The following is a 49,519-nucleotide window of genomic DNA, read 5'->3' as shown; positions in this document are numbered from 1 at the left end:
ACAGGGTCCGGGGGGTGGGGCGGGAGGCAGCTTGGGTCATCGCGCTTCCCTTGCGCGCGAAGCGCTGGCGTGTCGAGATCGAACGGCGCCCCTCCTGTCCGGCAGAGCACCTGGCTGTCGCCAAAATTGCGCGCAAGGCAGCTAAGAAGGCTGCAAAGTTCGACCGCGCGAGGAACCGCAGGCGATGACCGACGACATCCGCATCTTCACCGAATCACCCCGGGTGGAAGCTTTGCTGGCGCCGTACCGTGCGAAGATCGGCGGCGACTATGCGGGCTATCGCAACCATATCCTGCGCGTGCTGAGCTATGCGATGCATTTTCTGGGCGACGACGACCGCCACCTGCCGATCGTCGAAACCGCGCTTGCCTTCCATGATCTCGGCATGTGGAGCCACGGCGATCTTGCCTATCTCGAACCATCGATCGCCGAAGCGCTGGCGACGAACGACCGCGAAGGCTTGGGGCATGACCCCGTCCTGCTTGCGGCAATGATCCGCGAGCATCACAAGCTGCGGCCTTATCATGGCCCCGGCGCCGAGCTGGTGAACGCCGTGCGCAAGGCGGACTGGATCGACGCCTCGGGCGGCGTGGTCCGTAAAGGCGTGAGCAAGGCACAGATCGCGCGCGTGACGGCGGCCATCCCGGTCGAGGGGTTTCCGCGGACCTTGATGCGGCTGGCGGCGGATCTGGCGGGCGGCAATCAGCTCCGCGGCCTGTTGCGCGTGGTGACGCGCGTCTACCGCTTTTAACCGAGCCGCAACGCGACCGAGCGGGCGTGCGCGGGCAGCCCTTCGGCCCCCGCCAGCGCAACCGCCGCCGGGCCGATCGCGGCGAGGCCCGCGGCGTCGAGCTGGAGGAAGCTGGTGCGCTTCATGAAATCGAGCACCGACAGCCCGCTCGAGAAACGCGCGCGGCGGCCGGTGGGGAGGACGTGGTTCGGCCCCGCGACATAATCGCCGACCGCCTCGGGCGTGTGGCGGCCGAGGAACACCGATCCGGCGTGACGGACCCGGTCGAACAGCGCCTGCGGATCGTCGACCGCGAGTTCGAGATGTTCGGCGGCGAGGCGATCGACGAGCGGCATCGCTTCGGCGAAGTCGCGCACCAGAACGATCGCGCCGTTCGCGTCCCACGCCGCCCGCGCGACGGCTTCGGTGGCAAGCGTCGTCAGCTGCGCCTCGACCGCTGCCGCGACGCGATCGGCGAAACCGGCGTCGTCAGTGAACAGGATCGACTGGCTGGTCGGGTCGTGCTCGGACTGGCTGAGCAGGTCGGCGGCGATCCATTCGGGGTCGTTGGCGCCGTCCGCCACCACGACGATCTCGCTCGGCCCCGCGACCATGTCGATGCCGACGACGCCGTAGAGCTGGCGCTTGGCCTCCGCCACCCAGGCATTGCCGGGGCCGGTGATGACGTCAACCGGGGCGATTCGGTCGGTCCCGTAAGCGAGCGCGGCGACCGCCTGCGCGCCGCCGATCCGCCAGACTTCGTCGACTCCGGCGATGTGCGCGGCGGCGAGCACCAGCGGGTTGATCTCGCCCTTCGGCGTCGGCGTGACCATGACGAGACGATCGACGCCCGCGACCTTCGCAGGAATCGCGTTCATCAACACCGAGCTGGGATAGGCCGCGCGCCCGCCGGGGACATAGACGCCTGCCGCCGCCACCGCCGACCAGCGCGCGCCGAGGCGAACCCCGGCGTCGTCGACCGAGTCACTGTTCTCGGGCCGCTGCCTGGCATGATAGGTCCGGATGCGCGCAGCGGCGAGGTCGAGCGCGGCGCGCAAATCGGGCTCCAGCGCTTCGTAAGCCGCACGGCAATCTGCCAAGTCGATCGTCCAGCCTGACGCGTCCAGATCATGCCCGTCGAAGCGCTGCGTCAGCGCAGCTACGGCGGCATCGCCTTCGTCGCGCACGCGGGCGATGGTCGCCGCGACATCGCGCGCGACATCGCCATCGGCTTCGCGGCGTGCACTCACGAGTGCGGCGAAATCACTCGCGAAACCGGCATCGGCGGTGGACAAACGGATCATGTCCAAAGCACCTCCGTTCGTCCCGAGCAACGTCGAGGGACGGGCCACACGGACGTCGGTTGGTGTCTCGACTTCGCTCGACACGAACGGTTTCGATCAAGAATCACGCCACCGCCCTCCGGAACGCATCGACCAGCGGCACGACGCGCTCGCGCGTCTTGAACGCGGCGCGGTTGACGATCAGGCGGCTCGTCACTTCGGCAATCACCTCGACTTCGACGAGGCCGTTTTCGGCGAGCGTCCGCCCCGAGCTCACCAGATCGACGATGCGCGGGGCGAGGCCCAAGGTCGGCGCCAGTTCCATCGCGCCGTTGAGCTTGACGCATTCGGCCTGCACGCCGCGCCCCGCGAAGTGCGCCTTGGTGAGGTGCGGATATTTGGTCGCGACGCGAACATGGCTCCAGCCACGCGGATCGTCCTGCGCCGCCATCGCGGCGGGCTCGGCCACCGACACGCGGCAGCGGCCGATGCCGAGATCGACGGGGGCGTAAAGCTCCGAATAATCGAATTCCATCAGCACGTCCGACCCGACGATGCCCAGTTGCGCGGCGCCATGCGCGACGAAGGTCGCCACATCGAACGCGCGCACGCGGATCAGCTCGATGCCCGGATCGCTGGTGGTGAAGCGCAGCGCGCGCGAGTCCTCGTCGGCAAAGGCCGGTTCGGGCACGATCCCGACCCGCGCGAGCAACGGCAGTGCCTCGCCGAGGATGCGGCCCTTGGGTACAGCGATGATGATCGGATCGGCCATGAGTCGTGCGGCCTTAATTGGGGACGTGCGGCGGCGCAACAAGAGGGACCAAGGGATGTCCGACGAAGCCACCAACCGCCAATCCTTTGTGGTGCAGGCCGAATATAGCGGGGCAATGGCCGCGCCGATCACGACGCGCGTCTGCCTGTCACTGGGGCGGGTGCTGAACCGCGACAGTGCGACCGGGCGTGCGGTGCTCGACTGGCCGGGCGAGCCGGTGGCGGACGCGCTGGTGCTGCGGCTGGTCGGCGGGGTGCATGCGCTGCACCGCGCGGGCGTCGATCCGGCGCTGTCGCAGGTGTTTCGCGGCGACGTGACCGACGATGCACAGGTCGATGCGATCTTGGGGGCAGCCGTGATCGCGCATGACGCGGCGCTGCTGCCATGGCTCGCCGGGCCGCCGCAGACCAACGAAGCGGGGCGGTCGGCAGGGCTGATGACCGGGCTGCTCCATCTTGCGCAGCGGTTCGGGCCGAGGGTCGAGCTGCTCGAAATCGGGTCGAGCGCCGGGCTCAACCTGTTGATCGACCGCTATGGCTTCGATCTCGGCGGCGTGCGCGCGGGGCCGGACCCGGCCGAACTGACGATCACGGCCGAATGGCGCGGGCCGCCGCCGCCCGCCGCGCCGATCGAGATCGTCGGCGTGCGCGGCGTCGATATCGCGCCGGTCGACCTGAGCGACGATGCCGCCGCCGAGCGCCTCGCCGCTTATGTCTGGGTCGATGCACTCGAGCGGCAGGCGCGGATCGATACCGCCATTGCGATGGTACGGCGCCACGGCGTGCGGCTCGAGCAGGGCGATGCGGCGGACTGGGCCGAAGCGCGGCTGGCCCAACCGCAGCCTGCGGGCACGACGCGGGTGCTGATGCATTCGGTGGTCTGGCAATATCTGCCGCCCGAGGGCCGCGACCGCATCCGCGCGGCGATGGCGGCGGCAGGGGCACGGGCGACGACCGAGCGGCGGCTCGGCTGGGTGATGATGGAGCCGAACCGCGACCTCCACCGCCACGAAGTAAGGGTGCAGGGCTGGCCGGGGGAGACGCCGATGGAACTTGTGGCGCTCACCCATGCCCACGGTGCCTGGGTCGAAGCACTCGCCCCGCCCTATGAAACGCGCGACTATGTGATGCGTGGTGGCGGTGCGCGTGACCAGCGATAGGGACTGACAATCGGCCCGGCGTAACGGCTTTTTAGGCACCTTGGCGCTAGCGTTGCAGGCCATTTCCGATGGCTTTCCGCGAAGGCAGTGCCGACACGATGACCGACTATCCGTTGATTGCACCGCGACCGCCCCGGCTGAGCGCGCATCCCGGTGACCTTGCGCGCCTCGAAGCTTCGGGCATCTACAGCAACAGCGGGCCCGAGGTCCGCGCTTTCGAGGCCGAAGTGACGCAGGCGCTGTTCGGCGGGCACGGCGCGACGATGACGGTTGCGAACGCAACGCTGGGCCTGCTGCTCGCGATCCGGCAGGCGGCGGGCTGGCTGCCCGAGCCGGGGTCGCTCGCGATCGTGCCGAGCTTCACCTTTGCTGCTACGGCGCAGGCAGCGCTGTGGGCCGGGCTGACTCCGCTTATTTGCGACATCGATCCCGATGACTGGTCGGCCTGTGCGCGCGCCGAGGAACGGCTGCTCAACCATTATGGCAAGCGCGTGTCGGTGCTGGTCCCCTATGCGACCTTCGGCAATGCGATCGACCTTGATCGCTATGTCTGGCTGCAGCAGCGCTACAATGTCGGCGTGGTGATCGACGCGGCCGCGTCGCTCGGCACGCTCGACGATGCCGGGGTCGGCTTTGGCGCAAACGCGCCGTTCGCGGTCGTCTTCTCGATGCATGCGACCAAGACCTTCGCGGTTGCCGAGGGCGGGCTCGTCCATTCGGGCAATGTCGCGCTGATCGACACCATCCGCTCGATGGCGAATTTCGGCTTTCAGGGCAGCCGCAGCGCCGCGATGCCCGGCATCAACGCCAAGCTGCCCGAATTGCTGGGCCTTGCCGCGCGGCTGAAGCTTGGCGAGTTCGAAGCGATCGCCGCCAACCGGTCAGCAATCGAGTCGGCCTATCGCGACACGCTCGGCGATTTCCAGCTCCAGCGCCCCTATGGCCAGCGTCGCGCGATGCAGTTCATGCCGGTGCTGTTGCCCGAAACGCTCGCGCGCCGCCGCACCGACATTCTTGCGGCGCTGGGCGAAAAGGGCGTGCAGGCGGGGCAATATTTCAGCCCGCACCTTGCCGAACAGCCATTCTTCAAGGCGAGCGCGATCATCGAACCGACGCCGGTCGCCGACCGGGTTGCCGCGCGGGTCGTGTCGTTGCCGATCACCGATGCGATGACGCCCGCCGACGCGGTCGAAATTGCCACGCGTTTCAAGAATGTCTGCGCGAGCGGATCGCGACCCGCCACGCTGCCCGCCCGCGCGCGGCGCTTTGCGGTGGCGCGGACGGTGATGATCGGCGCGGGGCCGGCCGGTACCGCGGTGCTGACGGCGGCGTCGAAGCATGGCCGCCTCGCCGATTTCGCCGCCGGGCTGGTGATGATCGACCGCGATGATGTGATCGGGCGAGGCCAACTCGGCCGCTACGCGATCACGTCGGACAGCACCGCGACCACTTTCCTGAGCGCGGTCAAGGACAACCCGGTGCCTGAGCTTGCCGCGATCGAGGAGCATCCCGCCGCGCGCACCGTCCGCCGCTTCACTGATGCGATGGGCGTGCCGCTGGTCGATGCCGGGCCGCTGGTGCGCGCGACGGGTGAACAGCTCGGTGCGCTCGTCGAGCGGCATGGCGGGTCGGTGCTGACGGGGCATGAAGTGCTCGGCGCCGATCGCACCGCCGACGGGCTGTGGCGCGTGCGCATCCGCGCGCGGGCGAGCGGGCGCGAATTCGAGCAGCTTAGCGAATCGATCGTGATCGCCACCGGCGGCTATCAGCCAATCGATCGCATCGCCACGCAGCGCGTCGCCGGGGCGCCGCTGGTCGCACTGGCAGGCGACCGGCTGATGCAGTCGGACGAAGCGCTCGGGCTTGGCGGCATGGCCAAGGTCGCCGATCTGCTCAGCGGCAAGCGCGCGCCGCGCGTCGCCGTGATCGGCGGGTCGACCAGCGCCGTCGCAACGATCGCGTTGCTGCTGAAGACGGTGCCGGCGCTGCCGTTCGGCGCGGGTGGCATTACCTTGCTCCACCGCCGTCCGCTGCGCCCCTTCTACCCGTCGGTCGCCGCTGCGCATGAAGATGGCTTCACCGATTTCGGCCCCGAAGACATTTGCCCGGTGTCGGGCTTCGTCTACCGCCTCGCCGGCTTCCGGCTCGAGGCGCGCGAGCTGGTGCTGCGCATGCTGGCCGTTGGCGGTCGCACGCCCGAGCCGCGCGTGCGGCTGCACCAGATTAGCGGCGACGATGATGCCGAGGCGCAGGCGATCCTGCGGGACGTCGATCTGGTCGTCGCCGCGCTCGGCTATCGCCCGCGCGCGCTGGCCCTCAACGATGTCGCCGGGCGGCCGATCGCGCTGGCGGCGGATCGTGGCGGGGCCATGGTCGACCGTCATTGCCGGGTCATGGGCGCGGATGGCCAGCCGGTCGCGGGCGCCTATGGCATCGGCCTTGCCGCCGGCTTCGTGCCATGGGGCAAGCTGGGCGGCGAGCCGAGCTTCCGCGGCCAGGCGAACGGGCTGTGGCAATGGCAGAACGACGTCGGGCTGATGATCGTCGATCAGCTGCTCGATTCGGCCAAGCGAGCCGTCGCATGACGCCGACAGTTTCGGTGATCATGGCCGCCTATAATGGCGCGGCCCTGATTGGCGAGACGATCGCAAGCCTGCAGGCGCAGAGCTTCGGCGACTTCGAAGTGGTCATCGTCGACGATTGCTCAACCGATAACACCCGCGATGTGCTGCGCGCCATCGACGACCCGCGGTTCCGGGTGATCGAGGCCGAGGTGAACCAGGGCCCGGTGCGTACCCGCAACCGCGCCGTCGCGGCGGCGCGGGGACGCTATCTCGCCGCGCTCGACCAGGACGATCTGTGCGCGCCGAACCGCTTCGCTGAACAGGTGCGCTGGCTGGACGCCCATCGCGATACCGTGCTGGTGGCGAGCGCGACCGATGTGCTGGTCGATGGCGACATCCGCCCCTCCACCTTGCCGGCGGTGACGACGCCCGCGCTGGTCGACTGGATGCTGTGGATCTCGAATCCGCTGGTCTGGTCATCGGTGATGATCCGGGCCGATGCCGCGCGCCAGCTCGACCCCTTCACGCGGCCCGAGCTGCTTTATGCCGAGGATTTCGATCTCTACCACCGGCTGCGCACGCTCGGGCGCATTGCGCGGATCGACACGCCGCTGCTCACCTATCGCAGCCACGGTGGCGGCGCGTCGCAGCGCTTTACCGATACAATGCTGGCAAGCGCGAGCAATGTGTTGACAACGCGCTATGCCGGGGTGTTCGGTGACGACGCGCCTGCGCGCGCGCGGCTGGTCGTCGCCCATGTGATGCAGCGCACACCGGTGCCCGACCGCGCGACGCTGGCGCTGCTGGGCGATACGCTGATCGCGCTGCAAGCGGCGTTCGTGGCCGAACAGGCGCCGTCGCACGATGACCGCAAGCTGATCCGCTGGGAAACCGCGCGGCTATGGGCGCGGATCGGGCGCGCAGGATTGCGATCGGGGCGGCTCAGCCTGACGGATGCCGTGACGGTGCGGCCCGACCATCTGGGCCTCGGCTATGCCGGGGCCGAATCCTTGCTGGTGTCGGCGGCGATCGGCCAGCTAAGGGCGCGCGGGCGCTGAGACCGGGCAATCGCTGTCCAAGCAAGCTCGACCATTTGCGCAAGATTTCGATAAAATTATCGCCGGTCGCCATCGAAAGGACCTGATTCGCGCCTATATTGGCAACGTCGTCGGTTCCAGCCCCCTTTACCGACGCCACGCGCGGCGGCGCCTGGCCACTCCCCCTCGTCCAGGCGCCGCCCAATCCGGCGGTTAGCCGTGTGTCATGCCTTTTCGAGCGTGCACTGCAGGGGGTGCTGGTTCTGGCGGGCGAAGTCCATCACTTGGCTGACTTTGGTCTCGGCGACTTCATAGGTGAAGACCCCGCACACGCCGACGCCCTTTTGGTGAACGTGGAGCATCACCCGGGTCGCTTCCTCGATGCTCATGCGGAAGAAGCGCTGCAGGCACAGCACCACAAATTCCATCGGCGTGTAATCGTCGTTGAGCATCAGCACGCGGTACGGCGTCGGCCGCTTGGTGCGCGCACGCGTGCGCGTCGCGATGCCGAGGCCGGTGCCTTCGTCATCGTCGCGGCGCTCGGCCATCGCGATGGGGAGAGTTGAACTGTCGGTCATGTGTCGTGAAAATATGGCAGGCCGGGGGGCTTCGGCAAGGGGGAAGCGATATGATCGGCCATTGCAGGCGCGATTCCTGACCCAAAGGCCGTAGCGTAACGAAAAGGGGCGGCAACCCAGCGGTCGCCGCCCCTTCGCATTGTCAATCGACGCCAAAGCGCCGGATGGTTTACGCGCCGACCTTGATCTTTTCGGCGGCAACCGCAACGCGGTTCGAGATCGGCTGGGCGATGTCGCCAGCGAGCTTGAGCATCGCTTCGGTGTTCTTCGAGGTTTCGGCAACGAGGTTGTCGAACGCGGTGCGGACGAAGTCGCTCTGCAGCTTCATGAAGTCGGCCGGGGTCTTGACCGAGGCGAGGTCGCGCATCGCGGCGGTCGCGCCTTCGAACGACTTGCGGGTGTAGTCGGCAGCTTCCTGGCCCATCGTTTCGATGCCCTTGACGGCGATCTTCGACGATTCGACCAGCGCGTCGACGTTGCCCTTGCTGAGCTCGTTCATGTCGGCGAACAGCTGGGTGCTCTTTTCGACGGCGGCCTTGGTGCGCTCGTTCATGTCAACGAACAGAGCCTGAGTCTTTTCGGTAGCGGCGTGCAGGGTGTTTTCCATGATATTTGCCTTTTTGCTTGCGGGGGTGGGCGTCTTGGCTGCGGGGGCAGCCGCGACGGCAGGGGTAATGTCGGGGGCGACGACCGGCGCCACCGGCGCGGGCGCGACGACGGTTTCGGGCGCCGGCGTTTCGATCACCGGTGCAGCGGCGACAGTCGGCGCCACCGGAGTGACGTCAGCAATCGTGGCAGGCGCAGCCGCGGCGGGTGCAGCGACGACTTCCGGCACGACGACGGCGGGCTTGGCGGCCTTGCGGACCGCCGGCTTGGCAACCTTCGCCGTCTTGGGCGCAGGCGATGCGACTTCGGCGGCGATGACGTCCGCCTTTACAGCAGGCGCAACCGACTTGGTCGGCGTGCCTGTTTTGGGACCTTTGGTGGCCATGCGGCGCTCCTGATAACTCCGTTGCTGCAGCGCAATATAATGCACTGCAATGCGGAGATCAAGCGATTATTGTGCGCTGCAACATGAAATTCACAAGCCGTTGCGGACTGCGGTAGGATATTGAATCGAAACGCTTATCGCATCTTCACATAGTCGCCCGGCGCTTCGCCAAGCGCGGGCAGCTTGCCCTTGCCGGGCACGCGCGCGCCCTTGGCGGCGACCTGTTTTTCGCCCTGCGCGCGGATCCACTCGATCCAGTCGGGCCACCAGCTGCCCTTGGTCTCGGTCGCGCCCGCAACGAAGTCCGACAGCGTGCCGTCGATCGCCGGATTGGTCCAATATTGGTATTTCTGCGCCGCCGGTGGATTGACCACACCGGCGATGTGCCCTGACCCCGCCAGTACGAAGCGGATCGGCCCCGCGAAGTGCTTGGTCATCTGCCAGACGCTTTCGGCAGGCGCGATATGGTCCTCGCGCCCTGCCTGAATATAGCTCGGCGTGGCGATCTTGGTCAGGTCGATCGGTGTGCCGGCAACGCTGAGCGCGCCGGGCGTCGCCAGCAGATTGTCGCGGTAGAGATCGCGCAAATAGCTCAGATGCCATTTGCTCGGCAGATTGGTGGTGTCGCTGTTCCAGTGGAGCAGGTCGAACGGCACATAATCCTGGCCGAGCAGATAATTATTGGTGACGTAGTTCCAGATCAGGTCGCGCCCGCGCAGCAGGTTGAAGGTCGCGGCCATATAGCGCCCGTCGAGGAACCCCTCGGGCGACACTTGCTCGATCAGCTTGATCTGCTCGTCATCGACGAAATTGAGCAATTCGCCGGCGCGGCTGAAATCGACCTGCGCGGTGAAGAAGGTCGCGCTCTTGACCTTGGCGGCATCGCCGCGCGCGGCCAGCACGGCAAGCGTCGCCGCCAGCGTCGTGCCCGCGACGCAATAGCCGATGGTGTGGACGGCATCGACCTTCAGCAGCGCGCGGACGGTGTCGATCGCGTCGATCTGGCCCTGTTCGACATAATCGTCCCAGGTCACGTCCTTCATTGTTGCGTCGGCCGACCGCCATGACACGATGAACACCGTCAGCCCCTGATCGACGGCCCATTTGATGAAGCTTTTCTCGGGCGTCAGGTCGAGGATGTAGAAGCGGTTGATCCACGGCGGGAAGATCACCAGCGGCGTTTCGACCACCTGATCGGTGGTCGGGCTGTACTGGATCAGCTCGTAAAGCGGCGTGCGCTTGACGACCTTGCCGGGCGTGGTCGCGATGTTGCGGCCGACTTCGAACACGCCGTCGCTGGTCTGCGTCAGCTGTCCCTTGCGCAGATCGGCGAGCATGTGCTGCAGCCCGTGCAGCAGATTTTCGCCGCCGGTTTCGATCGTCTTTTCGAGCACCAGCGGATTGGTCGCCGGGAAATTGCTCGGGCTCATTGCCTCGACGATGTTGCGGGTTGCAAAGCGCAGTTTCTCGCGCTGCTTGTCGTCGATCCCCTCGATCTCGTCGATGCTGCGCTGGAGATGGTCGGAGACGAGCAGATAGCTCTGGCGGATCCAGTCGAAAACCGGGTTGGTGCGCCACGCCGGATCCTTGAACCTCTTGTCCTTGGCGTGCGCCGGATTCTCGGGCTCGACGGCGTCTTCGGGCGCAAGGAAGCGCGACCACATCTTCATGCTGTCGGCCCAGAAATCGCGCGCGCGCTCCAGTGTGCGCGGGTCGGTGAAGCCGGGGATGATCGGGATCGCGGGCGTGTCCTCGATCGTCTGCAGGCCTGCCTCCAGCATCATCTGCTGCGCGCGGCCCATCACCCAGGTCCAATGCTGCATGTCCTCAAGGCTGGGGATCGGCAGCGCGGCGGTCGGCGTTGCACCTGAAGGGGATTGGGGGTCGGCCATGCTGTCCTCATCCTCGGGCGCCGATTCTTGGGATTTGCGCCTTGTTGGCAGACGCTTTAGCATCGTCCGGCCCCGGCGACGAGGGGGCGGCTGAACGGGTCGCGCCGACGTCGCCCGCGCCGATAGCTCTTCTAGCAAAGCGATTGCGATGTCCGACGAATTCTACCGCATCAAACGTCTGCCGCCCTATGTCATCGCCGAAGTGAACGCGATGCGCGCGGCGGCGCGGGCGAGCGGCGAGGACATCATCGACCTCGGCATGGGCAACCCCGACCTGCCGCCGCCGCCGCATGTCATCGAAAAGCTCGTCGAAGTCGCGAGCAAGACCGATGCCCATGGCTATTCGGCGTCGCGCGGTATTCCGGGTCTGCGGCGTGCGCAGGCCAATTATTATGCGCGCCGTTTCGGGGTCGAGGTCGATCCCGAGCGCGAAGTCGTGGTGACGATGGGGTCGAAGGAAGGGCTTGCGAGCCTTGCCACCGCGATCACCGCGCCGGGCGACGTCGTGCTGGCGCCCAACCCGAGCTATCCGATCCACACCTTCGGCTTCATCATTGCCGGTGCCACCATCCGCGCGGTGCCGACCACGCCCGACGCGCGTTATTGGGAAGCGCTCGACCGCGCGATGAGCTTCACTGTCCCGCGCCCGTCGGTGCTGGTCGTCAACTATCCGTCGAACCCGACCGCCGAGACGGTCGACATCGCCTTTTACGAGCGGCTGGTCGCTTGGGCGCGCGAGAACAAGGTCTGGGTGATTTCCGACCTTGCCTATTCCGAACTCTATTTCGACGGCAAGCCGACCACCTCGATCCTGCAAGTGCCGGGCGCCAAGGACGTCGCGGTGGAATTCACGTCGCTGTCGAAAACCTATTCGATGGCGGGCTGGCGGATCGGCTTTGCGGTCGGCAACCAGAAGCTGATCGCGGCAATGACACGGGTGAAGTCCTACCTCGATTACGGTGCTTTCACGCCGATCCAGGCCGCCGCCTGCGCCGCGCTCAATGGCCCGCAGGACATTGTCGAGAAGAACCGTCAGCTCTACCACCACCGCCGCGACGTGCTGGTCGAAAGCTTCGGCCGCGCCGGATGGGATATTCCGGCACCGCCCGCGTCGATGTTCGCCTGGGCGCCGCTGCCGCCAGCGCTTGCGCATTTAGGCAGCCTTGAGTTCAGCAAACAATTGCTCACTCACGCTCACGTCGCGGTTGCGCCAGGGGTTGGCTATGGCGAGAACGGCGAAGGGTTCGTGCGCATTGCGATGGTCGAAAACGAACAGCGCCTGCGCCAGGCCGCGCGCAACATCCGCCGTTACCTCCAGTCGATGGGCGTGAATACGCCGCCCCAAGCTGCGGCGCGCGATTCGGCGTGATCCAACCGCTTTATTCGCTGGCCGGGGTCTTGGTGGGGCTGCTCGTCGGCCTGACCGGCGTCGGCGGCGGATCGCTGATGACGCCGATTCTGGTGCTGGCGTTCGGCTTCCATCCGGCAACTGCGGTCGGCACCGACCTGCTTTATGCGTCGGCGACCAAGACGGCGGGCGCGGCAGTGCACGGGCGCCACGGCACGGTCGACTGGCGCGTCGTCCGGCGGCTGGCAATGGGCAGCTTGCCCGCCGCAGTCGCGACGCTGACCTTGCTGTGGCTGGTCGGCGCGCAGGCCGAGGCGATGGGGAAGCTGATCGCAAGCGTGCTCGGCGGCGCGTTGATCCTGACCGCGATTTCGGTGTTTTTCCGCAAGCAGCTGGTCGCGCGGCTGACGCCGTTCTTCGCCGGTGACGATGATGGCCAGATCAGGCGGCTGACGATTGTGCTGGGGGTCATTCTCGGCGCGCTGGTGTCGTTCACGTCGGTCGGCGCGGGCGCGCTCGGCATGACAGCGCTGCTGATCCTCTATCCGAAGGTGCCGGTCGCGCGGCTGGTCGGCAGCGACATCGCCCATGCCGTGCCGCTCACGCTGATCGCGGGGCTGGGGCATCTGTCGATGGGCACGGTCGATCCGTGGCTGCTGCTGTCGCTGCTGCTCGGGTCGATTCCCGGCATCATCATCGGCAGCCTGATCGCGACGCGCGTGTCGGACCGGGTGCTCGCGCCGATCCTCGCCACCACGCTCGGCATCGTCGGCGCCAAGCTGCTGCTCTGACCCCGTTGACGTTGGCACCCGCGGGCGGCATCGCCCCGGCCATGACCCGCCCCGGCTTTGCCTTCTCCACCCGCTTCAAGGTCCGCTACGCCGAAATCGACGGCCAGCGGATCGTCTTCAATTCGCGCTATCTCGAATATGCCGATTATGCGGTCGGCGAATTCTGGGAATGGAGCGGCATGGACGCGCTCGGCCCCGACTGGACCGACGCCGAATTCCACGTCCGCCATACCGAGATCGACTATCTGATCCCCTTTGCGATGGGCGACGAGATCGAAGCTTTCGTGCGGATCGAGCGCGTCGGCACGACCAGCCTGACCCAGCGGTTCGAACTGTGTCATGCAGCGACGGGTGCGCTCCACTGCGTGATCGAAATGGTGATTGTCCATGTCGGCACGCTGGGCGGGCGCCCGGCGCCGATTACGGGAGCAGTGCGCGCGGCGCTGGAAAAGCTCGCGACGCACGAACAGGATTGAGTGTAGCAGTTGCTACAAATCTGATGTAGATGTCGGCCGTCGCAATGCGGAGGTCGTGCTCAGTGGTACAGAATGCGTCTCGACCCGCCTATTCGGCCGCATCGACGTCGCGCGCGATGTCCTCAGGCAGCGACCAGACCATGTCGCCCTTGCGGAGTATGCGTCCGTCCCAGGCGTGGACTTCGACCTGCCGGATCGGGCGGCGATCGCGTTCGTCGACCAATACCGGCGTTGCCGCAACGCCGGTTTCCCAGCGCTCGCCCCATTGCCGCAGCGCGACCATCGTCGGCAGCAGTGCCGCGCCCTTGTCGGTCAGCCGATACTCGATCTTGCGGCGATCGTCGGGCAAGGCCTCGCGCTTCAGGATGCCGTGCTCGACCAGCCGCGCCAGCCGGTTCGCCAGAATGTTGCGGGCAATGCCCAGCTCGGACTGGAATTCCTCGAAATGGTGCAGGCCGTTGAAAGCTGCGCGCAGGATGAGGAACGACCAGCGCTCGCCCATCGCCTCGAGCGCAGCCGGCAGGCTGCACTCGGCGAGATCGCGTAAGGGCTCTCTCAGTTTCGCATCCATCAGGCCGGTCATCCTATCCCAAATCGCCAGACACGCGACGAAAATCTAAGTTTCTAGTTGCAACGAAAAACTTAGTCGACTAAGTGGCGTTTCGCAACTCAATTATGCACGGGGCGGCCCTCCCCAGGCGCCCCATCGATGGAGGAAGACATGACCCGTATGCTCTCGCTCGCCGCTGCTGCGGCTGCCACTCTTGCCCTTGCTCCCGTCGCGGCTTCGGCCCAGACCAGCGGCTATTACAATGCGACGCCGGCGACCGCGCCGAGCAAGACCACGATCATCACTGCCGGCACGCTGTGGAAGTGCACCGACGGCGTCTGCGGTGCCGCCAAGAGCACGCAGCGCGACGTCATCATGTGCCAGATGGTCGCGCAGCGCATCGGCAAGCTCAACGCGTTCAGCGTTGCCGGCGCCGCTTTCGACGAAGCGACGCTCGCCAAGTGCAACACTGTTGCGCGCTAACCACGATCAACCCCGCGCGTGATCGGCGCGGGCAAGTAAATGTTGCAAAGCAGCAGCACGCAGCCCCACATTGGCTGCGTGCTGCGGCAATATGAACTGGTCGATCGGGTATTAAGCTACGATCCTGATGCCAATGAGGCGCTGCTTAATCGCGCCTATGTGTTTTCGATGCAGGCGCATGGCGCCCAGAAGCGCGCATCGGGCGACCCCTATTTCAGCCACCCGATCGAAGTCGCCGGAATATTGACCGATCTTAGGCTCGACGACGAGACGATCGCGACCGCCATTCTCCACGACACGATCGAGGATACGGTGGCGACTCCTGAGGAAATCCACCGGCTGTTCGGCGACAATGTCGCGCGCATGGTCGATGGCGTCACCAAGCTGTCGAAGATCGAGGCGCAGACCGAAAGCGAGCGTGCGGCCGAAAATCTGCGCAAGTTTCTGCTCGCGATGTCGGACGATATTCGCGTGCTGCTCGTCAAGCTCGCCGACCGGCTGCACAACATGCGCACGCTCCACCACATCAAGAGCGAGGAAAAGCGCCGCCGCATCGCGCGCGAGACGATGGACATCTATGCCCCGCTCGCCGAGCGAATCGGCATGTATGAATTCATGCGCGAGATGCAGAGCCTGGCCTTTCGCCAGCTCGAACCCGAAGCCTTCGATTCGATCACCAAGCGGCTCGCGCTGCTCAATGAAGGCGACAGCGGGCGGATCACCAAAATCGCGTCGTCGATGAAGGCGCTACTGCTGCGTCACGGCGTCGATGCCGACATCTGGGGCCGCGAAAAGCACCCCTATTCGATCTGGCGCAAGATGAGCGAGCGCCACATCAGTTTCGAGCAGCTTTCGGACATCATGGCGTTTCGCGTGATCGTGCCGTCCGAAGAGGATTGCTACCGCGCGCTCGGGCTGATCCACCGGCGCTGGCCAATGGTGCCGGGGCGTTTCAAGGACTATGTCTCGACACCCAAGCGCAACGGCTATCGATCGCTGCACACCAGCATCATGCACGCTGAGAATACGCGCGTCGAAATCCAGATCCGCACGCCCGAAATGCATGCCGAGGCCGAACATGGCCTCGCTGCGCACTGGGCGTACAAGCAGGGCAAGCTGCGACCCGACACGCAAGTGCGCTGGATCGCCGATCTGGTCGAAATCCTCGATGCGGCCGAAAGCCCCGAGGAATTGCTCGAACATACCCGGATGGCGATGTACGTCGACCGCATCTTCGCTTTCACGCCGCGCGGCGAGCTGATCCAGCTGCCCAAGGGCGCAACCCCGATCGATTTCGCTTATGCGCTGCACACCGATCTGGGCGACCAGGCGGTCGGCGCAAAGATCAACGGGCGCGTCGTTCCCTTGCGCACGCATCTCGACAATGGCGACCAGGTTCAGATCCTGCGCTCAAAGGCGCAGCGGCCGCAGCCGCACTGGCTGAACTTTGCGATCACCGGGAAAGCGCGCGCGGCGATCCGCCGCCATTTGCGGATCAAGGAACGCGATGAGGCGCAGGCGCTGGGCCGCAAGCTTTACGACGAGATCGTCAAGCGGTTGCCGACCACGCTTTCGGACGATGCGATCAGCGCGGCCGTCAAGCGGCTGAAGCTCGCCGACGACGCTGCCCTGATGGAAGCGATCGCGCGCCGCCGCTTCACCGATGCCGAAGTGATGGAAGCACTGATGCCAGGCGCGCTGGCGGAACTGGGCGAGGCGACGCCGACGGCGCCGATGGCCGCCATTTCGATCCGCGGGCTGACGCCGGGCATTGCCTTCGATCTTGCCGAATGTTGCCACCCGGTGCCGGGCGACCGGATCGTCGGCCTGCGTCGGCCCAACGAGGGGATCGAGGTCCACAAGATCGACTGCGCAACGCTGACCGACAGCGACGACGCCGACTGGGTCGACCTTGCCTGGGGCGACAAGACCGAAGGCGCGGTCGCGCGGATCGCCGTGCAGCTGAAGAATGAACCCGGCGCGCTCGGGGTGGTCGCGACGGTGATCGGCGCGCACAAGGCCAATATCATCAACCTTCGGCTCGACAATCGCGACACCGGCTATCACACCAACATGATCGACATGGAAGTGCGCGACCTGACGCACCTGACGCGGCTGATCGCGGCGTTGCGCGCGGCCGACGCGGTCAGCTCGGTCGAGCGCGCCTGAGGCCGGTTGCCAGCCGCAGCAGGGCGGCTAAGCTGATCGCCAGATAAATCGAGGAGGGGATTGCCCATGGACCGTCGTCGCTTTCTGGCCGCCAGCGGCGTCGCTGCTGCTGCCGTGACGCTGCCGGGCGCTTTGCGCGCCGCCGCACCCGCTGGCGATGCTGCGCTCAACGCGCTGTTCGACAAGATTTTCAACGCCAACGTCGACGATAATCCAGAACAAGCGACTCAGCTCGGGCTCGACAAGGGCGCGCGCGCACCGCTGAAGGGCAAGCTCGACGATCGCTCGGCGGCGGGACGCGCTGCCGATCTCGCGCGCACCAAACAGGCGATTGCCGATATCACCGCGATTGATCCGGCGACCTTGTCGAAAGACGGCAAGCTCAACCGCGAAGTCGTGCTCTATTCGCTGAACAGCGGCATCACCGGCCAGGTCAAATACGGCATCGGTAGCACCATTCGCCCCTATCGCATCTTCCAGCAGGGCGGTGCCTATTTCTCGATCCCCGATTTCCTGTCGTCGTCGCACACCATCCAGACCGCCGACGATTGCGAAGCCTATCTGTCGCGGCTCGACGCGTTCGGCACTGCGCTCGACCAGGACAGCGCGGTGCAAAAAGCCGAAGCGGCGCGCGGCTATGTCGCGCCCGATTTCTCGCTCGACCTGACGCTCGGTCAGATGAACGCTTTGCGCAAGGCAGCGCCCGAGGCGAGCTCGATGGCGATGTCGCTTGCCTCGCGTGCCGCCAAGGCTGGCATCGCGGGCGATTGGGCTGCGCGCGCGGCCAAGATCATCGCGAACAGCGTCTATCCCGCGCTCGACCGCCAGATTGAGCTGGTGCAGTCGCTGCCGCGCCGCAAGGATGCGGGGCTGTGGGCGCTGCCGCAGGGTGAGGCCATTTATGCCGATGCGCTGAAGGCGGCGACGACGACCAATTTTACGCCCGACGAAGTCCATCAACTCGGCCGTCAGCAAGTCGCTGAGATCAGCGCCGAGCTCGACAAGATCCTGCGCGCGCAGGGGCTGACGCAAGGCTCGGTCGGCGCGCGGCTGACGGCGCTCAACCAGCGCCCCGAGCAGCTCTATCCCAACACCGCCGAAGGCCGCGCCGCGCTGCTCGCGGGGCTGAACGAGGGGGTGAAAGCGATGCGGGCGAAATTGCCGCAGGCGTTCCTTAATCATCCGGGCGCCCCGCTCGACATCCGCGCGGTGCCGGTCGAGATTCAGGACGGCGCGTCGAACGGCTATTACCGGTTCGCGTCCCTCGACGGATCGCGCCCGGCCATCTACTTCATCAATCTGAAGGACGTCGGCGACTGGCCGAAATATACGCTGCCGTCGCTGACCTATCACGAAGGCGTGCCGGGGCATCACACCCAGCTGAGCGTCGTCGCGAGCCTGAAGACGCCGTTGCTGCGTCGGCTGTCGTTCTTCGGTGCTTATTCGGAAGGGTGGGCGCTCTATGCCGAGCAAGTCGCCGACGAACTCGGCGGCTATGCGAGCCCGGTCGAGCGTGCGGGCTATCTGCAGAGCTTCTTGTTCCGCGCGGCGCGGCTGGTCGCCGACACCGGCATCCACGCCAAGCGCTGGACCCGCGAGCAGGCAACCGATTACTTCGTCGAGACCGTCGGCTTCGCGCGCCCGCGCTCGCTGCGCGAGATCGAGCGTTATTGCACCCAGGCGGGGCAGGCGTGCAGCTACAAGCTCGGCCACATCAGCTGGCTGCGCGCGCGCGACAATGCCCGCAAGATTTTGGGCGCGAAGTTCGACATCAAGCAGTTCCACGAAGTGCTGCGCGACGGCGCGGTGCCGCTGACGATCCTAGAACGGCTGGTCGAGGAGCGCGCGCGGGCGGCGGTGTGATCACTTTGCGTGGCGCCAAATGAACGCTAGAGCGGCGCCCATGCATCGCCCTGCGCTCTCCGTCGTCGTTCCTTGCTATAACGAGGAGCCGAACCTCGACCTGCTGCACAGCCGCGTTACCGCCGCGGCGCGCGCCGCGGTGGGCGAGGATTACGAGATCGTGCTCGTCAACGACGGGTCGAAGGACGGCAGCTGGGGTGTGATGCAGCGGCTCGCGGCGAGCGATCCGCGACTCGTTGCGATCAACCTGTCGCGCAATCACGGCCACCAGCTGGCGCTGACCGCCGGGCTCGACCTGTGCTGCGGCGCGCAAATCCTAATCATCGACGCCGATCTGCAGGACCCGCCCGAGCTGCTGAGCGACATGCGCGCGACGATGGTCGAGCAGGGCGCCGATGTCGTCTATGCGGTGCGCCGCAAGCGCGAAGGCGAGACGTTTTTCAAGAAGATGACGGCCGCCGCCTTCTACCGCGTGCTCGACCGGGTGACCGACACGCCGATCCCGCTCGACACCGGCGATTTCCGGCTGATGAGCCGGCGTGCGCTCGATGCGCTGCTCAGCTTGCCCGAACAGGCCCGCTTCATTCGCGGGATGGTGGCATGGGTCGGCTTCCGGCAAGTGCCGTTCGTCTATGACCGCGCCGAGCGCCATGCCGGCGAGACCAATTACCCGCTCGGCAAGATGATCCGGCTCGCGCTCGATGCCGTTACCGGTTTTTCGACCGCGCCGCTGCGGTTCGCGAGCCATGCCGGGCTCGCGCTGACGGGCGCGTCGCTACTGCTGTTCGTCTATATCGCGATCGGGTTCTTCACCGGTAGCGCGGTGCAGGGTTGGACCTCGACGATGCTGGTCGTCGTGCTGCTGGGCGCGGTGCAGATGTTCGTGCTGGGGATGATCGGCGAATATCTCGGACGGCTGTACGTCGAATCGAAGCGGCGCCCGCTCTATCTGGTCGCCGACGTCGCCGGGCCGGTGCGCGGGACGGCGACCTTGGGGTATAAGGCGGAAGCGGTTGAAGTGGCGCCGTTGAGCGGTGACGAGGGTGTCGCGGGGGAGTAGTCCCCGCTTTCCCCCGTTCGTTTCGAGCGAAGTCGAGAAACAGGCCACAGGCGCGTCGCTTCGTTACCCGTGTCTCGACTTCGCTCGACACTAACGGAAGGGGCGTGAGATCAAACCCGCTGCGCCAAGGTCACGATCGACACACCCGGCGTCAGCGGCATGCGCCCGACGAGGTGCCGCTCGAGCCCGAACACCGTCTCGAACAGCGCGTTGACTGGCCCTGGCGGCGGTGAATCGTCGCTGTCGTCCTTGCCGGTCAGCCGCCCGGCGATCCGCGAGGCAGCGGCAAGCGGGAACAGCAGCGAGTTGAACCAGCGCAGGCCATTGTGCTTCAGCCCCGCCGCCGCAATCGCTTTGCCCAGCGTCGCCTTGGAATAGCGCCGGTGGTGGTGATTGACGACGTCGTGCGCACTCCACATCCACTGGTGCGCCGGGACCGCGATCAAAATCTTGCCGCCGGGCTTCAGACAATCGCGCATTGCCGCGAGCGCCGCGACATCATCCTCGATATGTTCGACGACATCGAGCACCGCGATCAGGTCATAGGCGCTGCGTTCGATCCCGGGCAGTTCGGGGAGCGGGGCATCGCCGACCGGGCGGCCGAGCCGTTCGCTGGCAATCGCGCGCGCGGCGGGGTCGATCTCGATCGCCTCGACTTGGCCGAAGCGCGCGAGCATCGGCAGATTATGGCCGGTGCCGCAGCCGATTTCGAGGATGCGCGCGTCTTTTGGCAGGCCGCCGAGCCGGGTCAGATAATCCGAGAGGATCTCGCGCCGCGCCCGGTACCACCAGTGCGTCGAATCATGCGCCGCCATGCGGTCGTAGACGATTCTATCCATGCGTTTTGCCCATCAGGCGAAGACCAGCCAGCGATTGAGGAGGAAGGTGAAGATCGTGGCGATCAGTACCGCCGGCAACAAGGGTGCCCAGGCCGGAAAGCCGAGCACCGCCGTGCCGATCCAGGTGACGAGCGCATTCAGCCCGACTCCCGACGCCTGTACCGCGACGAATTTGACCTGCTGCATGCCGCCGGGCTGGCGCGTGCCGTGCCCCTTGAAGCTCCACCGGCTGTGCAGGAAAAAGCCCGCCGTCACGGCGACTGCAAAGGCAAAGGGCACCGCGAACACCGCGCGCGGGCCCGGAAACACCCAGCTCGTCAGCGGCAGATAGACCGCGGCATAGATCAGCGTCGATATCCCGCCGGCAATGCCGAAGCGCAGCAACTGGCCGACCATCGGATAGTCGCGCAATATCGTTTCGGCCCGACGGATCATTTCTCAACTTGCCCTTTACGCGCGCTGCCGTAGAGCGCGGGGGAATGCGAGGGAAGCTGTTTTGAGCAACGATAGCGCTGCCTCGCCGGATTTCGGCACTGCCTTGCGCCAGATTTTCGATCGGCACTGGATTGCGCTGACGCTGATCGCCTGGGCGGTGCTGGCGATCTGGTTCGTTGCCAATGGCTGGAACACCGTGCGCTGGCTGTCGCTGAGCGACACCGACGACAATATGCGGCTGATGCAGGTCCGCGCGCTGCTGAACGGGCAGGGCTGGTACGATCTGCGCCAGTATCGGATGAACCCGCCGACGGGTTTCGACATGCACTGGACGCGCATTGTCGATCTGCCGATCGCGGGGCTTATCCTGCTGATCCGGCCGTTTGCGGGCACGTTCTGGGCCGAACGCCTGGCGTGCGGCATTGCCCCGCTGCTACCGATGTCGGTCACGCTCGTTGCCCTTGCCTTCACCGTGCGGCGGCTGGTGCATCCGCTTGCCTGGCCGCTGGCGATCATCTTCATGCTCCTGTGCACGACCACGCTGCTGATGTTCATGCCCGAACGCATCGACCATCACGGCTGGCAACTGGCATCGCTGGCAGTCACAGTAGCGGGGCTGGCCGATCCGGTGCAGCGGCGCGGCGGGCTATTGGTCGGGCTGGCAAGCGCGTTTTCGCTGTCGATCGGGCTTGAGATGCTGCCCTATGCTGCTGGCGCCGGCGCGATCATCGCGCTGCGCTGGGTGTGGGACGCGGCCGAAGCGCCGCGCATGACCATCTATGGCGCCGCGCTCGGCATCGGGTGCTTGCTCGGCTATGCGGGCTTTGCGTCCTACGCCAACAGCGTGCTGCGCTGCGACGCGCTGACGCCGGTATGGCTCAGCGTGATGACCGCGGCGGGCGGGCTGCTGGTGCTGCTCGGTACGATCAACCCAAAGGCGCGGACGACACGGCTGGGGCTGGCGGTCGTCGCCGGGGTGGCGATCGTCGCGGGTTTTGCCGGCTTCTTCCCGCAATGCCTCGGTCGCCCCGAGCAGGTCTCGCCCGAGCTTCAGCGCAACTGGCTCGACAACATCCGCGAGGCAAAGCCCGTCTATACCCACCCGTTCCGCGTCTATTTCCCGGTGATCATGCTGCCGGTGATCGGGCTGGTGGGGGCGGCCGTAGCGACATGGCGCGCGCGCGGACAGGCGACCGTCGCCGCCTGGTGCGGTGTATTGCTGTTCACACTGCTCGCCGGTGGCTTGCTGCTCTGGCAGTCGCGGGCGAGCGCGGCGGCGCAGCTGCTTGGCGTGCCGGGGGCGATTGCGCTCACCTGCATCGTGCTGCCATGGTTCCTGAAGAGCAAATCGATGCTGGTGCGCGTGTTCGGCACCGTTGGCGGCTTCCTGATCGTGTCGGGCGCCTTTGCGGGCTTTATCGTCAAATGGCTGCCGGTCGAGCAGCCGACCGCGCGGACCAAGACGGTCGACCGCGCTGGCAGCACTTGCCCGAGCTTCACTGCGCTCGCGCCGCTCGACCGGTTGCCGCCGCAGACGATCTTCACCTTTGTCGATCTCGGCCCACGGCTGATTACGGTCACGCATCACAGCGCCATCGCTGGCCCCTACCACCGCAACGGCGACGCCATTCTGGACGTGCAGCATGCCTTTGGCGGCAGCGCCGACCAGTTCCGGGCGATCGCCAGGGCGCATGGCGCGCGCCTTCTGCTGACTTGCCCGAACATGGCCGAGTCTACCGTGTACCGCGCGCGCAACAAGGGCGGCTTTTACGATCAGCTCGCCGATGGCAAGGCGCCGCCGTGGCTGAAGCCGGTCGCCTTGCCCAAGCGATCACCGCTCCGGCTCTGGCGGATCGAATAGCGCGATCGGGCTAGAAGAAGCTCGCCTTCAGCCCGTCGATCACGAATTGCGCGGCGAGTGCCGCCAGCAGCACGCCGAGCAGCCGGGTGACGACGGCCTCGATCTTCGCGCCAAGGATACGCATCAGCGGCGCCGCCAGCAGCAGCGCGAGCAAGGTCAGCATCAGGATCGTCGCCAGCGCCGCCAGGATCACCAGCGTCCGCTCGATCCCGTGGCCCTTCGACATCAGCAGCATGATCGACGCGATCGATCCCGGCCCCGCGATCATCGGCATCGCCATCGGGAAGACCGAGACATCCTCAACCTCATGCGCCTCGATCATCTTCTGCGCACGATCCTCGCGGCGCTGGGTGCGTTTTTCGAACACCATCTCGAGCGCGATCAGGAAGAGCATGATCCCGCCCGCAATCCGGAAACTGTCGAGGCTGATGCCGAGCGCGCGCAGGATGTCCTGACCAAACAGTGCGAAGATGACGAGGATCGCACCCGCTATCAGCACTGCGCGGATCGCCATCGCCCGGCTGTGCTCGGTCGGCACGCCTGCCGTCAGCCCGGCATAGATCGGCGCGCAGCCCGGCGGGTCGATCACCACGAAGAAGGTGATCAGCGACGAGACGAACAGCTCGATCAAAGCGCACCCTTGTCATAGGCGACGCCCGCGCGGCGGTGCGCAGCGACCAGCGTGTTGCGGAGCAGGCAGGCAATCGTCATCGGCCCAACGCCGCCCGGCACCGGCGTGATCGCAGCCGCGACGCTGGCCGCGCCGTTGAATTCGACGTCGCCGACCAGGCCATCTTCGGTGCGGTTGATGCCGACGTCGATCACGGTCGCGCCCGGCTTGATCCAGTCGCCCTTGATCATCTCGGGCTGGCCGACCGCCGCCACGACGATGTCGGCACGGTGGACGATGCTCGCCAGATCGCGCGTCTTCGAATGCGCGATGGTGACGGTCGCATTGGCGCCGATCAGCAGTTGCGCCATCGGCTTGCCGACGATGTTCGACCGGCCGACCACGACCGCGTCGAGCCCGCTCAGGTCGCCGAGGCGGTCCTGCAACAGCATCAGGCAGCCGAGCGGCGTGCAAGGCACGAAACCGTGCATCCCGGTCGCGAGCCGCCCGACATTGACCGGGTGGAAGCCGTCGACGTCCTTTTCGGGGTCGATCGCCATGATCACTCGCGCGCCGTTGATATGCGCGGGCAGCGGCAGCTGGACGAGGATGCCGTCGACGGCTTCGTCGCGGTTGAGGCAATCGATCAGCGCAAGCAGTTCGGCTTCGGCAACATCGGCGGGCAGCTGGTGCTCGAAGCTTTCCATGCCGGCCGCCACCGTCGCCTTGCCCTTGTTACGGACATAGACCGCCGAGGCCGGATCCTCGCCGACGAGCACCACCGCCAGCCCCGGCGCGCGCCCGGCGGCGGCGCGGAACGCCGCGACCTGCGCCGCGATGCGTTCGCGCAGGGCAAGCGCGAAAGCCTTGCCGTCGATGATGTCAGCGCTCATGGCTTGGGCTCATAGAGCGCTGCTGCCGTCTCCGCCAGCGCTTGCGGCGCCCCCGATAGCCGCAATCGTTTGAGCCGACTCGTTTCGCCTGCGATCAGCGTCACGTCGCGGCGGGCAATGCCGAAGATTTTGGCAACGAGCGCGATGAGCGCGGCATTGGCGGCGCCATCAACCGGCGCTGCGGCAAGCCTCGCCGCGAAATGATCGGGCGTCCCGGCAGCGAGCAGATCACGCCCGCCACGCGGGGTGACCCGGATGGCGATGTCGATTCCCGTGGCCGTCAGCGCCCAGGCGGGCACGTGCTTACAGCGGCGCGCCGGTCGCGATCGACAAGGCCAGATGCGACAGGATCAGCCCCGCGATGCGGATCAGCAGCAGCACCACCATGGGCGAGAAATCGAGCTGGCCGAAATCGGGCAGCACCCGCCGGATCGGGCGGTAAAGCGGCTCGGTGACCTGATTGAGGCCGTTGTACAATTGCCGGACGAAATCATTGTAAGTGTTGACCACGTTGAACGCGATCAGCAGCGACAGCACGAACTGGGCAAGAATGATCAACGACAGGACGTTGAGCAGCACCAGGGCAATATCGATGAGCGTCAGCAAGGGTCAGGTCTCCGTCTGGCTGGCGATATAGGGAAGTAAGGCACTTTCTGCCAGTCCTATCGATGGACCAGCGTGCCGGCACCCCGCCGGGTGAAGATTTCGAGCAGCATTGCGTGCGGTACCCGCCCGTCGAGAATGACAGCGGCATCGACGCCCGCCTCGACCGCAGCGACGCAGGTTTCGAGCTTGGGGATCATCCCGCCGGTGATCGTGCCATCGGCCTGCAGCGCCTCGATCTTCGCGGGGTCGAGATCGGTCAGCAGATTGCGCTCTTTGTCGAGTACGCCCGCAACATCGGTCAGCAGGAATAGCCGCGCCGCGCCCATGGCGCCCGCAATCGCGCCGGCCATCGTGTCGGCGTTGATGTTATAGGTCATGCCGTCGGCGCCGAAGCCGACCGGCGCGACCACGGGAATCATGCCCGCGTCCGAAATCGTATCAAGCACGCGCCGGTCGATCGCTTCGGGCTGGCCGACGAAGCCCAGGTCAACGGCGCGCTCAATATTGCTGTCGGGGTCGCGCGTGGTGCGGGCGAGCTTGGCGGCACGCACGAAGCCGCCATCCTTCCCCGAAATGCCGATTGCGCGCCCGCCGGCCTGACCGATCCAGGCAACGAGCTCCTTGTTGATTGCGCCCGACAGCACCATTTCGGCGACCTTGGCGGTCTGCTCATCGGTGACGCGCAGGCCATCGATAAAGCTCGATTCGACGCCCAATTGCTTGAGCATCGCGCCGATCTGCGGCCCGCCGCCGTGCACCACCACCGGATTGATGCCGACCGCCTTCAGCAGCACGACATCTTCGGCGAAATCGCGCGCGAGTTCGGGGTCGCCCATCGCATGGCCGCCGTACTTCACCACGAAGGTCGCGCCCTTGTAGCGCTGCATATAGGGCAAAGCTTCGGTGAGCGTTTCGGCCTTGGCGAGCAATTCGGGGCTGGGGCTGTGGTCGGTCATTGCCCGCCCTCTAGCGAAGCGCGCGGGCGCTGGCGAGATGGTGGGCATGGCAGATTGCCACGGCGAGCGCGTCGGCGGCGTCCGGCCCGGCAATGGCGACACCGGGCAGCAGTCGCGCGACCATTGCCTGCACTTGCACCTTGTCGGCGCTGCCGGTGCCGACCAGCGCCTTCTTGACGAGGCGCGGCGCATATTCGCCGACCTCGATCCCGCCGCGGGCAAGTGCTGCAAGGCAAACGCCGCGCGCGTGGGCGAGCTTCAGCGTCGATTGCGGGTTGGCGTTGACGAATACTTCCTCGATCGCGGCCGCCTGCGGGGCATGGTCGGTGATCAGCGCCGCAACCATCGCATCGAGATGCGCAAGCCGCCGGGCGAGCGGGGCGGCGGTGTCGGTCTTCAGCCGCCCGTTCCCGAGGTGCGACAACCGGTTGCCCTCCGCCCGGATCAGCCCCCAGCCGGTGGTGCCAAGCCCGGGGTCGAGGCCTAGCAGGATCACGACCCGTCGATCAGTCGATCGATCGCGGCCTGATCCGCGTCATAGACCCAGCATTCGGCAAGCTTGCCGTCGGCCACGCGGTAGACCAGCACGCGTTCGACTTCGATCCGCGCATCATCAGGGCCCAGTTGTTCGCGCGCGATGATGGCGCCGCGCGTATCGCCTGCCATCACGCTAACGATTTCGACCAGCTTGCGGTTTGTCCGGCGTGAAAAATCACCGAGCACGCCGAGCGCCGTTGCTTTGCCCGCGTGCGTGCCGGCCAGCCCATTGTCGCCGAAATAATGCAGGACGAAATCGTCATGATAGGCGGCCATGATCTCGGCAAGATTGCCGCCTGACCAGGCCTGCGCATAACCGTTGAGCACGGTCAGGATCGAGCCATCCATCACTCGACGCGCCTAGCCCAGCTTGTCCATCACGTCGTCCGGCACTTCATAATTGCCCCACACGGTCTGGACATCGTCGTCGTCGTCGAGCGTGTCGATCAGCTTGAACAGCTGAGTCGCATCCTCAAGGCCGACCGTCACCATCGTGTTCGGCCGCCACGCGAGCTTCGCGCCCTCGGGCTCGCCGAGCACGGGCGTGAGCGCCTTGACGACTTCGTGCAGCGCTTCGTTCGAGGTCCAGATTTCGTGGCCGTCCTCGCTCGATGTCACATCCTCGGCGCCGGCTTCGAGCGCGGCTTCGAACACCTTGTCGGCATCGCCTACGCTTGCGGGGTAATTGATCAGGCCCATCCGCTCAAAGCCGTGGCTGACCGACCCACTCGCGCCCAGATTGCCGCCGTTCTTCGACACCGCCGTGCGGACGTTGGTCGCGGTGCGGTTGCGATTGTCGCTCAGCGCCTCGATGATCAGCGATACGCCGCCCGGGCCGAAGCCTTCGTAGCGGATTTCCTCGTAATTTTCGGTGTCGTTCTTCGACGCCTTGTCGATCGCGCGCTGGATATTGTCCTTGGGCATCGACTGCGCCTTGGCCGCGTTGACGGCCATGCGCAGGCGCGGATTCATGTCGGGATCGGGCAAGCCCATCTTGGCCGCGACGGTGATTTCGCGGCTGAGCTTCGAAAACATGCCCGAGCGCTTTTTATCCTGGGCACCCTTGCGGTGCATTATGTTCTTGAATTTGGAATGGCCTGCCATTGTTAACCCCGCAAAGTGGTACTTTGCGGGGACCTCATAAGGAAGCGAAGGTCCCCGCTCAACACCTGCACCTAATCAAGCCAGCCCGAGCGCGGCCTTGTAGGTTTCGAGCAGCATTTCGGCTTCGTCGCGGTGGTGCTTTTCCATCTTCCGCAACCGCACGATCGCGCGCATCGTTTTGGTGTCATAGCCGTTCGCCTTTGCTTCGGCGTAGACGTCCTTGATATCATCGGCGATGCCCTTTTTCTCTTCCTCGAGCCGTTCGATCCGCTCGATGAAAAGGCGCAGCTGATCGGCCGCGATGATGTCGCTCATGAAATTTGCTCCAGCAGGATTGAGCGGGGCGCTCTAACCGGTCGAGGCGCCCCGATCAATTGGCCGGGAACGGCAGGCGGACGCCGCGCGCCTTCACCGCGACGCCGTGACGCATCACGAAATCGACCTTTTCGAGCCGGGTCACCTCCGCCGTCGGATCGTCCGCGACCGCGATGATGTCGGCGAATTTGCCGGGTTCGATCGAGCCGAGCTGGTCCTTGCGGCCCAACGCATCGGCGGCGTCGATGGTGGCCGCGCGAATTGCGGCGGCAGGGGTCATGCCCGCGCGCACCATCAGTGCGAATTCCTTCGCATTGTCGCCGTGGCGCGACACGCCGGTATCGGTGCCGAAGGCGATCTTCACCCCCGCCGCGATCGCGCGCCGGTGGCTGTCGAGCATCGCCGCCGCCGCCGCTTCGGCCTTGGGAATGGTGGCGGGCGGCAGCACGCCGCTGCGTGCCTGCGCCAGCGCTGCGACCGGCGCGAGCATCGTCGGCACCAGCCACGCGCCCTTCGCCTTGAACAGCGCCACCGTGCTGTCGCTGATGAAGGTGCCGTGGTCGATCGTGTCGACGCCGGCTTCGAGCGCAGCTTCACTGCCTTCGCGGGCGTGGCTGTGCGCGGCAACCTTGCGGCCGAAGCTGTGCGCGGTGTCGATGATCGCCTTCATTTCCTCAGGCGTCATCTGCCGCCCGAGCCCGCCCGCGACATTCGACAGTACGCCGCCCGTCGCCGCGAACTTGATCACCTGCGCGCCGAGCCCGATCTGCGCGCGCACGGCACGCCGGCAATCATCGGGGCCGTCGCAGACGTTGGTCTGGTGCGCGTGAACCGTGTCGGCGAACAGCTCCGCCATGCCATTGCCGCCATCGCCGTGCCCGCCGGTGACCGAAATCATAGTGCCCGCGTTGACGATCGTCGGCCCGGCGATTTCGCCCGCCTCGATCCCGTCGCGCAGCGCGCGGATGCCGCGCGGATCGCCGCCGAGGTCGCGCACCGTCGTGAACCCAGCTTCGAGCGTGGCGCGCGCATTCTTCTGCGCTTCGACCAGGTCGTCGAAACGGTCACGCGTCAGCTCGCCCAACCGCGCGCGCATCGGGTCGCCGCCGATGCCCCAGAGGTGGACGTGCATGTCGATCAGCCCCGGCAGCACGAAGCGGTCCTTCAGGTCGATCAATGTCGCGCCGGCTTCGGGCGTCGCATAGCCGTCGCGGACTTCGGCAACCTTGCCGTCGCGGATCACGATCGTCGCGGTCTTGCGGGGCGCCTGGCCGGGCCGGTCGAGCAACGTCCCGGCATGGATATAGGTGATCTTGGGCGTGGGCGCAGCGGGCGTTGTCTGCGCCACGACAGGTGCGGCCAGCATCAGCGCGGCGGCAAGCAGAATCGGCTTCATCCTCATCCCCCCAAGACGGGCACGGTTGACCCGTGCCCTGTTCATTCGAATCATCACCCTGAACTTGATTCAGGGTCCATCGTGCCACCAGCGATTGCAGTGCCTGTTGCGCGATGGATGCTGAATCAAGTTCAGCATGACGGCGGTTGGATGGGAAGCCCCCGACCGTCGCTTAGCGGTTCGGCATCGACGTCGATGGCGGGTCGCTTGCCGGAAAGCTGTCGTCGAGCGCGTCGTCGAGGCGCTCCTCGCGCTTGTTGCGCGCGACGCTCGCTTCCATCCGGGCGAGCTGTTCGGGCGTGGCGGCGAGCTGGTGCGTCGCTTTCCACAGCGCATAGGGCATGCCGTACACCGCCTCGCGCCCCACCGCCTGGTCGAGCGCGCCATCCGACGCCTCGCTCAGCCAGTCGCCAAGGCAATTGCGGCAGAAGCCCGCCAGCCCCATCAGGTCGACATTCTGCGCGTCGGTGCGGTGCTGCAAATGGCGGACGAGCCGGCGAAAGGCCGCGGCGGCGACCGCGTCGTCGATGCTATCGATATCGGCTGTCATCGTAATCTCCTTGAGCGCTGCGAGATAGGCACTAGAGGCAGCAACGCACAAGCCGAGGAGAGCGCCCCCAATGCCGACCCCGATGTCGAAAGCGATCAGCCCGCGATTGCGCAAGGTTCGCGTGCTCGCGACGCTTGGCCCCGCCAGCAGCACGCCCGAGATGATCGAAGCGCTGTTCCGCGCCGGTGCCGATGCCTTCCGCATCAACATGAGCCACGGCGATCAGGCATCGAAAATCCCGCTGATCGACGCGATCCGGGCGATGGAGCGCAAGCTCGGTCGCCCCTCGACCATCCTCGCCGACCTGCAAGGGCCGAAGCTGCGCGTCGGCAAGTTCGACGGCGGCAAGGTGGTGCTAGCGACCGGTGCCACTTTCATCCTCGATCGCGACGCGACCCCGGGCGACGCGACCCGCGTCGAGCTGCCCCACCGCGAGATTTTCGAAGCCGTCACGCCCGGTGCGCGGCTGTTGCTCGACGACGGGAAGCTGGTGCTCCGGGTGGTCGATTGCGAAGGCGACCGGATCGAGACCCGCGTCGAAGTCGGCGGCGCGCTGTCGAACAGCAAGGGGTTGAACGTTCCCGATGTCGTGCTGCCGATGGCGGCGCTGGCCGAGAAGGATCGCAGCGACCTCGCCTTCGCGCTCGACCAGAAGGTCGACTGGATCGCGCTGTCGTTCGTCCAGCGCCCCGACGATCTGGCCGAAGCGCGGATGCTAATTCAGGGCCGCGCGGCGCTGCTCGCCAAGATCGAAAAGCCCTCGGCGATCGACCGGCTCGAGGAAATCGTCGAGCAATGCGACGGCGTGATGGTCGCGCGCGGCGATCTTGGCGTCGAGCTGCCGCCCGAACAAGTGCCGCCGCTGCAGAAGCGCATCGTCGAAGTGTCGCGACGGCTGGGGCGGCCGGTCGTGGTGGCGACGCAGATGCTCGAATCGATGATCACCGCGCCCTCGCCGACGCGCGCCGAAGTCTCCGACGTCGCGACGGCGGTCTATGACGGTGCCGACGCGATCATGCTGTCGGCGGAAAGTGCTGCGGGCGCGTGGCCGGTCGAATCGGTCGCGATGATGAATTCGATTGCGGAGGCCGTCGAACGCGACCCGATGCACGGCGAGCGTGTGCATTTCACGATCACCCGCCCCGATCCGACCACCGCCGACGCGCTGTCGGAAGCCGCGAAGAACATCGCCGCGACCGTGTCGGCGGTGGCGATCATCTGCTTCACCAAGTCGGGATCGACCGCACGCCGCGTCGCGCGCGAGCGCCCGTCGGTGCCGTTGCTGGTGCTGACGCCTTCGGTCGAAACCGCGCGGCGGCTCGGCCTGCTGTGGGGCGCGCACGCGGTCCACACCCGCGACGTCGATTCGTTCGAGGAAATGGTCGCGAAAGCCAAGCGGATGGCGCTGCGCCACAAAATCGCCAAGGCCGGCGACCGGGTGATCGTGATGGCGGGGGTGCCGTTCGGCACGCCGGGATCGACCAACGTGCTGCACGTGGTGCGGATCATTGGGGACGAGCTGAAGGGCTATGGGGGGTAGGGAACGGCAGATTTCGCCTCCAGTTACGGTCGTTCATCGCGTACGGAACGACCCTCAAAGTCCACCGTCACCCCGTGCTTGACACGGGGCTGGGTTTTTTTCTTCGCCGCTACCGGCGAACCATTGATCCCACAGGTCGAGCCACGCCGGATTGTCCGCCTCGATCAGCGCGAACTTCCATTCGCGTCGCCATTTCTTCAGCAGCTTTTTGCGGGCGATAATGTAGACCTAACCGCCCTTCGCCATGTCGTGTTATCGTAAGCGGCGGTGACGAAGAAAAGCCAAGCCCCGTGTCAAGCACGGGGCGACGAACCAAAAGGAACGGAATGGGTCAGATACGAACGCGCCCAAACCCGCCCTTCCGCTCCCCACCAATTACAGTCATTAAGAATCGAGCAGGCCGGCCTCTGCCAACGCCTTTCGCAACAACACCGCGTCCGTGAAATGGTGGGCGTGGATGCCGAGCGCCGCCGCCGCTGCGACGTTCGCCGCATTGTCGTCGGTGAAGAACGCTTCTTCCGCCGCCAGCCCGAAGCGGTCGAGCGCGAGGTGGTAGATGGCGGGGTCGGGCTTGATCAGCCGCTCCTCGCCCGAAATCACGAAGCTCTGAAAGCGATCGAACAGCGCCGCTTCGCGCGCGCGAAACGGCGGCCAGAATTCGTGGCTGAAATTGGAAATGACGAACAGCGGCACGCCTGCTGCATCGAGCTCCGCGACGATCGCGTGGACGCCGGGAATCGGATCGCCGATGCTTTCGAGATAACGGTCGCGCCAGGCGAGGATCAGCGCTTCATGCTCGGGGAATTGCGCGATCAGCTCGGCCGATGTCTCGGCAAAGGGGCGCCCCGCGTCGTGCTGGAAATGCCAGTCGGTGGTCAGCACGTCGCGCAGAAAGCAATCGAGCGCCCGATCGTCGTCGATCAGGCGCTCATATAGAAAGCGCGGACTCCAATCATATAGCACCTTGCCGACATCGAAGATGACGGCAGTTGGCTTGCTCATTCTGGCTCCTGAACCCGACACGGGAATAAATCCCGTGTCGTCGAACGGCGCTGCCGCGCCGCCGGCCGGGCTTCGGCCTATCGCGGATTAGCGTGGCTAATCCGCTGCCTCAGCCCTGACGGGCCTTAAAGCGCCGATTGGTCTTGTTGATCACATAGGTGCGCCCACGACGGCGGATCACGCGGTTGTCGCGATGACGCCCCTTGAGCGACTTCAGGGAATTGCGGATCTTCATGATCGATTCGCTTCTCGTTTAAGCTTGAATTCTGGAAAGTCCGCGCCGCTACAGATGCCGTGGCGCCAAGTCAAGCTTGCGACTGCTTTTTGGGTGGCGCGGCGCAGCGATTTCGCCGATTGAGCGTTGGGGGCGTAACAACGGCAAAGGGTCCGGCGATGCGCAAGACGATGTGGGTGGCTCTGGCAACGGCGATGGCAGTGCTGGGCGGCTGCGAAACCGCAACACCCGTGAAGGTGACACGTTTCCACCTGAATGCCCCGCTCGATCGCGGCGGCGTGATCGTGGCGGCCAACCCGGCGCTGAGCAACATCGCCGCGCTCGAAGCCGATCTCTATGCCGCGGCGATTCGCGACGCGATGGCCGCGCAGGGCTTCGCCCCGTCGAGCGACGCCGCCGCGCCGCTCTATGCCAGCTTCACGGTCGGGCGCACGATCCGCGAGGTCGAACCGGCGCGGTCGCCGGTGACGATCGGCATCGGCGGCGGCAGCTTCGGTGGTGGTGTCGGCGGCGGCGTTGGCGGCGGGGCGAGCGTCGCCTTCGGCGTCGGCAAGAAGCGCGCACGCGAAGCCTATGTCACCGAACTCAGCGTGCAGATCCGGCGCGGTGCGGCGGGCGAGATTGTCTGGGAAGGTCGCGCGCTGACCGAGGCCGACACCCGCTCGCCCGATGCGCAGCCGCCTGCAACGGCGCGCAAATTGGCGCAGGCGCTGTTCAAGGGGTTTCCGGGCGAGTCCGGGCGCACTATCAGCGTCAAATGACGTTCAGCATCACCAGCGCCTTCGACGGCGGCAACATCCATGTCGTCGGCATCGACGGCGACGTGGCCGACCTCGAAATCGTGCGGGATCGCGATTCGGATTTCTACCAGTGGTTCTATTTCCGCGTGGCGGGGGCAGAGGGCCGCACGGTGACCTTGCGCATCCTGAATGCGGCGGGTTCGGCGTATCCGATGGGCTGGCCCGGCTATCGTGCGCGGGTCAGCCGCGACCGCGAAGTCTGGACGCTTGCCGACACGCGCTATGAAAACGGCGTGCTGGAGATCAGCCACCAGGTCGACAGCCAACTGGTCTGGTTCGCCTATTTCGCGCCCTACACGATCGAGCGCCACAATGTGCTGGTCGCGCGCTACGCCGCGGTGCCGGGCTTTGCCTATCGCGAGCTCGGGCGATCGATCGACGGCCAGCCGATCGACAGCTTCACGGTCGGCGCCGGGGCCAAGCCGGTGTGGATCTATGCCCGCCAGCACCCCGGCGAGACGATGGCCGAATATTGGATCGAAGGCGTGCTCGAACGGCTCGCCGACACGAGCGATCCAGTGACGGCAGCACTGCTCGCCAAGGCGACCTTCCACATCGTGCCCAACATGAACCCCGACGGGTCGGCGCGCGGCCACTTGCGCACCAATGCGGTCGGCGTGAACCTGAACCGCGAATGGGCTGAGCCGAGCCCGAGCCGCAGCCCCGAAGTGCTTTGCGTCCGCAACGCCATGGACGCGACCGGTGTGGCGTTTGCGATCGACGCGCATGGCGACGAAGCGATTCCGGCCAATTTCACCGCCGGTTTCGAAGGCATCCCGGGCTGGACCGACGCGCTTGGCGACAAATTCTGTCGGTTCCAGAACGCGCTCGCTGCGCACACGCCCGATTTCCAGACGCAGATGGGCTATCCCAAATCGGCAGCGGGCAAGGCCAATCTGGCGATGTCGACCAACCAGCTCGCCGAACGCTATGGCGCGGTCGCGATGACGCTCGAAATGCCGTTCAAGGACCATGACGCCAATCCCGATCCGGTCCACGGCTGGTCACCAGATCGCTGCCGCCGCCTCGCGCATGCGTGTCTCGAAGTGCTGGCCGCGCAGATCGACGATATCTGAAGCATCCTCGACTTCGGCGGGCACGAACGTTAGGGGCGCGGTGAAACGCCGGAGACCCCCTTTCATGCCCACCCTCGTCCTGATCCGCCACGGCCAGTCGGCGTGGAATCTCGAAAACCGCTTCACTGGCTGGTGGGACGTCGATCTGACCGCGCAAGGCGTAGACGAAGCGCGCGCGGCCGGACGGCTGATGGCCGACAAGGGTCTCGATTTCGACCGTTGCTTCACCTCGCTGCAGACGCGCGCGATCAAGACGCTCAATCTCGCGCTCGAGGAAATGGCGCGGCTGTGGTTGCCGGTCGAGAAGGACTGGCGGCTGAACGAGCGCCACTATGGCGGGCTGACCGGGCTCGACAAGGCCGAGACCGCAACCAAGCACGGCGACGAGCAGGTCAAGATCTGGCGGCGCAGCTTCGACGTCCCGCCGCCGCCGATGGAGGCTGGATCGCCGTTCGATCTGACGCACGACCGCCGCTATGCCGGGGTCACCGTCCCCGCGACCGAGAGCCTGAAGGACACGATCGCGCGCGTGCTGCCCTATTGGGAAGCGACAATCGCGCCAGCCTTGCGCGATGGCCAGCGCGTGCTGATCTCGGCGCATGGCAATTCGCTGCGCGCGCTGGTGAAGCATCTGTCGGGCATTGCCGATGCCGACATCACCGGCCTCGAAATCCCGACCGGCCAGCCGATCGTGTACCAGCTCGACGATGATCTCCGCGAGGTCGAGCGTTACTATCTGAGCGAACGCTAGGCAGGATCCGGGGAAACGACCGAGGAGCGGGCGCAATTGAAACAATATCGGGCGCGCGACCTGATCCGCATCATCCTCATCGTGGTTCTGCTGGCGGCGATGGATCGGGGGGTGGCCCGGGCCTCCAATGAGACGAGGGCGACCGCGTGGCTACGGCAGCACCGCCAAGATCCGGTCGATTATGTCGTGCGGCAGTTCCGCCACGCCGACATCGTTCTGCTCGGTGAGGACCATCGGGTGCGGCAGAATCTGCTGTTCGTCCAGCAGCTAATTCCCCGGTTGCACGCCGCCGGCATCACCACGCTGGGAATGGAATTCGGCGCGGTCGAGGATCAGGCGGCGCTCGACGCGCTCGTCACCGGGCGTGATTATGATGAAGCAGCGGCGCGCCGGATCATGTTCGGCTATGACACTGCCTGGGCTTACCGCGAATATCTTGATGTGTACCGTGCGGCATGGGCCTTCAACCGGCGACGCCCGACAGGCTCCCCGGCGTTTCGTATCCTGAACCTCAGCTATCGCTACAACTGGCGCGCTGCGGGGCCCGTACTGACCCCAGCCAGGGCAGCGATGATCTTCGCGCGCGGGCCAATCGATGCTTTCCGCGCGCGGCGGATCAAGACCGAAATTCTCGACCGTCGTCAAAAGATGCTGGCATTGGTCGGAACGATCCATGCAACGACGCACTACGCTGCGCGCAGCTATGATTATAACGCGCCGAATTTCGTGCGCGAAGACCGGCGGCATCTTGGCAATCTGCTGCTGGCGATGAGGCCGGGGCGGGTCAGATCGATCCTGCTCCACCAGCCATTCCCCAGCGCAGACCAGGGCGGCATCCGGCTCGTCCAGCCGGCCGGTGGTGCGATCGAGCGGATGATGCGATCGCTTGGCGATCAACCGTCGGGTTTCGACCTCGTGGGAAGCCCGGTCGGCGCACTCGCCGACACCAGCCTCTATGCCGCGGGCAGCACGCGCTTCGAGCTGGCGGCACTGGCCGATGGCTATGTCTTCCTCGCACCCTTTGCCGCGCTGACGGGCTGCACCATCGACCGCCAGTTCGTGACCGAGGAGACCTGGGCCGAGGCGCGCGACCGCTTTGCCGTCGAGATACGTCAGCGGCCCGCATCCATCGCCGAATATTGGCGCTCGGTCGAGACATATGGCGATGTGCGGGCCGCCTATGCGGTAGTACGATAGGGCGCGCTCTTGTTGCGCCACCGTGAACCAGCCGCTAACCCGGTGCGATGAGCGCGCAGGTCGGCATCATCATGGGCAGCACCTCCGACTGGGAGACGATGCACCATGCCGCCGATCTGCTGAGCGAACTCGGCGTGCCGCACGAAAGCAAAGTGGTGTCGGCGCATCGGACCCCGCAGCGGCTTTATGACTATGCGACCGGGGCGGCGGGGCGCGGCCTAAAGGTCATCATCGCAGGCGCGGGCGGGGCGGCGCATTTGCCGGGAATGGCCGCGTCGATGACGCATCTGCCGGTACTCGGCGTGCCGGTGCAGTCGAAGGCTTTGGACGGCATGGATAGCCTGCTTTCGATCGTGCAGATGCCCGCTGGCATTCCGGTCGGCACGCTTGCGATCGGCAAGCCGGGCGCGAAAAATGCCGCGCTGCTTGCAGCGGCGATTCTGGCGCTGGCGGATGCCGAGCTGAGCGCGCGGTTGCAGGCGTGGCGGCAGGCCCAGACGGACAGCGTCGCGGTCGACCCGGCGTGATTCCCCCCGGCAGCACGATCGGCATCCTCGGCGGGGGCCAGCTCGGGCGGATGCTCGGGGCGGCCGCGGCGCAGCTCGGCTATCGCACCTTGGTGCTCGCCCCCGACGAGGAAGCGGTCGCCGCGCAGACCGCGTCGAGCTTCATTCGCGCCGATTACCAGAACCGCATCGTGCTCGACGATTTCGCTGCGGCGTGCGACGTGATCACTTACGAATTCGAGAATATCGAGCTCGATCCGATCGACTATCTCGCTGAAAAAGTGCCGGTCCATCCGGCGCCCGCTGCGCTCGCGATCGCGCAGGACCGAGTCAACGAGAAGAGCTTCGTCGCCGCACTTGGTGGCCGGACGGCGCCCTGGGCGAAAGTGTCGACGCTCGCCGATCTTGAGTCGGCGCTGGCCGAAATCGGCGCGCCGGCGATCCTTAAGACGCTTCGGCTGGGCTATGACGGCAAGGGGCAGGCGCGGATCGGCGATGCGGGCGGTGCCGCTGCGGCGTGGAGCGCGGTCGGCAAGCGGCCGTCGATCCTCGAAGGTTTTGTCGATTTCAGCCATGAATTCTCGATCATCGTCGCGCGCGGGGCTGACGGGTCGATGGTCAGCTATCCGCCGCCGTGGAACGAGCATGCCGACGGCATCCTCGCGCGGTCGACTTTGCCTGCGCCTGCCGAAATCGCGCGCCTGTGGAGCGAAGCCGCCGTGCTGGCGGGCCGAATTGCCGACACGCTCGATTATGTCGGGGTACTCGCCTGTGAGTTCTTCGCGACCGCCGACGGGCCGGTGTTCAACGAAATGGCGCCGCGCGTGCATAACTCAGGGCACTGGACGATCGAAGGCGCCGTGACCTCGCAATTCGAGAATCACATCCGTGCGATTTGCGGCTTGCCGCTCGGCGACACCGGGCTCACCGCGCGCGAAGTGGTGATGGACAATCTGATCGGCGATCAGGCCGAGGGCTGGCTCGCGGCGCTCGCCATGCCCGACACGCACCTGCACCTTTACGGCAAGACCCAACGCCCCGGGCGGAAGATGGGGCACGTCACCCGGCTGGTGCGGTAGCGTAGCCCGGCCGGACGGAAAAACTTTCAATCCGTTCGTGCTGAGCTTGTCGAAGCACCGTTCTTCTTCTTCGCGCGGCTTGCGAGGGAAAGACGGCCCTTCGACAAGCTCAGGGCAAACGGGAAGCAATTGAGCTGTTCAGCCCCACATCACCCTCTGGCCGGCTGGTACCAGCGATAAAAGCAAAGGCCCCGCTTCCCGGTTGGAAAAGCGAGGCCTTCGCCCAAAATAATCGCGAGCAGCCGATCAGCCGATGCGGGTGCCCGTCATCGGGAAGCTGCCGAAGGCGCCGGCGCCGATCGAACCGGTGATGGTGTCGCCATCGACGGTCGCTTCGCAGGTCAGCGTCATCGGCATCGGGACGGTCATTTGCATCGTCCACTTGATGGTGTTGCCATCGAGCGTGCCGTCGGTGATTTCGGTCGTGCCCATCTGGCCGGTGCTGGTGCCGGTCCAGCTATTGCCGTCGCTCTTGACGACGATCGTCGACTTCTGGTCGCCGAGCGGCGATTTGACGACGGTTTCCCAGGTGCCATCCACTGCGGACATGATTCTCTCCCAGATTACTTCGCGCCCGCCACGGACGCGGCGGGCACCACCTCAACCGGCAGGCCGATCGAGTCAAGCTGCGGTCGCACGACCTTGGCATCGCCGACCACGACCCAGACGAACTTGTCGGGGTCGATTGCCTTGCGTGCCGCAGCGTCAAGCTGTTCGCGCGTCATCGCCCGATATTTTTGGCTGATGGTCGAGTAATAATCGTCGGGCCGCTTGTACTGGTCGTTGTCGAGCATGGCCGAGAGCACCGCATCTGCGGTTTCGAAATTGCCCGCCAGCTCGCGAGTCGCGCCGTTGATCGTGCGGGTGAACTCAGCCGGGGTAATGCCCTTGCCGCCTAGGAAGTCCTTCAGATCGGTCTGCAGCGACTTGATCGCATCGCCTGTGCGGTCGGCCTGGACCGGCGCGTTGATGCGATAGGTCACCAGTTGCTCGGTCTGGCCGAAGCCGCCGCCCGCGCCATAGGACCAATGCTTGGTTTCGCGCAGGTCCATATTGATGCGCGACAGGAAATCGCCGCCGAGCACGTCATTGGCGGTCTGATAATCGAGCAGATTGTCGCTGCCCTTCAGCGGCGTCAGTTGCCCCGCCGTGATCAGCGATTGCGGCGAATCGGGGCGGTCGATCAGCACGATCTTGGGTGCCGACTGGACGGCCGCCGTGCTCAGGTCCTTGGTGCCCGGCGCGCCGACGCCCTTCCAGTCACCGAACTCGCGGTCGAGCAGCGGGAGCAACTGGGCGAGCGGGGTGTCGGACACGACGAACATCTTCGCCTTTTCGGGCCGGATCCACGCCTGCTGGAAGGCGACCAGATCGTCGCGCGTCAGCTTGGCGACGGCGGCCGGATCGCCGCCCTGACCCGCCGTTTTAGCATAAGGCGAGGGGCCGTAGATCAGCTTGGGCAGCACCCGCCCGGCTAGCCCGCCGGGATTGGTGAGTTCCTGCTGGATGCCGGCCAGTTGGGCATTGCGCAGCCGTGCGACTTCGGCCGGATCGAACGCGGGGTTGCGGACGATATCGGCAAACAGATCGAACGCACCTGCGGCATTGGCGGTCGGCGCCTGCACGCTGAGATAGGTGCGGTCGGCGCTCGAGCCTGTGCCGAATGACAGCCCGAGTCGTTCGGTCGCCTCGGCAATCGCGATCGAATCGCGCGTGGTCGTGCCTTCGTCGAGCATCGACAGCGTGAGCTGCTGGACGCCCAGCTTGTCGGCCGGGTTGGCGACCGCGCCAGCATCGAAGCTGATCAGCGCGCGCGTAATCGGGACGGCAGTGCGCTGGGCATAGACGACTTCGATGCCGTTCGACAGCTTGGCGCGCTCGACCTTGGGGAACACCAGATTGCCGACCGGGCCGACGTCAGGGTTGGTTTCGGGCCGCGAATTGGCGGGCTTCAGGTCGGGCGGGCTGACCAGCGGCTTGGGCGCGGCGGCGACATCGGTGCCGGGCTCGCGCGGCCCCGGCAATACTGACAGATTATAGACCGGGCGCGTCAGCCATTTCTGCATCGCGGTTGTCACGCTCGCCGGGGTCTGGGCGGCGAGGTCGGCAAGCTGCTTCTTGTAATAGCCGGGATCGGCCGAATAGAGCTCGCCCTGCGCCAGCGCGACTGCCTTGCCGCCGAAGCCGCCGACCGATTCGAGGCCCGCAATGCGGCGCGATACGCTGCTCGTCACCGTGCGCTGGAGTTCGTCGGTTGTCGGACCGGCCTTGATGTATTCGGCAACCAGCTCGTCGAGCCGCTTGCTTGCCGCATCGACATCGACGCCCGGCCGCACGACCATGATCACCTGGAAAATGCCGACCTGAGCCAGCGACTGGACGCCGGCATTGACCTGGATCGCCAGTTTTTCCTTGCGGACCAGCGCATTCGACAGCCGTGAGCTCGACAGGCCGCCGAGCACCGAGGCGCCTGCCTGAAGTGCTGCTGCATCCTTGTCGTTCAGCCCCGGCACGACCCACTGGCGCGTGACGAGTGCTGCACCGACGCGGTCGTGAATGACGTCGCTCTTGGGGGCGGCCAAAGTCGGGATCGGCGCATCGGGCAGCTTGGTGGTGGGGCCGGACTTGATCTTGCCGAAATATTTCGTGACCAGCCGCTTGGCGGTCGCGAGATCGATGTCGCCCGCGAGCACCAGCACCGCGTTGTTGGGGCCATAATGATCCCGGAACCAGCCCTTCACATCGTCGAGGCTGGCGGCATCGAGATCGGCGAGCGAGCCGATGACGGTGTGGCCATAGGGGTGGTCGGCGGGGAACAGCCCTTCGAGCTGCTTGTACTGGCGCAGGCCATAAGGCTGGTTGTCGCCCTGGCGCTTTTCGTTCTGGACGACGCCGCGCTGCTCATCGAGCACTTCCTGCGTCACCGCGCCGAGCAGATAGCCCATCCGGTCGCTTTCGAGGAACAGCGTCTTTTCGAGCGCGGGCGTCGGCACCGTTTCGAAATAATTGGTGCGATCATAATTGGTGGTGCCGTTCAGATCGGTCGCGCCGACCTGCTTGAGCGGTTCGAAGAAATCGCCCGGCGCATTTTCGCTGCCGTTGAACATCAGATGTTCGAACAGATGGGCAAAGCCGGTGCGGCCCTTGGGTTCGAACTTCGACCCGATATTGTACCAGACGCTGACCGCGACCACGGGCGCCTTGCGGTCGGTGTGGACAATGACGCGCAGGCCGTTGGGCAGCGTGAACTTCTGATAGGGGATGTCGACTTTGGCGATCAGCGAAGCGACCGGGGCAGGCTTGGCGTCCTGCGCCTGCGTGGCGGCATAGGGCAGGGCGAGGGCAGCGAACGCGACACCGGTGCGAGCGATCGACTTGAAGGTCATGGACTATCCTCTGATCTGAGTGGCGTGCCGAGGTATATCGGCAATTCGGTGGCTGGCAATGGGATCAGGGGCGGTAGTCGCGTTCCTTATGTGCCTGAAGTTCGGCGGGATCGAACCATACCGGCTTCAAACGGTGACTGGCGAACAGCGGCGCCTGATCGGCATAGTGCTTCGACTGCGGCCGCGTGGTCGCCGCGCCATAAGGCTGCACCGATTGCGAGGTGACGCGCCCCGCCTTGTCCCACGTCATGAACATGATGAAGCTGTCGCCGTGCTTCACCGCGAGGCGACCGTCGACATCCTCGTCCCAATTGGCGGCGGCGCGCAGCACATCGGCGCCGCCGTCGAGCGGCAGGTCGACTTTCCCCTGCCGCAGCCGCAGCACGGTGCCCAGCGGCGGATCGAGCCGCCCGAAGTAGCGCTTCAGATAGGCAGCGGCCTTGGCGAGTTCGGTGCGGGGGTCGGTCTGCGCGCGGGCCGGATAATGCCAGCGATTGCCGACGCGCAGCAACAGCCCGGCGAGTGCATCGGCGCGACCCTTGCCGTCGAAGTTCCAGTCCCACTGGGCGAGCAGCGCCTTCGCCTCGGCAATCGACCGGTCGCCTTTGGCATCGACGGCCGCCAGCGTCGCGAACCACTGCGCTGCCCAGCTACGGCGGCTGACGGTGGTGTCGAACTTGATGTTGTAGAGGTCCTGCGCGCTGATCGACGGATCGGCACCCAAAAGCTCGACCGATCGCGTGCCGCGATTGGTAGTGTAGGTTTCAATGCCCAGCAGCGGCGAAAAGGCCGTGGGGTCCATCTCATACCCCGCGCCCGACGCCTGGAACGGCGTGTTGTTGGCATTGATGACGAAGCCCGAGCCGGGATTGATATTCTTCGGGACAGCGCTCCACGGCACCGTGCCGGGGGCAATGTTGCGCGACGTATCGCCGGGCAGCACCTGATGATAGTCGAAGCCCGGCCGCCGATTGGGAAAGGACGCGTTGTAGATGTGGGCGATGTTGCCTGCCGCGTCCGCGTAGATGAAATTGGTCGCGGGCACGCCCTGCTGGCTGAGCGCCTTTTGCCATTCGGCAAAATCGCGTGCCTTGTTCAGCCGGTAATATTCCTCGACCATCTTCAGCTGGTCGGCGCCGCCGTAGCGGATCGCGAAGGCGCCGCTCTTGTTGAGGAACACCGGCCCCTGCACCGCGCGATAGACGGTACGCGGCACCGGCAGGACAAACGGCCCCCAGAGCTTGACCGGCAACCAGACGCGCTCGGCACGCAGGTCGCGCCACGCGCGATCATAGCGATATTGGGTGCCTGCGGCGTTGAGCACGAGTTTGTAGATGTCGATCAGGTCGGGGCGGTTGACGGTGTTGGTCCACCCCAGCGTCTTGTTGTGGCCGAGCAGCGGATAGGGCGCGCCGGGGAAAGTCGCCCCGGCGAAGTCCCAGCCCGCTTTCGAATGGACGACCAGTTCATACCAGGCGACCGACCCGCGATAGGGCTGGTGCGAGTTGGAGATCAGCCGCGTGAAGCCATCGGCCGATCGCCTGGGTCCGACCGCAAAGGCGTTGGAGCCATTTTCGGTGCTTGCACGCGGTTCGGGCGCGCCGGGCGCGAGCGCGGGCGGGTCTTCGGCGTCGGGCTTCGGCCCGGCCCATTGCGGCGGCAGCGGCGCATCCTTGGCGAGCGCACCGAGCACCGCGTCGAGCCCGAAGAAGAAGGGCGAGCGCAGCACGAAGCCCGTCGCGATGTCGCGGCCGTTGACCGGGAACAGTTTCTTCAGCGCGACTTCTTCGGGATACTGGTCGGCATAATGATTGAGCCCTGACGCATAAGCATCGAGCAGTGCTCGGACATCGGCGGGCTGCTTCATGTAACCGCGGTCGACCGTCGCGCGCGCATCGACGAAGTGCAGCGCGAAATCGACGGCGGCGCCATCGGCCCCGGCGATCGCGCCGAAGCGCCCGCGCGTCATCGCGACGACTTGCTGAAGCGTCTCGAAATCATCCTCGGCATGGGCATAGGCAATGCCGTAGGCGACGTCGGGGTCGGTGGTGCCGAAGATGTGCGGCACGCCATAAGTGTCGCGGACGATGCGCGTGTCATAGCGGTGCGGCGGCGGCGCTTCGGCCGATTGGGCGACGATCGGCTCCCACACTGCAAGGGCAATGGCAACCGCGACCACCAAGCCGAGCAGCCCCCAGCCGCCAAGCACCAGAATCCGCCGCATTCGTATCCCCTCTTATCGATTTTGCGGTGGTGTAGCGTCCGGCGCGGGCCGCGCCAACCACCAAGCCTCACCCCTGCCTTGTGTTGCAAATCAGCAACACTATATCGTCGCTAATCAAGTCGGGGATCGTCCATGAACATCGAAAAATTTACCGACCGCGCCAAGGGTTTCCTGCAGTCGGCGCTGACCGTCGCGATCCGCATGAACCATCAGCGGATATCGCCCGAACATATCCTGAAGGCGCTGCTCGAGGATAACGAGGGCATGGCGGCGGGGCTGATCAAGGCCGCCGGTGGCGATGCCGCGCGCGCGGTGGCCGAAACCGACGCGGCGCTGGCGAAAATCCCTGCCGTGTCGGGGTCGGGCGCGCAGGCGCAGCCGGGGCTCGACAACGACAGCGTGCGCGTGCTCGACCAGGCCGAGCAGGTCGCCGCCAAGGCGGGCGACAGCTTCGTCACCGTCGAACGGCTGCTGCTCGGCCTGGTACTCTCGCCGACGACGGCGGCGGGCAAGGCGCTCGCAGCCGCAGGGGTGAAAGCCGAGGCGCTCAATGCCGCAATCAATGATCTGCGCGGCGGGCGCACCGCCGACAGCGCGGGCGCCGAGAACCAATATGACGCGCTCAAGAAATTTGCCCGCGACCTGACCCAGGCGGCGCGCGACGGCAAGCTCGACCCCGTAATCGGCCGCGACGAGGAAATTCGCCGCACCGTGCAGATCCTCGCGCGCCGCACCAAGAACAACCCGGTCCTGATCGGCGAGCCCGGCGTCGGCAAGACCGCAATCGCCGAGGGGCTCGCGCTGCGTATCGCCAATGGCGACGTCCCCGATACGCTGAAAGACCGAAAGCTGATGGCGCTCGACATGGGCAGCCTCATCGCGGGCGCCAAATATCGCGGCGAGTTCGAGGAACGACTGAAGGGCGTGCTCGACGAAGTGAAGGCAGCCGAGGGGCATATCGTGCTGTTCATCGACGAGATGCATCAGCTGATCGGCGCGGGCAAATCCGAAGGCGCGATGGACGCGGGCAATTTGCTCAAGCCCGCGCTCGCCCGCGGCGAGCTGCATTGCATCGGCGCGACGACGCTCGACGAATATCGCAAATATGTCGAGAAGGACCCGGCGCTGCAGCGGCGCTTCCAGCCGGTGTTCGTCGGCGAGCCGACCGTGCCCGACACGATTTCGATCCTGCGCGGCCTCAAGGAAAAGTACGAGCTGCACCACGGCGTGCGAATCACCGACGCGGCAATCGTCGCGGCGGCGACCTTGTCGCACCGCTACATCACCGATCGCTTCCTGCCCGACAAGGCAATCGACCTGATGGACGAGGCCGCCAGCCGCATTCGCATGGAGGTGGAGTCAAAGCCCGAGGAGATCGAGACGCTCGACCGGCGGATCATCCAGCTCAAGATCGAGCGCGAGGCGCTAAAGCGCGAAACCGATGCCGCGTCGCGCGACCGGCTCGGCAATCTGGAGAGCGAACTCGCCAATCTCGAGCAGCAGTCGGCCGAACTGACCCAGCGCTGGCAGGCCGAGAAGGACAAGATTTCGGCCGAGGCCAAGCTGAAGGAAGCGCTCGACGCCGCCCGGCTCGAACTCGAACAGGCGCAGCGTGCGGGCGATCTGGCGAAGGCGGGCGAGCTTTCCTACGGGCGCATTCCCGAACTCCAGCGCAAGCTCGACGAAGCCGCGAATGCCACCAAGGGCGCGATGCTGCGCGAGGAAGTGACTGCCGAAGACATCGCCGGCGTGGTCGCGCGCTGGACCGGCATTCCGGTCGAGCGGATGCTGTCGGGCGAGCGCGAGAAGCTGCTCAAGATGGAGGAGTCGCTCGGGCGCCGCGTGATCGGCCAGAAGGAAGCGGTGCGGGCGGTGTCGACCGCCGTGCGGCGCGCGCGTGCGGGCTTGCAGGACCCGAACCGGCCGCTCGGCTCGTTCCTGTTCCTCGGGCCGACGGGTGTCGGCAAGACCGAGCTGACCAAGGCGCTCGCCGAATTCCTCTTTGACGATGCCACCGCCATGGTCCGCATCGACATGAGCGAGTTCATGGAGAAGCACGCGGTCGCGCGGCTGATCGGTGCGCCGCCCGGCTATGTCGGTTATGAGGAAGGCGGCGTACTAACCGAAGCGGTTCGCAGGCGACCCTATCAGGTGGTGCTGTTCGACGAGGTCGAGAAGGCGCACAGCGATGTCTTCAACATCCTGCTGCAAGTGCTCGACGACGGGCGGCTGACCGACGGGCAGGGGCGCACGGTTGACTTCACCAACACGATCATCGTGCTGACCTCGAACCTCGGCAGCCAATATCTGACCGCCGTGGCCGATGGTGACGATGTGGCGACGGTCGAGCCACAGGTGATGGAAGTGGTGCGCGCGCATTTCCGGCCCGAATTCCTCAATCGGCTCGACGAGATCGTGCTGTTCCACCGGCTGGGGCAGAGCGAGATGGCGCCGATCGTCGACCTGCAGGTCGCGCGCGTCGGCAAGCTGCTGGCGGATCGCAAGATCGCCGTCGACCTGAGCGAAGGCGCGCGGGCGTGGCTGGGGCGGGTTGGCTATGATCCCGTGTACGGCGCGCGGCCGCTGAAGCGCGCGGTGCAGCGTTACCTGCAGGATCCGCTCGCCGACCTGATCCTGTCAGGCGGCGTCAAGGACGGGCAGACAGTGCGGGTCGAAGACGGCGAGGGCGCGCTGAAGCTGACCGTCAGCTAACATCCGCCGCAGACACAAAAAAAGGGGCGGCCATTCGGATGAATGGCCGCCCCGATTTGTTTTCAGGCTAGCGCGACGATCAGAACTTGGTCGTCACATTGACCTTGAAGTAGCGGCCGAGAATGCCGGCGCCGCCCGAACCGCCGCCCTGCACCGCGTTGTAATAGTGCGCGCCATAGGTCACCGGATCGATCGGCGGCTTGGCATCGAACAGGTTCAGCGCGGTGATGCCGAGCGTGAAGCGGTCGGCGATCTTGACCTGAGCGTTCAGGTCGAAGGTCACATAGGCGCTGACGTTGCAGTAGTTCGGGAAGGGCGACAGGCCGCAGTCGTTATAACCAGTGCCCTGATCCTGCGCCGACAGGTTGTAACCGCCATAATAGTTGGCCGTCCCCGTGACCGTCAGATCCTTGCCGAAGTCGAAGCTGTTCTGCCAGCTACCACGCAGCTTCGACGTGCCGTTACCCGAGGTCAGGTTGAAGTTGCCGAGCGTGCCATCGTAACGTTCACGCGTGCCGTCGGCGAAGACCTGCTCGAGCTTCAGAATGTAGTTCGCATCGAACACCGAACGCCAGGTGAAGCCAAAGATGTCGAACTTGGTGCTGACCGTGAGGTCGAGACCGTCAGTCTGATAGCTGGTCGCGTTGACCAGCTGCGACTGCACGAAGGCGACGCGTGGGCGGGCATTCGGGAAGTTCGGCTCGGGCGCATCGGCGATGACCGTGTAGCCAGCCGGGATCGGCTGGTTGTTGTAATAGGCGGTCAGCGCCGGGGCGTTGCTCGGCTGGGTGATCACGCCCGTCTTGCGGATGTTGTAGTAATCGAGCGAGATCGTGACGTTCTTGATCGGCGTGAAGTCGAAGCCAGCGTTGAAGCTGCGCGACTTTTCCGGCTGCAGGTTAGGGCTGGCCAGCGTGGTCTGGCCGTAGGAACCGGTGCGGATATAGGTCGGGCAGGTGTTAAACGTCGCCGTGGTGCAGTTATAAGCTGCCAGATAGGCGTTGTTGAACAGCGACACGTTGTTGCTGACAAAACCCGTGGTCGGCAGCGCATTGGCTTCAGCGAAGGCCGGGATGCGGAAGCCGCGCGACCAGCTGCCGCGGATGTTGAGCTGGCGGAACGGGGTGAACAGCGCTGCAACCTTCGGCGAAAAGGCTGACTGGCCGCTCGAATAGCTGTCGTAGCGACCCGAGGCATTGACTTCGAGGATGCGCAGGATCGGCAGTTTCACTTCGCCGAACGCCGAATAGACCGTGCGATTGCCCTTGGTACCAAAGGCGTTGAGCGTGAAGTAACGCTGCGTCGGGCCGTTGACGTCGCTGTTGGCGCTTGGCGAATCGACCGCTTCGTAGCGGATCGAGCCACCGACGGCTGCCTTTACCTTGCCGCCCGGCAGATCGAAGAACGATCCCTGGAACGACCCTTCAACCTGATACTGATCCGAGGTTGCGTTGGTGATGTTGACGGGGGTCAGGTAATCCTGAACCGCCTGCGGCGTCGCGCCCGGATTGACGAAGTTGTAGGTACCGTCGGCGACGACATCGAGCAGCTGCTGAATGCGAACATAGCCGTCGGTCAGGCGACGCAGGTCGACATGCATCGCCGTCGCGCCGAAATTGAACGAAATATTGTCGGTGATGTTGCCATTGGCACCAAGCGCGATCCGGTACGTGCGGTTGGTGTTTTCGTTATAGGTCACCTGCGACAGGTCGCGCCCGTTAACGCGTGCGACAAAGCCCTGGGCCGCGAACGGGTTGTTCGGGTTCAGACGACGGTTGGCCGAGGTGGCGCAATTGATACGCTCAGGGCAGACGAACACTGGCAGGGCGAGAATGACCGAGCCGGCCGCACGGTTGGCGGCGTTCGACGACGTGGCGAACTGCGGGAAGAAGATGCCCGTCGGCGCAACACCGATCGCAACGGCGGGGAAGGCGTTGTAGCTCGACTTGTTCTGAACGAAGTTTGCCTCGGCATAGACTTCGATCGAATCATTGACCCGCGCCGTCGCCCGCGCAGACACACCAAAACGCTGAATATTCGGCGAAATGTTGCCATAGGTGTTGGTGTAATCGACGTTGCAAACCGCGTTCGGGACGGTGGCATTGCCCGCAACCGCGCGGTCAGCAGCCGTCACCGTCGTCAGGGTCCCGGCCGCGCAGGTCGGGTTGAGCAGCTGCGAATTGCCCTGCGGGGTCGTGTTGGTCGCGTCATAGGGGCGAACCGAGAAGCTGCCGGCCGTCAGGCTGACGGGCTGCAGCAGGCCATTTGCGTCGCGACCGTTGACGGTCGAGTTGACGTCGGCCTGGCCGCCGAGAATCAGGCCACGATGGTCGTCGGTGTTGTACGGAAAGTCGACTTCCGAATTCTTCACCGCGGTGCTCTGATAGTAGAAGCCGCTGATATATGCGTTGAAGCCCTGGCTCTTCAGATCGCCGAAACCGGCGGTCAGGCTGGCGCGATATTCAGCGCCCGAGCCGCGCTGCGAAACACCCGCCGAACCACGGGCCTGAATGCCCCGGAATTCCTTCTTGGTGATGATGTTGACCACGCCCGCGATCGCGTCGGCGCCATAGGTCGACGATGCACCGTCGCGCACGACTTCAATGCGGTCGACGATGTCGTCGGGGATCGTGTTCAGATCGACGAAGTTGCGCGAACCGTCGTCGGCGAGCGGGTAATAAGCAGCGCGCAGGCCATCAAACAGCACCAGCGTCGAGTTCACCGACAGGCCGCGCAGCGACACAGCCGATGCACCGGCAGCGAAGGCGCCGTTGGCGGTGAAGTTGTTGGTCAGCGCCGGACCGCCGTTCGACGACAGCTGCTGGATCGCGTCCTGCGTCGTGACAAGGCCACGGCGGTCGAGATCAGCGGCGGTCACGGTGGTCAGCGGCGTGATCGGATCGGCACCCTTGAACAGCGTACCGGTGACGACGACGTCGTCCTTGGCATCTGTGTCGTCGGTAGCGACCGGCGTCTGCGCGGGCGCGGGCGCGGTCTGAGCGAAGGCGGGCGTGGCCATCATCGCGAGCAGCAAAGCCGCCGGCGCGATCCCCGCGCGCAGCCCGGCGCGGAATTTGTCTTGAGCTTGGTAGTTCATAGAGTGCCCCTCTAGCCCGGCTTATTCATCGGGTTCGGTCAGAAGGGTTGGCGGGAGTGGTTTAAG

General features: G+C 65.7%; 46 protein-coding genes. 21 read left to right on the top strand and 25 right to left on the bottom strand.

Translation table 11 applies throughout. The features are described 5' to 3' along the window. Together AX672_RS19105 and AX672_RS13235 are read left to right on the top strand one after the other, a co-directional pair. On the top strand, positions 1-188 hold a 188-nt coding region (locus tag AX672_RS19105; RefSeq protein WP_231731349.1), incomplete at its 5' end, for a hypothetical protein. Beyond that, positions 185-751, top strand: coding sequence for a hypothetical protein (locus tag AX672_RS13235; protein ID WP_066652041.1), 567 nt, complete (start codon positions 185-187; stop codon positions 749-751). The genes AX672_RS19105 and AX672_RS13235, both read left to right, overlap by 4 nt. Here the strand turns inward: AX672_RS13235 and hisD are convergent. Further along, the gene (gene hisD / locus AX672_RS13230) at positions 748-2,034 is read right to left on the bottom strand and encodes a histidinol dehydrogenase (RefSeq protein ID WP_066652039.1); all 1,287 of its coding nucleotides are present in this window, start codon (positions 2,032-2,034) and stop codon (positions 748-750) included. The genes AX672_RS13235 and hisD overlap by 4 nt on opposite strands. Before the next feature lie 103 nt (positions 2,035-2,137). Beyond that, positions 2,138-2,785 (bottom strand): ATP phosphoribosyltransferase, encoded by a 648-nt coding sequence (hisG, locus tag AX672_RS13225; RefSeq protein WP_066652038.1) that lies wholly within the window; start codon positions 2,783-2,785, stop codon positions 2,138-2,140. Positions 2,786-2,840: 55 nt separating this feature from the next. Between hisG and AX672_RS13220 the strand changes: the two genes are divergently transcribed. The 3 genes from AX672_RS13220 to AX672_RS13210 all read left to right on the top strand — a co-directional run bounded on the left by AX672_RS13220 (position 2,841) and on the right by AX672_RS13210 (position 7,566). Beyond that, positions 2,841-3,944, top strand: coding sequence for a DUF2332 domain-containing protein (locus AX672_RS13220; RefSeq protein ID WP_066652037.1), 1,104 nt, complete (start codon positions 2,841-2,843; stop codon positions 3,942-3,944). Positions 3,945-4,012: 68 nt separating this feature from the next. Next, positions 4,013-6,529: a DegT/DnrJ/EryC1/StrS family aminotransferase gene (locus AX672_RS13215; RefSeq protein ID WP_231731348.1), complete on the top strand. Its 2,517-nt coding sequence runs from the start codon at positions 4,013-4,015 to the stop codon at positions 6,527-6,529. After that, complete coding sequence (locus AX672_RS13210; protein WP_066652036.1) at positions 6,526-7,566, top strand: glycosyltransferase family 2 protein; 1,041 nt, start codon at positions 6,526-6,528, stop codon at positions 7,564-7,566. The genes AX672_RS13215 and AX672_RS13210 overlap by 4 nt, the downstream gene beginning before the upstream one ends. 203 nt (positions 7,567-7,769) lie before the next feature. Here AX672_RS13210 and clpS read toward each other — a convergent pair whose 3' ends face one another. From clpS to AX672_RS13195, 3 genes are all read right to left on the bottom strand, one after another. Next, positions 7,770-8,093: an ATP-dependent Clp protease adapter ClpS gene (gene clpS / locus AX672_RS13205; RefSeq protein WP_066652060.1), complete on the bottom strand. Its 324-nt coding sequence runs from the start codon at positions 8,091-8,093 to the stop codon at positions 7,770-7,772. Between the two features lie 199 nt (positions 8,094-8,292). Then, complete coding sequence (locus AX672_RS13200; RefSeq protein ID WP_066652058.1) at positions 8,293-9,114, bottom strand: phasin family protein; 822 nt, start codon at positions 9,112-9,114, stop codon at positions 8,293-8,295. Between the two features lie 134 nt (positions 9,115-9,248). Continuing rightward, a complete protein-coding gene (locus AX672_RS13195; RefSeq protein WP_066652035.1) occupies positions 9,249-11,006 on the bottom strand; it encodes a PHA/PHB synthase family protein in 1,758 nt (585 codons plus the stop codon). A gap of 148 nt (positions 11,007-11,154) precedes the next feature. Between AX672_RS13195 and AX672_RS13190 the strand changes: the two genes are divergently transcribed. Genes AX672_RS13190 through AX672_RS13180 form a run of 3 tightly spaced genes read left to right on the top strand, consistent with a single transcriptional unit; the run spans position 11,155 to position 13,621 of the window. Beyond that, positions 11,155-12,375, top strand: a complete 1,221-nt coding sequence (locus AX672_RS13190; protein WP_066652034.1) for an LL-diaminopimelate aminotransferase — start codon at positions 11,155-11,157, stop codon at positions 12,373-12,375. Continuing rightward, entirely contained in the window at positions 12,372-13,145 is a 774-nt protein-coding gene (locus AX672_RS13185; protein WP_066652033.1) for a sulfite exporter TauE/SafE family protein, read from the top strand. Before AX672_RS13190 ends, AX672_RS13185 begins: the two co-directional genes overlap by 4 nt. Positions 13,146-13,186: 41 nt before the next feature. Beyond that, the gene (locus AX672_RS13180; protein ID WP_066652056.1) at positions 13,187-13,621 is read left to right on the top strand and encodes an acyl-CoA thioesterase; all 435 of its coding nucleotides are present in this window, start codon (positions 13,187-13,189) and stop codon (positions 13,619-13,621) included. A gap of 88 nt (positions 13,622-13,709) precedes the next feature. On the opposite strand, the gene AX672_RS13175 is transcribed toward AX672_RS13180, so the two are convergent. Further along, a complete protein-coding gene (locus AX672_RS13175) occupies positions 13,710-14,192 on the bottom strand; it encodes a winged helix-turn-helix transcriptional regulator (protein ID WP_066652054.1) in 483 nt (160 codons plus the stop codon). 150 nt (positions 14,193-14,342) lie between these two features. Between AX672_RS13175 and AX672_RS13170 the strand changes: the two genes are divergently transcribed. From AX672_RS13170 to AX672_RS13155, 4 genes are all read left to right on the top strand, one after another. Further along, on the top strand, positions 14,343-14,654 hold the full coding sequence (locus AX672_RS13170; RefSeq protein ID WP_231731346.1) for a CC_3452 family protein: 312 nt from the start codon (positions 14,343-14,345) through the stop codon (positions 14,652-14,654). A gap of 78 nt (positions 14,655-14,732) precedes the next feature. Then, the gene (locus AX672_RS13165; RefSeq protein WP_066652045.1) at positions 14,733-16,823 is read left to right on the top strand and encodes a RelA/SpoT family protein; all 2,091 of its coding nucleotides are present in this window, start codon (positions 14,733-14,735) and stop codon (positions 16,821-16,823) included. A 66-nt stretch (positions 16,824-16,889) separates the two neighbouring features. Continuing rightward, the gene (locus AX672_RS13160) at positions 16,890-18,686 is read left to right on the top strand and encodes a DUF885 domain-containing protein (RefSeq protein ID WP_066652031.1); all 1,797 of its coding nucleotides are present in this window, start codon (positions 16,890-16,892) and stop codon (positions 18,684-18,686) included. Between the two features lie 40 nt (positions 18,687-18,726). Beyond that, positions 18,727-19,746: a glycosyltransferase family 2 protein gene (locus AX672_RS13155; RefSeq protein ID WP_066652029.1), complete on the top strand. Its 1,020-nt coding sequence runs from the start codon at positions 18,727-18,729 to the stop codon at positions 19,744-19,746. Positions 19,747-19,856: 110 nt separating this feature from the next. On the opposite strand, the gene AX672_RS13150 is transcribed toward AX672_RS13155, so the two are convergent. Beyond that, positions 19,857-20,585, bottom strand: coding sequence for a class I SAM-dependent methyltransferase (locus tag AX672_RS13150; RefSeq protein WP_066652027.1), 729 nt, complete (start codon positions 20,583-20,585; stop codon positions 19,857-19,859). A gap of 12 nt (positions 20,586-20,597) precedes the next feature. After that, on the bottom strand, positions 20,598-21,020 hold the full coding sequence (locus AX672_RS13145; RefSeq protein ID WP_082730550.1) for a GtrA family protein: 423 nt from the start codon (positions 21,018-21,020) through the stop codon (positions 20,598-20,600). 61 nt (positions 21,021-21,081) lie between these two features. On the opposite strand from AX672_RS13145, the gene AX672_RS13140 reads away from it, so the two are divergent. Continuing rightward, a complete protein-coding gene (locus AX672_RS13140; protein WP_066652025.1) occupies positions 21,082-22,881 on the top strand; it encodes a hypothetical protein in 1,800 nt (599 codons plus the stop codon). A 10-nt stretch (positions 22,882-22,891) separates the two neighbouring features. Here the strand turns inward: AX672_RS13140 and AX672_RS13135 are convergent, their stop codons facing one another. From AX672_RS13135 to AX672_RS13085, 11 genes are all read right to left on the bottom strand, one after another. Beyond that, a complete protein-coding gene (locus tag AX672_RS13135) occupies positions 22,892-23,512 on the bottom strand; it encodes a MarC family protein (RefSeq protein WP_066652023.1) in 621 nt (206 codons plus the stop codon). After that, positions 23,509-24,384, bottom strand: a complete 876-nt coding sequence (folD, locus tag AX672_RS13130; protein ID WP_066652017.1) for a bifunctional methylenetetrahydrofolate dehydrogenase/methenyltetrahydrofolate cyclohydrolase FolD — start codon at positions 24,382-24,384, stop codon at positions 23,509-23,511. Before folD ends, AX672_RS13135 begins: the two co-directional genes overlap by 4 nt. Next, positions 24,381-24,683 carry a DUF167 domain-containing protein gene (locus AX672_RS13125; protein WP_066652015.1) on the bottom strand — a complete coding sequence of 101 codons (303 nt, stop codon included), beginning with the start codon at positions 24,681-24,683 and terminating at the stop codon, positions 24,381-24,383. The genes folD and AX672_RS13125 overlap by 4 nt, the downstream gene beginning before the upstream one ends. Before the next feature lie 4 nt (positions 24,684-24,687). Beyond that, positions 24,688-24,990, bottom strand: coding sequence for a YggT family protein (locus AX672_RS13120; protein ID WP_066652013.1), 303 nt, complete (start codon positions 24,988-24,990; stop codon positions 24,688-24,690). A gap of 56 nt (positions 24,991-25,046) precedes the next feature. Beyond that, positions 25,047-25,946, bottom strand: coding sequence for an acetylglutamate kinase (argB, locus tag AX672_RS13115; RefSeq protein WP_066652011.1), 900 nt, complete (start codon positions 25,944-25,946; stop codon positions 25,047-25,049). Between the two features lie 10 nt (positions 25,947-25,956). Then, entirely contained in the window at positions 25,957-26,442 is a 486-nt protein-coding gene (ruvC, locus tag AX672_RS13110) for a crossover junction endodeoxyribonuclease RuvC (protein WP_066652009.1), read from the bottom strand. Next, positions 26,439-26,831, bottom strand: coding sequence for a nuclear transport factor 2 family protein (locus tag AX672_RS13105; RefSeq protein WP_066652007.1), 393 nt, complete (start codon positions 26,829-26,831; stop codon positions 26,439-26,441). The genes ruvC and AX672_RS13105 overlap by 4 nt, the downstream gene beginning before the upstream one ends. Positions 26,832-26,843: 12 nt before the next feature. Next, complete coding sequence (locus tag AX672_RS13100) at positions 26,844-27,587, bottom strand: YebC/PmpR family DNA-binding transcriptional regulator (protein ID WP_066652006.1); 744 nt, start codon at positions 27,585-27,587, stop codon at positions 26,844-26,846. Between the two features lie 75 nt (positions 27,588-27,662). Continuing rightward, positions 27,663-27,902 carry a DUF2312 domain-containing protein gene (locus AX672_RS13095; RefSeq protein WP_066652004.1) on the bottom strand — a complete coding sequence of 80 codons (240 nt, stop codon included), beginning with the start codon at positions 27,900-27,902 and terminating at the stop codon, positions 27,663-27,665. Positions 27,903-27,957: 55 nt separating this feature from the next. Next, positions 27,958-29,298 carry an amidohydrolase family protein gene (locus AX672_RS13090; RefSeq protein WP_066652002.1) on the bottom strand — a complete coding sequence of 447 codons (1,341 nt, stop codon included), beginning with the start codon at positions 29,296-29,298 and terminating at the stop codon, positions 27,958-27,960. Positions 29,299-29,470: 172 nt separating this feature from the next. Continuing rightward, entirely contained in the window at positions 29,471-29,848 is a 378-nt protein-coding gene (locus tag AX672_RS13085) for a DUF1244 domain-containing protein (protein WP_066652000.1), read from the bottom strand. 82 nt (positions 29,849-29,930) lie between these two features. Here AX672_RS13085 and pyk point away from each other — a divergent pair, with 82 nt between their 5' ends. Then, positions 29,931-31,388, top strand: coding sequence for a pyruvate kinase (gene pyk, locus AX672_RS13080; RefSeq protein WP_066651998.1), 1,458 nt, complete (start codon positions 29,931-29,933; stop codon positions 31,386-31,388). 384 nt (positions 31,389-31,772) lie between these two features. Here the strand turns inward: pyk and AX672_RS13075 are convergent, their stop codons facing one another. Both AX672_RS13075 and ykgO read right to left on the bottom strand, forming a co-directional pair. Then, a complete protein-coding gene (locus AX672_RS13075; protein ID WP_066651997.1) occupies positions 31,773-32,390 on the bottom strand; it encodes an HAD-IA family hydrolase in 618 nt (205 codons plus the stop codon). A 109-nt stretch (positions 32,391-32,499) separates the two neighbouring features. Then, positions 32,500-32,625 (bottom strand): type B 50S ribosomal protein L36, encoded by a 126-nt coding sequence (ykgO, locus tag AX672_RS13070; protein WP_004210176.1) that lies wholly within the window; start codon positions 32,623-32,625, stop codon positions 32,500-32,502. A gap of 158 nt (positions 32,626-32,783) precedes the next feature. Here ykgO and AX672_RS13065 point away from each other — a divergent pair, with 158 nt between their 5' ends. From AX672_RS13065 to AX672_RS13040, 6 genes are all read left to right on the top strand, one after another. Next, a complete protein-coding gene (locus AX672_RS13065; protein WP_066651996.1) occupies positions 32,784-33,386 on the top strand; it encodes a DUF4136 domain-containing protein in 603 nt (200 codons plus the stop codon). Beyond that, complete coding sequence (locus AX672_RS13060) at positions 33,383-34,501, top strand: M14 family metallopeptidase (RefSeq protein ID WP_066651995.1); 1,119 nt, start codon at positions 33,383-33,385, stop codon at positions 34,499-34,501. Before AX672_RS13065 ends, AX672_RS13060 begins: the two co-directional genes overlap by 4 nt. 64 nt (positions 34,502-34,565) lie before the next feature. Then, positions 34,566-35,252, top strand: coding sequence for a 2,3-diphosphoglycerate-dependent phosphoglycerate mutase (gpmA, locus tag AX672_RS13055; protein WP_066651994.1), 687 nt, complete (start codon positions 34,566-34,568; stop codon positions 35,250-35,252). 36 nt (positions 35,253-35,288) lie between these two features. Continuing rightward, positions 35,289-36,449, top strand: coding sequence for a ChaN family lipoprotein (locus AX672_RS13050; protein WP_066651993.1), 1,161 nt, complete (start codon positions 35,289-35,291; stop codon positions 36,447-36,449). A gap of 47 nt (positions 36,450-36,496) precedes the next feature. After that, on the top strand, positions 36,497-36,976 hold the full coding sequence (gene purE / locus AX672_RS13045; RefSeq protein WP_066651991.1) for a 5-(carboxyamino)imidazole ribonucleotide mutase: 480 nt from the start codon (positions 36,497-36,499) through the stop codon (positions 36,974-36,976). Further along, positions 36,973-38,034, top strand: coding sequence for a 5-(carboxyamino)imidazole ribonucleotide synthase (locus AX672_RS13040; RefSeq protein ID WP_066651990.1), 1,062 nt, complete (start codon positions 36,973-36,975; stop codon positions 38,032-38,034). Before purE ends, AX672_RS13040 begins: the two co-directional genes overlap by 4 nt. 246 nt (positions 38,035-38,280) lie before the next feature. On the opposite strand, the gene AX672_RS13035 is transcribed toward AX672_RS13040, so the two are convergent. The 3 genes from AX672_RS13035 to AX672_RS13025 form a co-directional block, all read right to left on the bottom strand. Beyond that, positions 38,281-38,583 carry a hypothetical protein gene (locus tag AX672_RS13035; RefSeq protein ID WP_066651989.1) on the bottom strand — a complete coding sequence of 101 codons (303 nt, stop codon included), beginning with the start codon at positions 38,581-38,583 and terminating at the stop codon, positions 38,281-38,283. 14 nt (positions 38,584-38,597) lie between these two features. Continuing rightward, complete coding sequence (locus AX672_RS13030; protein WP_066651988.1) at positions 38,598-41,420, bottom strand: M16 family metallopeptidase; 2,823 nt, start codon at positions 41,418-41,420, stop codon at positions 38,598-38,600. Positions 41,421-41,484: 64 nt separating this feature from the next. After that, a complete protein-coding gene (locus tag AX672_RS13025) occupies positions 41,485-43,644 on the bottom strand; it encodes a penicillin acylase family protein (RefSeq protein WP_066651987.1) in 2,160 nt (719 codons plus the stop codon). A gap of 132 nt (positions 43,645-43,776) precedes the next feature. Here AX672_RS13025 and clpB point away from each other — a divergent pair, with 132 nt between their 5' ends. Then, positions 43,777-46,356, top strand: coding sequence for an ATP-dependent chaperone ClpB (gene clpB / locus AX672_RS13020; RefSeq protein ID WP_066651986.1), 2,580 nt, complete (start codon positions 43,777-43,779; stop codon positions 46,354-46,356). Positions 46,357-46,435: 79 nt separating this feature from the next. On the opposite strand, the gene AX672_RS13015 is transcribed toward clpB, so the two are convergent. Further along, entirely contained in the window at positions 46,436-49,453 is a 3,018-nt protein-coding gene (locus AX672_RS13015; RefSeq protein ID WP_066651984.1) for a TonB-dependent receptor domain-containing protein, read from the bottom strand. Between the last annotated feature and the right edge of the window lie 66 nt (positions 49,454-49,519).

This window comes from Sphingomonas sp. CCH10-B3 (genome assembly GCF_001556185.1).
Classification (GTDB): Bacteria; Pseudomonadota; Alphaproteobacteria; order Sphingomonadales; family Sphingomonadaceae; genus Sphingomonas; species Sphingomonas aquatica.
Note: the sequence above shows the minus strand (reverse complement) of the source record. Positions and strands in the feature narration are given on the sequence as shown.

Bases quoted from the DNA above. Each gene is read 5' to 3' on its own strand.
- AX672_RS13175 (WP_066652054.1), bottom strand. From the start codon at position 14,192: ATGGATGCGAAACTGAGAGAGCCCTTACGCGATCTCGCCGAGTGCAGC.
- AX672_RS13085 (WP_066652000.1), bottom strand. From the start codon at position 29,848: ATGACAGCCGATATCGATAGCATCGACGACGCGGTCGCCGCCGCGGCC.
- AX672_RS13190 (WP_066652034.1), top strand. From the start codon at position 11,155: ATGTCCGACGAATTCTACCGCATCAAACGTCTGCCGCCCTATGTCATC.
- AX672_RS13180 (WP_066652056.1), top strand. From the start codon at position 13,187: ATGACCCGCCCCGGCTTTGCCTTCTCCACCCGCTTCAAGGTCCGCTAC.
- AX672_RS13215 (WP_231731348.1), top strand. From the start codon at position 4,013: ATGGCTTTCCGCGAAGGCAGTGCCGACACGATGACCGACTATCCGTTG.
- AX672_RS13090 (WP_066652002.1), bottom strand. From the start codon at position 29,298: ATGAAGCCGATTCTGCTTGCCGCCGCGCTGATGCTGGCCGCACCTGTC.
- AX672_RS13060 (WP_066651995.1), top strand. From the start codon at position 33,383: ATGACGTTCAGCATCACCAGCGCCTTCGACGGCGGCAACATCCATGTC.
- gpmA (WP_066651994.1), top strand. From the start codon at position 34,566: ATGCCCACCCTCGTCCTGATCCGCCACGGCCAGTCGGCGTGGAATCTC.
- AX672_RS13170 (WP_231731346.1), top strand. From the start codon at position 14,343: ATGACCCGTATGCTCTCGCTCGCCGCTGCTGCGGCTGCCACTCTTGCC.
- AX672_RS13075 (WP_066651997.1), bottom strand. From the start codon at position 32,390: ATGAGCAAGCCAACTGCCGTCATCTTCGATGTCGGCAAGGTGCTATAT.
- AX672_RS13065 (WP_066651996.1), top strand. From the start codon at position 32,784: ATGCGCAAGACGATGTGGGTGGCTCTGGCAACGGCGATGGCAGTGCTG.
- pyk (WP_066651998.1), top strand. From the start codon at position 29,931: ATGTCGAAAGCGATCAGCCCGCGATTGCGCAAGGTTCGCGTGCTCGCG.
- AX672_RS13095 (WP_066652004.1), bottom strand. From the start codon at position 27,902: ATGAGCGACATCATCGCGGCCGATCAGCTGCGCCTTTTCATCGAGCGG.
- purE (WP_066651991.1), top strand. From the start codon at position 36,497: ATGAGCGCGCAGGTCGGCATCATCATGGGCAGCACCTCCGACTGGGAG.
- AX672_RS13030 (WP_066651988.1), bottom strand. From the start codon at position 41,420: ATGACCTTCAAGTCGATCGCTCGCACCGGTGTCGCGTTCGCTGCCCTC.
- AX672_RS13210 (WP_066652036.1), top strand. From the start codon at position 6,526: ATGACGCCGACAGTTTCGGTGATCATGGCCGCCTATAATGGCGCGGCC.
- AX672_RS13100 (WP_066652006.1), bottom strand. From the start codon at position 27,587: ATGGCAGGCCATTCCAAATTCAAGAACATAATGCACCGCAAGGGTGCC.
- AX672_RS13150 (WP_066652027.1), bottom strand. From the start codon at position 20,585: ATGGATAGAATCGTCTACGACCGCATGGCGGCGCATGATTCGACGCAC.
- AX672_RS13155 (WP_066652029.1), top strand. From the start codon at position 18,727: ATGCATCGCCCTGCGCTCTCCGTCGTCGTTCCTTGCTATAACGAGGAG.
- AX672_RS13220 (WP_066652037.1), top strand. From the start codon at position 2,841: ATGTCCGACGAAGCCACCAACCGCCAATCCTTTGTGGTGCAGGCCGAA.
- clpB (WP_066651986.1), top strand. From the start codon at position 43,777: ATGAACATCGAAAAATTTACCGACCGCGCCAAGGGTTTCCTGCAGTCG.
- AX672_RS13235 (WP_066652041.1), top strand. From the start codon at position 185: ATGACCGACGACATCCGCATCTTCACCGAATCACCCCGGGTGGAAGCT.
- AX672_RS13015 (WP_066651984.1), bottom strand. From the start codon at position 49,453: ATGAACTACCAAGCTCAAGACAAATTCCGCGCCGGGCTGCGCGCGGGG.
- clpS (WP_066652060.1), bottom strand. From the start codon at position 8,093: ATGGCCGAGCGCCGCGACGATGACGAAGGCACCGGCCTCGGCATCGCG.
- hisD (WP_066652039.1), bottom strand. From the start codon at position 2,034: ATGATCCGTTTGTCCACCGCCGATGCCGGTTTCGCGAGTGATTTCGCC.
- argB (WP_066652011.1), bottom strand. From the start codon at position 25,946: ATGACCGACCACAGCCCCAGCCCCGAATTGCTCGCCAAGGCCGAAACG.
- AX672_RS13195 (WP_066652035.1), bottom strand. From the start codon at position 11,006: ATGGCCGACCCCCAATCCCCTTCAGGTGCAACGCCGACCGCCGCGCTG.
- AX672_RS13035 (WP_066651989.1), bottom strand. From the start codon at position 38,583: ATGTCCGCAGTGGATGGCACCTGGGAAACCGTCGTCAAATCGCCGCTC.
- hisG (WP_066652038.1), bottom strand. From the start codon at position 2,785: ATGGCCGATCCGATCATCATCGCTGTACCCAAGGGCCGCATCCTCGGC.
- ykgO (WP_004210176.1), bottom strand. From the start codon at position 32,625: ATGAAGATCCGCAATTCCCTGAAGTCGCTCAAGGGGCGTCATCGCGAC.
- AX672_RS13200 (WP_066652058.1), bottom strand. From the start codon at position 9,114: ATGGCCACCAAAGGTCCCAAAACAGGCACGCCGACCAAGTCGGTTGCG.
- folD (WP_066652017.1), bottom strand. From the start codon at position 24,384: ATGAGCGCTGACATCATCGACGGCAAGGCTTTCGCGCTTGCCCTGCGC.
- AX672_RS13145 (WP_082730550.1), bottom strand. From the start codon at position 21,020: ATGATCCGTCGGGCCGAAACGATATTGCGCGACTATCCGATGGTCGGC.
- AX672_RS13160 (WP_066652031.1), top strand. From the start codon at position 16,890: ATGGACCGTCGTCGCTTTCTGGCCGCCAGCGGCGTCGCTGCTGCTGCC.
- AX672_RS13025 (WP_066651987.1), bottom strand. From the start codon at position 43,644: ATGCGGCGGATTCTGGTGCTTGGCGGCTGGGGGCTGCTCGGCTTGGTG.
- AX672_RS13105 (WP_066652007.1), bottom strand. From the start codon at position 26,831: ATGGATGGCTCGATCCTGACCGTGCTCAACGGTTATGCGCAGGCCTGG.